Annotated in this window: 57 protein-coding genes and 1 riboswitch (2 of these 58 running past the window's edge); of the genes, 30 read left to right on the top strand and 27 right to left on the bottom strand. The window is 71.9% G+C overall.

Annotation, left to right across the window (positions count from 1 at the left end; translation table 11 throughout):
* The first annotated feature begins 205 nt into the window (after nt 1-205).
* The 10 genes from ACFWRT_RS25050 to ACFWRT_RS25005 all read left to right on the top strand — a co-directional run bounded on the left by ACFWRT_RS25050 (nt 206) and on the right by ACFWRT_RS25005 (nt 10,193).
* Nucleotides 206-814, top strand: a complete 609-nt coding sequence (locus ACFWRT_RS25050) for a CDP-alcohol phosphatidyltransferase family protein (RefSeq protein WP_015607274.1) — start codon at nt 206-208, stop codon at nt 812-814.
* A gap of 113 nt (nt 815-927) precedes the next feature.
* Complete coding sequence (locus ACFWRT_RS25045) at nt 928-3,423, top strand: sugar phosphate nucleotidyltransferase (RefSeq protein WP_380955500.1); 2,496 nt, start codon at nt 928-930, stop codon at nt 3,421-3,423.
* Nucleotides 3,424-3,523: 100 nt separating this feature from the next.
* Nucleotides 3,524-4,438: a DUF881 domain-containing protein gene (locus ACFWRT_RS25040; RefSeq protein ID WP_380955498.1), complete on the top strand. Its 915-nt coding sequence runs from the start codon at nt 3,524-3,526 to the stop codon at nt 4,436-4,438.
* Nucleotides 4,435-4,767: a small basic family protein gene (locus ACFWRT_RS25035; RefSeq protein WP_003970459.1), complete on the top strand. Its 333-nt coding sequence runs from the start codon at nt 4,435-4,437 to the stop codon at nt 4,765-4,767. The genes ACFWRT_RS25040 and ACFWRT_RS25035 overlap by 4 nt, the downstream gene beginning before the upstream one ends.
* Nucleotides 4,768-4,772: 5 nt before the next feature.
* A complete protein-coding gene (locus ACFWRT_RS25030) occupies nt 4,773-5,588 on the top strand; it encodes a DUF881 domain-containing protein (RefSeq protein ID WP_380955497.1) in 816 nt (271 codons plus the stop codon).
* A gap of 190 nt (nt 5,589-5,778) precedes the next feature.
* Nucleotides 5,779-6,534, top strand: coding sequence for an FHA domain-containing protein (locus ACFWRT_RS25025; RefSeq protein ID WP_380955495.1), 756 nt, complete (start codon nt 5,779-5,781; stop codon nt 6,532-6,534).
* Between the two features lie 42 nt (nt 6,535-6,576).
* Nucleotides 6,577-7,320, top strand: coding sequence for a transcriptional regulator FtsR (gene ftsR, locus ACFWRT_RS25020; protein WP_380955493.1), 744 nt, complete (start codon nt 6,577-6,579; stop codon nt 7,318-7,320).
* 53 nt (nt 7,321-7,373) lie between these two features.
* Nucleotides 7,374-7,847, top strand: a complete 474-nt coding sequence (locus ACFWRT_RS25015; protein WP_006123076.1) for a bifunctional nuclease family protein — start codon at nt 7,374-7,376, stop codon at nt 7,845-7,847.
* A 168-nt stretch (nt 7,848-8,015) separates the two neighbouring features.
* Nucleotides 8,016-8,642: a MerR family transcriptional regulator gene (locus ACFWRT_RS25010; protein ID WP_380955492.1), complete on the top strand. Its 627-nt coding sequence runs from the start codon at nt 8,016-8,018 to the stop codon at nt 8,640-8,642.
* 99 nt (nt 8,643-8,741) lie between these two features.
* Complete coding sequence (locus ACFWRT_RS25005; protein ID WP_380955491.1) at nt 8,742-10,193, top strand: DNA polymerase IV; 1,452 nt, start codon at nt 8,742-8,744, stop codon at nt 10,191-10,193.
* On the opposite strand, the gene ACFWRT_RS25000 is transcribed toward ACFWRT_RS25005, so the two are convergent.
* Nucleotides 10,115-10,486: a PRC-barrel domain-containing protein gene (locus tag ACFWRT_RS25000; RefSeq protein ID WP_380955490.1), complete on the bottom strand. Its 372-nt coding sequence runs from the start codon at nt 10,484-10,486 to the stop codon at nt 10,115-10,117. The two genes, ACFWRT_RS25005 and ACFWRT_RS25000, sit on opposite strands and share 79 nt — an antisense overlap.
* Before the next feature lie 158 nt (nt 10,487-10,644).
* A riboswitch (glycine riboswitch) is annotated at nt 10,645-10,742 on the top strand.
* 193 nt (nt 10,743-10,935) lie between these two features.
* Between ACFWRT_RS25000 and gcvP the strand changes: the two genes are divergently transcribed.
* On the top strand, nt 10,936-13,821 hold the full coding sequence (gcvP, locus tag ACFWRT_RS24995; protein WP_380955489.1) for an aminomethyl-transferring glycine dehydrogenase: 2,886 nt from the start codon (nt 10,936-10,938) through the stop codon (nt 13,819-13,821).
* Nucleotides 13,822-13,915: 94 nt separating this feature from the next.
* Here the strand turns inward: gcvP and ACFWRT_RS24990 are convergent, their stop codons facing one another.
* Together ACFWRT_RS24990 and ACFWRT_RS24985 are read right to left on the bottom strand one after the other, a co-directional pair.
* Nucleotides 13,916-14,122, bottom strand: coding sequence for a DUF5999 family protein (locus ACFWRT_RS24990; protein ID WP_322784848.1), 207 nt, complete (start codon nt 14,120-14,122; stop codon nt 13,916-13,918).
* A gap of 318 nt (nt 14,123-14,440) precedes the next feature.
* Complete coding sequence (locus ACFWRT_RS24985) at nt 14,441-15,034, bottom strand: hypothetical protein (RefSeq protein ID WP_327217189.1); 594 nt, start codon at nt 15,032-15,034, stop codon at nt 14,441-14,443.
* 496 nt (nt 15,035-15,530) lie between these two features.
* Between ACFWRT_RS24985 and ACFWRT_RS24980 the strand changes: the two genes are divergently transcribed.
* Nucleotides 15,531-17,036, top strand: a complete 1,506-nt coding sequence (locus ACFWRT_RS24980) for a glutamate--cysteine ligase (RefSeq protein ID WP_380955488.1) — start codon at nt 15,531-15,533, stop codon at nt 17,034-17,036.
* Between the two features lie 160 nt (nt 17,037-17,196).
* On the opposite strand, the gene ACFWRT_RS24975 is transcribed toward ACFWRT_RS24980, so the two are convergent.
* A complete protein-coding gene (locus tag ACFWRT_RS24975) occupies nt 17,197-18,984 on the bottom strand; it encodes a substrate-binding and VWA domain-containing protein (RefSeq protein ID WP_380955487.1) in 1,788 nt (595 codons plus the stop codon).
* A gap of 195 nt (nt 18,985-19,179) precedes the next feature.
* Here ACFWRT_RS24975 and ACFWRT_RS24970 point away from each other — a divergent pair, with 195 nt between their 5' ends.
* Nucleotides 19,180-19,959, top strand: coding sequence for a CPBP family intramembrane glutamic endopeptidase (locus ACFWRT_RS24970; protein WP_380955485.1), 780 nt, complete (start codon nt 19,180-19,182; stop codon nt 19,957-19,959).
* Nucleotides 19,960-19,975: 16 nt separating this feature from the next.
* On the opposite strand, the gene ACFWRT_RS24965 is transcribed toward ACFWRT_RS24970, so the two are convergent.
* The 4 genes from ACFWRT_RS24965 to ACFWRT_RS24950 all read right to left on the bottom strand — a co-directional run bounded on the left by ACFWRT_RS24965 (nt 19,976) and on the right by ACFWRT_RS24950 (nt 22,928).
* Nucleotides 19,976-20,797 carry a PhzF family phenazine biosynthesis protein gene (locus tag ACFWRT_RS24965; protein ID WP_380955483.1) on the bottom strand — a complete coding sequence of 274 codons (822 nt, stop codon included), beginning with the start codon at nt 20,795-20,797 and terminating at the stop codon, nt 19,976-19,978.
* Nucleotides 20,798-20,904: 107 nt separating this feature from the next.
* Nucleotides 20,905-21,150 (bottom strand): hypothetical protein, encoded by a 246-nt coding sequence (locus ACFWRT_RS24960; RefSeq protein ID WP_366382802.1) that lies wholly within the window; start codon nt 21,148-21,150, stop codon nt 20,905-20,907.
* Complete coding sequence (locus tag ACFWRT_RS24955; protein WP_380955481.1) at nt 21,134-21,385, bottom strand: DUF6400 family protein; 252 nt, start codon at nt 21,383-21,385, stop codon at nt 21,134-21,136. Before ACFWRT_RS24955 ends, ACFWRT_RS24960 begins: the two co-directional genes overlap by 17 nt.
* A 286-nt stretch (nt 21,386-21,671) precedes the next feature.
* Nucleotides 21,672-22,928: an MFS transporter gene (locus ACFWRT_RS24950; RefSeq protein ID WP_380955479.1), complete on the bottom strand. Its 1,257-nt coding sequence runs from the start codon at nt 22,926-22,928 to the stop codon at nt 21,672-21,674.
* A gap of 355 nt (nt 22,929-23,283) precedes the next feature.
* On the opposite strand from ACFWRT_RS24950, the gene ACFWRT_RS24945 reads away from it, so the two are divergent.
* The gene (locus ACFWRT_RS24945; RefSeq protein WP_380955478.1) at nt 23,284-23,904 is read left to right on the top strand and encodes a PadR family transcriptional regulator; all 621 of its coding nucleotides are present in this window, start codon (nt 23,284-23,286) and stop codon (nt 23,902-23,904) included.
* 72 nt (nt 23,905-23,976) lie between these two features.
* On the opposite strand, the gene ACFWRT_RS24940 is transcribed toward ACFWRT_RS24945, so the two are convergent.
* Together ACFWRT_RS24940 and ACFWRT_RS24935 are read right to left on the bottom strand one after the other, a co-directional pair.
* Nucleotides 23,977-24,414 (bottom strand): type II toxin-antitoxin system Rv0910 family toxin, encoded by a 438-nt coding sequence (locus ACFWRT_RS24940; RefSeq protein ID WP_380955477.1) that lies wholly within the window; start codon nt 24,412-24,414, stop codon nt 23,977-23,979.
* A 62-nt stretch (nt 24,415-24,476) separates the two neighbouring features.
* On the bottom strand, nt 24,477-24,689 hold the full coding sequence (locus ACFWRT_RS24935; protein WP_380955476.1) for a hypothetical protein: 213 nt from the start codon (nt 24,687-24,689) through the stop codon (nt 24,477-24,479).
* A gap of 257 nt (nt 24,690-24,946) precedes the next feature.
* Here ACFWRT_RS24935 and ACFWRT_RS24930 point away from each other — a divergent pair, with 257 nt between their 5' ends.
* The 3 genes from ACFWRT_RS24930 to ACFWRT_RS24920 all read left to right on the top strand — a co-directional run bounded on the left by ACFWRT_RS24930 (nt 24,947) and on the right by ACFWRT_RS24920 (nt 27,801).
* Nucleotides 24,947-25,489 (top strand): Clp protease N-terminal domain-containing protein, encoded by a 543-nt coding sequence (locus ACFWRT_RS24930; RefSeq protein ID WP_380955475.1) that lies wholly within the window; start codon nt 24,947-24,949, stop codon nt 25,487-25,489.
* Nucleotides 25,490-25,606: 117 nt separating this feature from the next.
* On the top strand, nt 25,607-26,680 hold the full coding sequence (locus tag ACFWRT_RS24925) for an EamA family transporter (RefSeq protein ID WP_380955474.1): 1,074 nt from the start codon (nt 25,607-25,609) through the stop codon (nt 26,678-26,680).
* 158 nt (nt 26,681-26,838) lie between these two features.
* The gene (locus ACFWRT_RS24920) at nt 26,839-27,801 is read left to right on the top strand and encodes a DMT family transporter (protein ID WP_380955473.1); all 963 of its coding nucleotides are present in this window, start codon (nt 26,839-26,841) and stop codon (nt 27,799-27,801) included.
* Nucleotides 27,802-27,874: 73 nt separating this feature from the next.
* Here ACFWRT_RS24920 and ACFWRT_RS24915 read toward each other — a convergent pair whose 3' ends face one another.
* Complete coding sequence (locus ACFWRT_RS24915; protein ID WP_380955471.1) at nt 27,875-28,570, bottom strand: pyridoxamine 5'-phosphate oxidase family protein; 696 nt, start codon at nt 28,568-28,570, stop codon at nt 27,875-27,877.
* Between the two features lie 48 nt (nt 28,571-28,618).
* Here ACFWRT_RS24915 and ACFWRT_RS24910 point away from each other — a divergent pair, with 48 nt between their 5' ends.
* Nucleotides 28,619-29,950 (top strand): aminotransferase class I/II-fold pyridoxal phosphate-dependent enzyme, encoded by a 1,332-nt coding sequence (locus ACFWRT_RS24910; RefSeq protein ID WP_380955469.1) that lies wholly within the window; start codon nt 28,619-28,621, stop codon nt 29,948-29,950.
* Nucleotides 29,951-30,019: 69 nt separating this feature from the next.
* Here the strand turns inward: ACFWRT_RS24910 and ACFWRT_RS24905 are convergent, their stop codons facing one another.
* Complete coding sequence (locus tag ACFWRT_RS24905; protein ID WP_381121350.1) at nt 30,020-31,030, bottom strand: DMT family transporter; 1,011 nt, start codon at nt 31,028-31,030, stop codon at nt 30,020-30,022.
* A 173-nt stretch (nt 31,031-31,203) separates the two neighbouring features.
* On the opposite strand from ACFWRT_RS24905, the gene ACFWRT_RS24900 reads away from it, so the two are divergent.
* Nucleotides 31,204-32,127, top strand: coding sequence for a LysR family transcriptional regulator (locus ACFWRT_RS24900; RefSeq protein WP_380952417.1), 924 nt, complete (start codon nt 31,204-31,206; stop codon nt 32,125-32,127).
* 62 nt (nt 32,128-32,189) lie between these two features.
* Here the strand turns inward: ACFWRT_RS24900 and ACFWRT_RS24895 are convergent, their stop codons facing one another.
* Nucleotides 32,190-32,663, bottom strand: a complete 474-nt coding sequence (locus ACFWRT_RS24895; protein WP_380952418.1) for a pyridoxamine 5'-phosphate oxidase family protein — start codon at nt 32,661-32,663, stop codon at nt 32,190-32,192.
* Nucleotides 32,664-32,791: 128 nt separating this feature from the next.
* Between ACFWRT_RS24895 and ACFWRT_RS24890 the strand changes: the two genes are divergently transcribed.
* A complete protein-coding gene (locus ACFWRT_RS24890; RefSeq protein ID WP_380952419.1) occupies nt 32,792-33,460 on the top strand; it encodes a cysteine hydrolase family protein in 669 nt (222 codons plus the stop codon).
* A 40-nt stretch (nt 33,461-33,500) separates the two neighbouring features.
* Here ACFWRT_RS24890 and ACFWRT_RS24885 read toward each other — a convergent pair whose 3' ends face one another.
* The 4 genes from ACFWRT_RS24885 to ACFWRT_RS24870 all read right to left on the bottom strand — a co-directional run bounded on the left by ACFWRT_RS24885 (nt 33,501) and on the right by ACFWRT_RS24870 (nt 36,702).
* Nucleotides 33,501-33,947 carry a Rieske (2Fe-2S) protein gene (locus ACFWRT_RS24885; protein ID WP_380952421.1) on the bottom strand — a complete coding sequence of 149 codons (447 nt, stop codon included), beginning with the start codon at nt 33,945-33,947 and terminating at the stop codon, nt 33,501-33,503.
* A gap of 162 nt (nt 33,948-34,109) precedes the next feature.
* Nucleotides 34,110-34,691 carry a snapalysin family zinc-dependent metalloprotease gene (locus ACFWRT_RS24880; RefSeq protein ID WP_380952423.1) on the bottom strand — a complete coding sequence of 194 codons (582 nt, stop codon included), beginning with the start codon at nt 34,689-34,691 and terminating at the stop codon, nt 34,110-34,112.
* 70 nt (nt 34,692-34,761) lie between these two features.
* Nucleotides 34,762-35,673 (bottom strand): LysR family transcriptional regulator, encoded by a 912-nt coding sequence (locus tag ACFWRT_RS24875; RefSeq protein ID WP_380952424.1) that lies wholly within the window; start codon nt 35,671-35,673, stop codon nt 34,762-34,764.
* A 249-nt stretch (nt 35,674-35,922) separates the two neighbouring features.
* The gene (locus ACFWRT_RS24870) at nt 35,923-36,702 is read right to left on the bottom strand and encodes a S1 family peptidase (protein WP_380952425.1); all 780 of its coding nucleotides are present in this window, start codon (nt 36,700-36,702) and stop codon (nt 35,923-35,925) included.
* A 236-nt stretch (nt 36,703-36,938) separates the two neighbouring features.
* Here ACFWRT_RS24870 and ACFWRT_RS24865 point away from each other — a divergent pair, with 236 nt between their 5' ends.
* From ACFWRT_RS24865 to ACFWRT_RS24835, 7 genes are all read left to right on the top strand, one after another.
* Nucleotides 36,939-37,817 (top strand): HipA family kinase, encoded by an 879-nt coding sequence (locus ACFWRT_RS24865; protein WP_380952426.1) that lies wholly within the window; start codon nt 36,939-36,941, stop codon nt 37,815-37,817.
* Complete coding sequence (locus tag ACFWRT_RS24860) at nt 37,814-38,197, top strand: DUF3037 domain-containing protein (protein WP_380952427.1); 384 nt, start codon at nt 37,814-37,816, stop codon at nt 38,195-38,197. The genes ACFWRT_RS24865 and ACFWRT_RS24860 overlap by 4 nt, the downstream gene beginning before the upstream one ends.
* A gap of 226 nt (nt 38,198-38,423) precedes the next feature.
* Nucleotides 38,424-39,185 (top strand): 3-oxoacyl-ACP reductase FabG, encoded by a 762-nt coding sequence (gene fabG, locus ACFWRT_RS24855; protein ID WP_380952428.1) that lies wholly within the window; start codon nt 38,424-38,426, stop codon nt 39,183-39,185.
* A 29-nt stretch (nt 39,186-39,214) separates the two neighbouring features.
* Entirely contained in the window at nt 39,215-39,970 is a 756-nt protein-coding gene (locus tag ACFWRT_RS24850; RefSeq protein ID WP_018516145.1) for an SDR family oxidoreductase, read from the top strand.
* Nucleotides 39,971-40,088: 118 nt separating this feature from the next.
* A complete protein-coding gene (locus ACFWRT_RS24845; RefSeq protein WP_380952429.1) occupies nt 40,089-41,669 on the top strand; it encodes an ABC transporter substrate-binding protein in 1,581 nt (526 codons plus the stop codon).
* Nucleotides 41,670-41,812: 143 nt separating this feature from the next.
* Nucleotides 41,813-42,496: a uracil-DNA glycosylase gene (locus ACFWRT_RS24840; protein ID WP_380952430.1), complete on the top strand. Its 684-nt coding sequence runs from the start codon at nt 41,813-41,815 to the stop codon at nt 42,494-42,496.
* Between the two features lie 110 nt (nt 42,497-42,606).
* A complete protein-coding gene (locus ACFWRT_RS24835) occupies nt 42,607-43,110 on the top strand; it encodes a plant Invertase/pectin methylesterase inhibitor family protein (protein ID WP_380952431.1) in 504 nt (167 codons plus the stop codon).
* An 82-nt stretch (nt 43,111-43,192) separates the two neighbouring features.
* Here ACFWRT_RS24835 and ACFWRT_RS24830 read toward each other — a convergent pair whose 3' ends face one another.
* Nucleotides 43,193-43,669, bottom strand: a complete 477-nt coding sequence (locus ACFWRT_RS24830) for a hypothetical protein (protein WP_380952432.1) — start codon at nt 43,667-43,669, stop codon at nt 43,193-43,195.
* Nucleotides 43,670-43,826: 157 nt separating this feature from the next.
* A complete protein-coding gene (locus ACFWRT_RS24825) occupies nt 43,827-44,339 on the bottom strand; it encodes a DinB family protein (RefSeq protein ID WP_380952433.1) in 513 nt (170 codons plus the stop codon).
* Nucleotides 44,340-44,479: 140 nt separating this feature from the next.
* On the opposite strand from ACFWRT_RS24825, the gene ACFWRT_RS24820 reads away from it, so the two are divergent.
* Complete coding sequence (locus tag ACFWRT_RS24820) at nt 44,480-45,388, top strand: Gfo/Idh/MocA family protein (RefSeq protein WP_380952434.1); 909 nt, start codon at nt 44,480-44,482, stop codon at nt 45,386-45,388.
* Here the strand turns inward: ACFWRT_RS24820 and lnt are convergent.
* The 4 genes from lnt to ACFWRT_RS24800 form a co-directional block, all read right to left on the bottom strand.
* Complete coding sequence (lnt, locus tag ACFWRT_RS24815; RefSeq protein WP_380952435.1) at nt 45,309-46,976, bottom strand: apolipoprotein N-acyltransferase; 1,668 nt, start codon at nt 46,974-46,976, stop codon at nt 45,309-45,311. The two genes, ACFWRT_RS24820 and lnt, sit on opposite strands and share 80 nt — an antisense overlap.
* A gap of 217 nt (nt 46,977-47,193) precedes the next feature.
* The gene (locus ACFWRT_RS24810; protein ID WP_380952436.1) at nt 47,194-47,673 is read right to left on the bottom strand and encodes a nuclear transport factor 2 family protein; all 480 of its coding nucleotides are present in this window, start codon (nt 47,671-47,673) and stop codon (nt 47,194-47,196) included.
* Between the two features lie 72 nt (nt 47,674-47,745).
* Complete coding sequence (locus ACFWRT_RS24805; RefSeq protein WP_380952437.1) at nt 47,746-48,612, bottom strand: universal stress protein; 867 nt, start codon at nt 48,610-48,612, stop codon at nt 47,746-47,748.
* 35 nt (nt 48,613-48,647) lie between these two features.
* Nucleotides 48,648-49,688: a ferric reductase-like transmembrane domain-containing protein gene (locus tag ACFWRT_RS24800; protein ID WP_380952438.1), complete on the bottom strand. Its 1,041-nt coding sequence runs from the start codon at nt 49,686-49,688 to the stop codon at nt 48,648-48,650.
* 221 nt (nt 49,689-49,909) lie between these two features.
* Here ACFWRT_RS24800 and ACFWRT_RS24795 point away from each other — a divergent pair, with 221 nt between their 5' ends.
* Both ACFWRT_RS24795 and ACFWRT_RS24790 read left to right on the top strand, forming a co-directional pair.
* The gene (locus ACFWRT_RS24795) at nt 49,910-50,560 is read left to right on the top strand and encodes a hypothetical protein (protein WP_380952439.1); all 651 of its coding nucleotides are present in this window, start codon (nt 49,910-49,912) and stop codon (nt 50,558-50,560) included.
* Between the two features lie 184 nt (nt 50,561-50,744).
* Entirely contained in the window at nt 50,745-51,392 is a 648-nt protein-coding gene (locus ACFWRT_RS24790) for a sigma-70 family RNA polymerase sigma factor (RefSeq protein WP_380952441.1), read from the top strand.
* Between the two features lie 48 nt (nt 51,393-51,440).
* Here the strand turns inward: ACFWRT_RS24790 and ACFWRT_RS24785 are convergent, their stop codons facing one another.
* Nucleotides 51,441-52,664 (bottom strand): MFS transporter, encoded by a 1,224-nt coding sequence (locus ACFWRT_RS24785; RefSeq protein ID WP_380952443.1) that lies wholly within the window; start codon nt 52,662-52,664, stop codon nt 51,441-51,443.
* A gap of 7 nt (nt 52,665-52,671) precedes the next feature.
* Nucleotides 52,672-53,895, bottom strand: a complete 1,224-nt coding sequence (locus ACFWRT_RS24780) for an ATP-grasp domain-containing protein (protein WP_380952444.1) — start codon at nt 53,893-53,895, stop codon at nt 52,672-52,674.
* Nucleotides 53,892-54,989, bottom strand: the 3' portion of a protein-coding gene (locus ACFWRT_RS24775; RefSeq protein ID WP_356075027.1) for a pyridoxal-phosphate dependent enzyme. Its footprint extends 3 nt past the window's final position; the window shows 1,098 of its 1,101 coding nt (coding positions 4-1,101); its start codon lies beyond the right edge, outside the window — the gene reads right to left on this strand; its stop codon occupies nt 53,892-53,894. The genes ACFWRT_RS24780 and ACFWRT_RS24775 overlap by 4 nt, the downstream gene beginning before the upstream one ends.
* Nucleotide 54,989, bottom strand: partial view of a class I SAM-dependent methyltransferase gene (locus ACFWRT_RS24770; RefSeq protein WP_380952445.1) — a 1-nt sliver only. The gene runs 740 nt beyond the window's last position; only 1 of the gene's 741 nt is visible here; its start codon lies off the right edge, out of view; only part of the stop codon is in view: it crosses the right edge, with 1 base visible at nt 54,989. The genes ACFWRT_RS24775 and ACFWRT_RS24770 overlap by 4 nt, the downstream gene beginning before the upstream one ends.

Raw genomic sequence — 54,989 nt, 5'->3', positions numbered from 1 at the left:
GTACTGCTGGGGGGACCCTGTGGGAGAGTAGGACGCCGCCGAACAATTTTTCCGGGAAAGCCCCGCACCGTATGGTGCGGGGCTTTTCTGCGTTCCAGGCCCGTACGCCGGCCTTGGTCTCCGCCCACCCCTGTGCAGGTGGCGGCCGAGGCTGAGGGTAAGGTCGGGGGGCATCATTCGCACGTTCTTCACAGGAGGCTCCCGGGTGGAGGTCCAGGAGACTCGGGTCCAGACGGACCGGGTCCTCACCATCCCCAACATCCTCAGCATGGCTCGCCTTGTCGGGGTACCGCTCTTCCTGTGGCTGATTCTCCGCCCCGTGTTCGGCGGCCCCAACAGTGACGGCTGGGCGCTGCTGGTGCTGATGCTCAGCGGCATCAGCGACTACCTCGACGGCAAGCTCGCCCGACGGTGGAACCAGATCAGCAGTCTCGGCCGGCTCCTGGACCCGGCTGCCGACCGCCTCTACATCCTCTCGACCCTTCTCGGCCTCACCTGGCGTGAGATCCTGCCGCTCTGGCTCACCGCGGCCCTGCTGGCCCGTGAGCTGATGCTCCTCGTGATGGTGGCCATCCTGCGGCGCCACGGCTATCCGCCCCCGCAGGTCAACTTCCTCGGGAAAGCTGCAACTTTCAACCTGATGTACGCGTTCCCCTTGTTGCTGCTCAGCGACGGGAGTGGTTGGCTGGCTACCGTGGCCGCCATTTTCGGATGGGCGTTCGCAGGATGGGGTACAACTCTGTATTGGTGGGCAGGAATCCTCTACGTGGTCCAGGTCCGCCGGCTCGTCAAGGCGGATGCAGTAGCCGATTGAACTCGTTGATGCGGTGCCGTGCAGTGTGGCCGGCCCGCGGTGATGTCTTGAGTCTGATGCCCCGACGGGCGAAATCGGCTGACCGTCGTCTCTTCTAGGAGGACGTTTCCGATATGAAGGCCGTCGTGATGGCTGGTGGCGAAGGCACACGCCTGCGCCCCATGACCTCGAGCATGCCCAAGCCGCTCCTGCCCGTGGCCAATCGGCCGATCATGGAGCATGTCCTGCGGCTGCTCAAGCGGCATGGGCTCAATGAAACAGTAGTGACCGTCCAGTTCCTCGCCTCCCTGGTAAAGAACTATTTCGGGGACGGCGAAGAGCTCGGGATGGAGCTCACCTATGCCAACGAGGAGAAGCCACTCGGCACCGCGGGGAGCGTGAAGAACGCCGAGGAGGCGTTGAAGGACGACACCTTCCTCGTCATTTCCGGTGACGCGCTCACCGACTTCGACCTCACCGACCTCATCGCCTTCCACAAGGAGAAGGGCGGACTCGTCACGGTCTGTCTGACCCGGGTCCCCAATCCGCTGGAATTCGGCATCACCATCGTCGACGAGGACGGCCAGGTCGAACGCTTCCTGGAGAAGCCGACCTGGGGCCAGGTCTTCTCGGACACGGTGAACACGGGCATCTACGTGATGGAGCCCGAGGTCTTCGACTACGTCCAGGCCGATACCTCCGTCGACTGGTCGGGTGACGTCTTCCCGCAGCTGATGAAGGAAGGCAAGCCGATCTACGGCTATATCGCCGAGGGCTACTGGGAGGACGTCGGCACGCACGAGAGCTATGTGAAGGCCCAGGCCGACGTCCTGGAGCGCAAGGTCGACGTGGAGCTCGACGGCTTCGAGATCTCGCCCGGTGTGTGGGTGGCCGAAGGCGCGGAGGTCCACCCGGACGCCGTTCTCCGCGGGCCGCTGTACATCGGTGACTACGCCAAGGTCGAGGCGGACGTCGAGATCCGTGAGCACACCGTCGTGGGCTCCAACGTCGTCGTCAAGACCGGTGCCTTTCTCCATAAGGCCGTGGTCCACGACAACGTCTACATCGGACAGCACAGCAACCTCCGGGGCTGCGTGGTCGGCAAGAACACCGACATCATGCGGGCGGCCCGGATCGAGGACGGCGCTGTCATCGGTGACGAATGCCTGGTCGGCGAGGAGTCGATCATCCAGGGCAATGTGCGGGTGTACCCGTTCAAGACCATCGAGGCCGGTGCGTTCGTCAACACCTCGGTGATCTGGGAGTCCCGTGGGCAGGCGCATCTCTTCGGGGCGCGCGGCGTCTCCGGGATCCTGAACGTCGAGATCACCCCCGAGCTGGCGGTCCGGCTGGCCGGCGCCTACGCCACGACCCTCAAGAAGGGGTCGACAGTCACGACCGCCCGTGACCACTCCCGAGGTGCGCGCGCCCTCAAGCGAGCCGTCATCTCGGCGCTCCAGGCCAGCGCCATCGACGTACGCGACCTGGAGAACGTACCGCTGCCCGTGGCCCGGCAGCAGACGGCGCGGGGCAGTGCGGGCGGCATCATGATCCGTACGTCGCCTGGGGTGCCCGACTCGGTGGACATCATGTTCATCGACGAGCGGGGCGCCGACCTCTCCCAGGCACAGCAGCGCAAGCTGGACCGCGTCTACGCCCGTCAGGAGTACCGCAGGGCCTTCCCCGGGGAGATCGGGGACCTGCACTTCCCGTCCAGCGTCTTCGACTCGTACACCGGCTCCCTGCTCCGCAACGTGGACATCACGGGGATCGCCGACTCCGGGCTCAAGGTCGTCGTGGACGCCTCCAACGGTTCCGCCGGATTGGTTCTGCCGAGCCTCCTCGGACGGCTCGGGGTGGACGCCCTGACGATCAACCCGGGGCTCGACGAATCGCGCCCCACCGAGTCCGCCGAGACGCGCCGGGCCGGCCTCGTGAGGCTCGGGGAGATCGTGTCCTCGGCACGGGCAGCCTTCGGCGTCCGGTTCGACCCGGTCGGTGAGCGGCTCTCCCTCGTGGACGAGCTGGGCCGGATCATCGAGGACGACCGGGCCCTACTGGTCATGCTGGACCTCGTCGCCGCCGAGCGACGCAGCGGACGCGTCGCCCTGCCGGTGACCACCACGCGCGTCGCCGAACAGGTGGCGGCCTACCACGGCACCCAGGTGGAGTGGACGACCACCTCGCCCGACGACCTGACCCGGGTGGGACGCGAAGAGACCACCATCTTCGGAGGAGACGGGCGCGGCGGGTTCATCGTTCCCGAATTCAGCAGCGTCTTCGACGGCACGGCCGCTTTCGTTCGGCTCATCGGACTCGTAGCCCGCACCCAGCTCACCCTGAGCCAGATCGACGCCCGTATCCCACGGGCCCACGTCCTGCGCCGCGACCTCGCCACGCCCTGGGCGGTCAAGGGCCTCGTCATGCGCAGCGTCGTCGAGGCCGCCGGGGACCGCAGCGTGGACACCACGGACGGCGTCCGGGTGGTCGAGGCGGACGGACGGTGGATCATGGTGCTGCCCGACCGGGCGGAGGCCGTCACCCATCTGTGGGCGGAAGGCCCGGACGACGCCTCCGCACAGGCGCTGCTCGACGAGTGGTCCGCCGTGGTGGAGAGCGCGGGCGAGTGACCTCCTGACACCGGTGCACCGGAACTCCCCGTTCAGGGCGTTCCGGTGCACCGGTGGGGCCATTCGGCGGCAGCCGTGGTGACGTGCGACGATGTGCGGCATGTCGCAGCAGCCCCCCGATCGGAGCACACCCCCGCCGCCCGCACGTCCTGACGCCTCCATGTCGCTGCTGAACAACGTGATGGACCACAGTCTCGACGACGGTTACGCGGAGGCCTCGGCCCGTCGCCAGGCCGACGGGAGCGCTGGGCTGCCCCGTACGCTCAAGTCGAAGCTCGGCCTCGCCGCCGGTCTGGTGGTGGCCGCCCTCGTGGTCACCCTCGGAGCCGCCGAGGCACGGGTGTCGGCGCCGGTCGTCGCGAAGGAACGCGAAGAGCTGATCGACCGCATCGACGCCGAGACCCGGGCGGCCGACACACTCGAGTCCGATGTCGACCGGCTCCGCAGCGATGTGAGCGAGCGGCAGCGCAAGGCGCTGGAACAGCACGGCGGGGACCAGGGGGAGCTGGTGGCCCTGCTGTCCGGGGCGACCCCGGTCCAGGGCCCCGGTGTGAAGCTCGTCGTGGACGACGCCAAGAACACCGATGAGGGCGGGGGCGGGCCCCGCGAGTCGTCGAGTTTCGCCGACACGGGCCGGGTGCGCGACCGGGACATGCAGCGGGTCGTCAACGGCCTGTGGGAGTCCGGCGCCGAGGCCATCGCCATCAATGGGCAAAGGCTGACGGCACTGTCGGCGATCCGCGCCGCGGGCGACGCCATACTGGTCGACAACAGGCCGCTCGTACCGCCGTACACGGTGCTCGCGGTGGGGGACGGGAAGAATCTCTCCGCCGCGTTCCGGGACAGCGCCGACGGCCAGTACCTGAACGCGCTCAAGGAGAGCTTCGACATCCGCACCAGCTTGTCCGATCAGGCCGAGGTGCGGCTCCCGGCCGCACCGAGCCTGATCGTCCGTACAGCAGAGCCGAAGGCCGCCGGCAGTGATGCGGCAGAATCAGGGAAGGGCACATCGTGATCGCCGTACTGGGCCTCGTCGTGGGAGTCGTGGTCGGACTGTTGGTCCGGCCCGAAGTGCCGGCGGTGGTCGAGCCCTATCTCCCGATCGCCGTGGTCGCCGCGCTCGACGCGGTCTTCGGAGGTCTGCGGGCCATGCTCGACGGCATCTTCGTCGACAAGGTCTTCGTGGTGTCGTTCCTGTCCAACGTCGTCGTCGCCGCGCTGATCGTGTTCCTGGGCGACAAACTGGGCGTCGGCGCGCAGCTCTCCACCGGTGTGGTGGTCGTGCTCGGCATCCGGATCTTCTCCAACGCCGCCGCGATCCGCCGGCACGTCTTCCGGGCTTGAGGCCGATGAACAACGAAGAGAACCAGTCTCAGCCCCAGCCTCTGCCCGAGCCCGAGAAGCCGGACATGCCCGCTCAGCCGCAGCCGCCCGCCGCCGAGGAGGTCTCCGGACGTCAGAGGCTGCTCGCGGGCCTGTGGCCGCCCCGGGTGAGCCGTGCCCAACTCATCGTCGCCGTCCTGCTGTTCGGGCTCGGTCTGGGGTTGGCGATCCAGGTGCGGTCCACGAGCGACGACAGCGCGCTGCGCGGCGCGCGGCAGGAGGACCTGGTCCGGATCCTCGACGAGGTCGACGACCGGACCCAGCGCCTGGAGGACGAGAAGCAGCGCCTGGACGCCCAGCGCACCGAGCTGGAGAACAGCTCGGACCAGGCCGAGGAGGCCCGGAAACAGACGCTGGAGAAGGAGCGCCAACTAGGGATCCTCGCGGGTACGGTGGCGGCCCAGGGTCCCGGTATCACGCTGACGATCAGTGACCCCTCCGGCGCCGTCGCGGCCGACAAGCTGCTCGACACCGTCCAGGAGCTGCGCGCGGCGGGCGCCGAGGCCATCGAGGTCAACGGCGTGCGGGTGGTGGCCAACACGTACTTCTCCGGGGAGGGCGGTGACATCCAGGTGGACGGCAAGAAGATCGAGGCACCGTACGAGTTCAAGGTGATCGGCAAGCCGCAGGATCTGGAGCCCGCCCTCAACATTCCCGGGGGTGTGGTGCAGACGCTCGAGAAGGAGCAGGCCACGGCGGTGGTGGAGCGCTCCGAGGAGATCGTCGTCGACGCCTTGCGACCGGCGGAGCGGCCTGACTACGCTCGGTCGTCGTCCCCGTGATCGCGCCGGGCCGCAGGGCCGGTGGACGAGGGTACGAGGTTGCGGGGGGTCGGCGCACCGGATTGGTGGTGCGTGGTGGAAACTGTCGGGTGGATACGGACGTTGTGAAGATGTCCGGGTCGGCAGGTGTGTTCATTCAGGGTTCGTCCTGCCCCACGGGCGGGTCTATGTCGGTCAAGGGGAATCGCCCGTGAAGTTTTTTGCGAAGTTGTTCGGGAAGAGCGCGCGCGAGGACAGCAACAGTGCTGCCCGCCACCGTGCTCCGCGCCACGGCCAGGTCGAGGAGCAGGACGCGGAGCGTCCGCTCTTCCGCGACGAGGTGTCCGGGGAGGCCACTCAGACTGCTATCGACGTGTCGTCCATTGCCCCTGCCGGTGCCGGCCGCATAGGTTTCGGCGCATCATCGGAGGGCTCGTCGATGCCGGTCTGCACGAGGTGCGGCCACCGCAATGCGGCGGACAGCCGTTTCTGCTCCAACTGCGGCGCGCCGCTGCGGGGCGGTGTCCCCGAGCGTGCCTCGGAGACGACGTCCACGATCTCCATCTCCGGTCTTGAGGCGTACGAGGCCGAGGCGACGGGCCAGACGGCCGCGCCCTCGCTCTCCCCGGAGGCCCAGGCCGCCGTCGACGCGCTGCCCGGAGGTTCGGCGCTGCTGGTCGTGCGCCGCGGCCCCAATTCCGGCAGCCGCTTCTTGCTGGACAGCGACCTCACGACCGCCGGCCGCCACCCGCAGAGCGACATCTTTCTCGACGACGTGACCGTGTCGCGGCGTCATGTGGAGTTCCGCAGGGGTCCGGACGGTAGCTTCACCGTGGGTGACGTCGGCAGCCTCAACGGCACCTACGTCAACCGTGAGCGCATCGATTCGGTCCTGCTGTCCAACGGCGACGAAGTCCAGATCGGGAAGTACCGCCTGGTCTTCTACGCGAGCCCGCGGGGCGTGTGACCAGCCCCCGGACCCTGTCCGGGGGAATCCCCAGGAAGGCCCATGCTGCGAACACCGACAGGCGGTTCCGGTGACGGTTCCGCCACCGCGGACGCGCGCTGGGTGAGCATCGGAACGGTGCTCACCCGGCTGCGCGAAGAGTTTCCGGAAGTCACGATCTCCAAGATCCGCTTTCTGGAGGCCGAGGGGCTCATCGAGCCGCAGCGGACTCCCTCCGGTTACCGGAAGTTCGCTCCCGGCGATGTGGAGCGCCTCGCGCAGGTGCTCCGCATGCAGCGGGACCACTATCTGCCGCTGAAGGTCATCCGGGAGCACCTGGACGCCCTGGCCCGGGGGGAGCAGCCTGCGCTGCCCTCGCCGGGCGGTCAGCGTGATCTCGGCGACGGTGTGTGGGACTCCGGCCCCGGTACGGCGACGGTGGCGCGGATCGGGCGCGCCGAGCTCCTGGCGGCCGCCCAGGTCGACGAGGAGCGGCTCGAGGAGTGGGAGTCCTACGGGCTCATCGTTCCGGCTCCAGAGGGCGGCTACGACGCCGAGATGGTGACCGTGGCCAGGCTGGTGGCGGATCTGGGGCGATTCGGTCTGGAACCGCGCCATCTGCGCGCCATGCGCGCCTCCGCGGACCGGGAGGCGGGGCTGGTGGAGCAACTGGTCGCGCCGCTGCGCCTGCACCGGAATCCGCAGACCAGGGCCCATGCCGAGGCCACGGCGAACGAGCTGGCCGAGCTCTCCGTACGGCTGCACGCGGCGCTCGTCCAGAGCGCTCTGCGGAGCCGTCTGCACTGAGCTCGGGGGAGCCCGACTACCCAAACATGGCGAGCACGTCCTAGGGTTGCTGTGTGAACGAGCTCGACGTTGTCGGTGTCCGGGTGGAAATGCCCTCCAACCAACCGATCGTTCTCCTGCGTGAAGTGGGAGGCGACCGGTACCTCCCCATTTGGATCGGTCCTGGGGAGGCGACCGCCATTGCCTTCGCCCAGCAGGGCATGGCTCCGGCCAGGCCGCTGACCCATGACCTGTTCAAGGATGTGCTCGAGGCCGTGGGCCAGGAGCTCACCGAGGTCCGCATCACGGACCTTCGCGAAGGGGTCTTCTACGCGGAGCTCGTCTTCGCCAGCGGGGTCGAGGTGAGCGCCCGGCCGTCCGACGCCATAGCGCTCGCCCTGCGGACCGGCACGCCGATCTACGGCAGTGACGGCGTGCTGGACGATGCGGGCATCGCGATTCCCGACGAGCAGGAGGACGAGGTGGAGAAGTTCCGCGAATTCCTCGACCAGATCTCACCGGAGGACTTCGGTACCAACAGTCAGTGACCGTCCCGCAAGGGTGTCGTCAGCGCATCCGACAAGCCTTTCCCGGAAGCGAGGCACGGGAAACCACCCTCAGGGTGATTATCACTCGGCGTGCCGAGTGTGGCGATCGTTGACGCACCCCCAGTGACTGCCTACCTTCGAGTGGGCAGGTCAAGGACGGAGGTCGGCGTGAGAAGCAGCGGCGACGGTACGGCGGCGGGTGGGCCGTATCCGCAGCACGGCAGTGGAGCCGACCACGCCATCAGGCAGCCGGTTCAACCGGCGGCGGTGGCAGCGGGCGGCATGGCAGCGGCGAGCGGTGCCGGCGACATCGGCTATCGCGGGCCGACGGCGTGCGCGGCGGCGGGGATCACCTACCGCCAACTGGACTACTGGGCGCGTACGGGGCTGGTGGAGCCGAGCGTGCGGCCGGCCTACGGGTCGGGGACCCAGCGTCTCTACAGTTTCCGGGACGTGGTCCTCCTCAAGATCGTCAAGCGTTTCCTGGACACCGGGGTCGCTCTGCAGAACATCCGCACCACGGTCCAGCACCTGCGGGCCCGGGGGTTCCAGGATCTTGAGCGCATGACGCTGATGAGCGACGGGGCGACGGTCTACGAGTGCTCGTCGCCCGACGAGGTCGTCAGCCTTCTCCAGGGTGGTCAGGGCGTCTTCGGGATCGCCGTCGGCGTCGTCTGGCGGGATGTGGACGCGGCGCTCTCCCAGCTCCACGGCGAGCGGGTCGACACCGGTGAGACCCTCATCGGCAACAACCCGGCCGACGAGCTGGCCCGGCGCCGCAACCGCGCCGGATGAGCGGCTGAGCGCGCAGGACGGTTACGGATCGGGGCGGCCCGGCACTCCACGGAGTGCCGGGCCGCCCCGTTGTCAGTGGCGTAGGGCAGCATCGGAGGGGTGAGACCCGCGCCGACCGTCCTCCATCTGGACATGGACGCCTTCTACGCCTCGGCGGAGCAGGCGGCCAAGCCCAGCCTGCGCGGGAAGGCGGTCGTGGTGGGCGGCCTCGGCCCCCGTGGGGTCGTCGCCACCGCCTCGTACGAGGCACGGGTTCTGGGCGTCCACTCCGCGATGCCGACGGCCCAGGCCAGGCGGCTCGCGCCGAACGCCGCCTATCTGGTGCCCCGCTTCTCCCTCTACCGGTCGGTGAGCGAGCAGGTGATGGAGCTGCTCGGGCGGCTCTCGCCGCTGGTGGAGCCGTTGAGTCTGGACGAGGCCTTCGTCGACCTGGAGGCGGGTGGGGTCGCGGACGACACGGTGTCGGCCCGCAGGATGGGGGAGCGGCTGCGTACGGCCATCCGGGAGGTGACCGGGCTGAGCGGATCGGTCGGGCTCGCCGGATCGAAGATGCTCGCCAAGATCGCCTCCGAGCAGGCCAAGCCGGACGGGCTGGTGCTCATAGAGCCGGGCACCGAGCGCGAGCTGCTGGCCCCCATGTCGGTACGGACGCTGCCGGGCGTCGGGCCCGCCACCGGGGATCACCTCCGGCGCGCCGGGATGACCACGGTCAACGACCTCGCGGAGGCGGGAGAGGCGGAGCTCGTACGGCTGGTCGGCAAAGCCCATGGCCACGGGCTCTACCGGATGGCGCTGGGGCTCGACGACCGGCCGGTGGTCGCCGAGCGGGACGCCAAGTCCGTATCGGTCGAGGACACCTTCGATGTGGACCTCCATGACCGGGTGCGGGTGCGCGCCGAGGTGGAGCGGCTGGCCGTGCGGTGCGTGGAGCGGCTGCGGTCCGCCGACCGGTCGGGGCGCACGGTGGTGCTGAAGGTGCGCCGCTACGACTTCTCCACCCTGACCCGCTCCGAGACCCTCAGAGGCCCCACGGACGACCCCACTGTGGTCCGTGAGGCGGCCGCGCGGCTGCTGGAGGCGGTGGACACCACCGGGGGCGTACGGCTGCTCGGCGTGGGGGTCACGGGGCTCGCGGACTTCACGCAGGAGGACCTGTTCGCACAGGCCGCGGACGCCCGGGAGCTGGCCGAGAAGGCGGAGGCGCCTAAGAGGCCGGTCGCCGACGACGACAGGAAGCCCGCCGACGAGGAGCCCGAGAGCGCCGAGCAGCTCGCCGCCCGGCGCTGGCCCGCCGGACACGACGTACGCCACACGGGGCACGGGCACGGCTGGGTGCAGGGGAGCGGGGTGGGCCGGGTGACGGTCCGGTTCGAGGAGCCCGGCGGGCCGGTCGGCCGCGTCGCCACGTTCCGCGTCGACGACCCGGAGCTGAGCCCGGCCGATCCGCTGCCGCTGGTCCGCGACCCGGTCGACTACTCCTCCTGGCCGGCCAGCCTGCCGAAGTCACGGTCCGGGCCGGTCTCCGCCGCCGGCGGGGAGTCCAGACCGTAGTGGCGGTAGAGCTGCAGCTCCTGCTCCGGGGAGAGGTGTCGCCCGACGCCGAAGTCCGGGGCGCCCTTGATCAGCGTGCGGTCGAACGGGACCCGCAGCTCGTCCTCGACGAATTCGCTCGGCTCCAGCGGGACGAAGGCGTCCCGGCTGAACAGGCCGGTGCGGACGGCCGCCCACTCGGGCACGCCCGTCGCGTCGTCGAGGTAGACCTCGTCCACCGTTCCGATCTTGGTGCCCTTGCGATCGAAGGCCTTGCGGCCGATCAGGCGGCGCGGATCGATGTCGGTCTGCACAGTGCCTCCCACTGGTCCCCACTGCCTCAAGGGTGGTTCTCTGTCGCTTCAGGGGTGATCTCCTGTCGCTCCACCAGCACCAGACAAGTGCAGATCCGTGGCGTCGGCCACTCGAGGGCTCCACGGGGATGGCCGCTGGTAGGCTGGCAGATGGCTGCTGACCCCGTGCGGGAGAGTCCTCCGGTGCAGAATCCGGAGGCGCCGAAGGAGCAAATCCTCCCCGGAATCTCTCAGGCCCCCGTACCGCACGGACGAGGTCACTCTGGAAAGCAGGGCGGGTTCGTGCGGGCACATGCCGGGACGGATCCGACCCTCACCGACGGTGAAAGTCGGCACGCCCCCGGGCGGGCCGGTGAAGCTCTCAGGTTGAGATGACAGAGGGGGAGGCCGTTCGGGCACCCGCGCCGTGGTGCCCCTCGCAGGTCGTGACAGACCAGGAGGCCTCCACCATGACCCCCCGTCGCACTCCGCTCTCCCAGCTGGAGCAGGGCATTCCGTTCGAGCAGCGCCACATAGGGCCCGACGCCGAGGCCCAGGCGAAGATGCTCGCCCAGGTCGGCTACGGCTCCCTCGACGAGCTGACCGCCGCCGCGGTGCCCGACGTGATCAAGAGTGCGGAGGCCCTGAACCTTCCCTCGGCGCGCACCGAGGCCGAGGTGCTCGCCGAGCTGCGGTCGCTGGCCGACCGCAACAAGGTGCTCGCCCCGATGATCGGCCTCGGCTACTACGGCACCTTCACGCCGCCCGTCATCCTGCGCAACGTCGTGGAGAACCCCGCGTGGTACACGGCCTACACGCCGTACCAGCCGGAGATCTCCCAGGGCCGCCTGGAGGCCCTGCTCAACTTCCAGACGATGGTCGCCGAGCTCACCGGGCTGCCCACCTCCGGCGCCTCCCTGCTCGACGAGGGCACCGCGGCCGCCGAGGCGATGGCGCTCGCCCGGCGCGTCGGCAAGGTGAAGAACGGCGTCTTCCTGATCGACGCCGACACCCTGCCCCAGACCATCGCCGTGATCCAGACCCGCGCCGAGCCGACCGGTGTCGAGGTCGTCGTCGCCGACCTGAGTGACGGCATCCCCGCCGAGATCGCCGAGCGCGGTGTCTTCGGCGTCCTGCTCCAGTACCCGGGCGCCTCCGGTGCCGTCCGCGCCATCGAGCCCGTCATCGAGCAGGCCCACGAGCTCGGCGCGATCGTCACCGTCGCCGCCGACCTGCTGGCCCTCACGCTGCTCACCTCGCCCGGTGCGCTCGGCGCCGACATCGCGGTGGGCACCACCCAGCGCTTCGGCGTGCCGATGGGCTTCGGCGGCCCGCACGCCGGCTTCATGGCCGTCCGCGAGAAGTTCGCCCGCTCCCTGCCCGGCCGCCTCGTCGGCGTCTCCGTCGACGCCGACGGCAACAAGGCCTACCGCCTGGCCCTCCAGACCCGCGAGCAGCACATCCGCCGCGAGAAGGCCACCAGCAACATCTGTACGGCACAGGTGCTGCTCGCCGTCATGGCCGGGATGTACGCCGTCTACCACGGCCCCGACGGACTGCGCACGATCGCCCGCCGTACCCACCGTTACGCCACGATCCTCGCCGAGGGCCTGCGCGCCGCCGGCGCCGACGTCGTGCACGGCGACTTCTTCGACACCCTGACCGTCAAGGTGCCCGGCAAGGCCGCGGACATCGTCGCGGACGCCCGCGAGCGCGGCGTCAACCTCCGCCGCGTCGACGCCGACCACGTCTCCATCGCCTGCGACGAGACCACCACCCGGTCCCAGCTCTCCGCCGTCTGGGCCGCCTTCGGCGCCGACGCCGACATCGAGGCGCTGGACGGCTCGGCCGCCGACGCGCTGCCCGATGCGCTGCTGCGCTCCGACGACATCCTGACCCACCCGGTCTTCCACCAGCACCGCTCCGAGACCGCGATGCTGCGCTACCTCCGCAAGCTCGCCGACCGCGACTACGCGCTGGACCGCGGCATGATCCCGCTCGGCTCCTGCACCATGAAGCTGAACGCGACCGCCGAGATGGAGTCCATCACCTGGCCCGAGTTCGGCGCGCTGCACCCCTTCGCCCCGGCCGAGCAGGCGCAGGGCTTCCTCACGCTCATCCGCGAGCTGGAGGAGCGCCTCGCAGAGGTCACCGGTTACGACGCCGTCTCCATCCAGCCGAACGCCGGCTCCCAGGGCGAGTTCGCGGGGCTCCTGGCCGTCCGCGCGTACCACCGGGCCAACGGCGACGAGCAGCGCACCGTCTGCCTGATCCCGTCCTCCGCGCACGGCACCAACGCCGCGAGCGCGGTCATGGCGGGCATGAAGGTCGTCGTGGTGAAGACCGCCGACGACGGCGAGGTCGACATCGCGGACCTGCGCGCCAAGATCGAGCTGCACCGCGACGAGCTGGCCGTGCTCATGATCACCTACCCGTCCACGCACGGCGTCTTCGAGGAGCACGTCGCCGACATCTGCGGCGAGGTGCACGACGCGGGCGGCCAGGTGTACGTCGACGGCGCCAACCTCAACGCGCTGGTCGGGCTCGCCAAGCCCGGCAAGTTCGGCGGCGACGTCTCGCACCTGAACCTGCACAAGACCTTCTGCATCCCGCACGGCGGCGGCGGCCCCGGCGTCGGCCCGGTCGGCGTCCGCGCGCACCTTGCCCCGTACCTCCCCAACCACCCGCTCCAGCCCGCCGCGGGCCCGGAGACCGGCGTGGGCCCGATCTCGGCCGCCCCGTGGGGTTCGGCGGGCATCCTGCCGATCTCGTGGGCGTACGTCCGCCTGATGGGCGGCGAGGGGCTCAAGCGGGCCACGCAGGTCGCCGTGCTGGCCGCCAACTACATCGCCAAGCGGCTGGAGCCGCACTTCCCGATCCTGTACAACGGCCCGGCCGGTCTGGTCGCGCACGAGTGCATCGTGGACCTGCGGCCGATCTCCAAGGCGACCGGCGTCTCCATCGACGACGTCGCCAAGCGCCTGATCGACTACGGCTTCCACTCGCCGACCATGTCGTTCCCTGTGGCCGGCACGCTGATGATCGAGCCGACCGAGAGCGAGGACCTCGCCGAGCTCGACCGGTTCTGCGACACCATGATCGCGATCCGCGCCGAGATCGAGAAGGTCGCCTCGGGGGAGTGGAGCGCGGACGACAACCCGCTGGCCAACGCCCCGCACACCGCGGCCGCGCTGGGCGGCGACTGGGATCACGGCTACAGCCGTGAGGAGGCCGTCTTCCCGGCCGGTGTCTCCGTCGCGGACAAGTACTGGCCGCCGGTCCGCCGTATCGACGGTGCCTTCGGCGACCGCAACCTGGTCTGCTCCTGCCCGCCGCTGGAGGAGTACGACAACTGACGCTCAGGGGCATACGCCTGACATGCGTCGGGGCCGGTGCGGGGATCTCCCCGGGCCGGCCCCTTCTCCGTACAGCCTGTTCCGCTGTCCGCCCTCAGGCGGCCTTCACCACGCGGCCCGTCGCCAGTGGCCGGTGCGGGGCGATGATCTGCCCGTCGGGCAGCAGCTCGCCGGTGTCCTCGAAGAGCAGGACGCCGTTGCACAGGAGGCTCCAGCCCTGTTCCGGGTGGTGGGCCGTCAGGCGGGCCGCCTCCCGGTCGGGGGAGTCGGCGGTGGGGCAGGGTGGCTGGTGCTGGCACATGGATGGGTTCTTTCGCTGCGTCGAGTCGAGTGTCCTGCGGCTGGATGAGAGGTTCATGGCCGCCCCCGTATCAGTCGGTCCGGTCCCAGTGTTGCCCTACGGGGGTGATTCCGCAGGGATTTCGCGGCAGCTCCCGTACTCCTCTCATGACGCATCACCCGCGCGGACGGTTCACCGCAACTGCACTGTCCCTTCGGGTGGTTCGGGATGGCCGGGACGGGCTAGTCCGAGTGGGTAGGACGGAGCCCCCGCGATGACCCGTTCCGCCACAGGGCGTTCGGGTCACCACGGGGGCCGGTCGTTCCCCTCGGCCGCCGGTCAGGCGGAGCTGAGCAGCGGGCCGGGTGCCACCCGCAGGGTCATGACGGGCAGCAGATCGGCGACCCGGTGCGGGCGGTGCGCGGCGATGCCCGGCGGCGCCGGCGCCAGGGGCACCAGGACGTCGGCCGGGGCGAGGACACCGCCGGAGGCGTCGGCGGCATCGTCGTCGGGGTTGTCGTGCAGCCAGAGGGTGAGCATGTACAGCTCGGGGATGGAGAGAAGTCTCGCCTGGTACGCCGTGGGCGAGGCCTCGGCCTGGCGGACCGCGAGCTCCGTCGAGGCGAGGTAGGGGCCCTCGAAGAAGTGCGAGAAGCTCCAGCCGTCCGGCGTGAGCATGGTGTCCGCGGCGGCGATCGCCCGGCCTTCGCTCCGGATCAGGAAGCGCCAGGCCGCGAGGCGGGTCCGGGGTGCGGTCCCGGTCGGGGTGATCCGGTCCAGGACGTGCACGGGAAGCGGCAGTTCGGGGCTGAGCGGTCCCTGGACGGACCGGAGGGCGGAGGTCCGCGCCTCGCGGACCGCGGTGGGAGAACCGAGGGCCGCGAGAACACTGCGCAGGGCGGGCGCGGGAGCCGAGGGGACATGCAGCGGCATAGTGGGTCGCCTCTCACTTGGAGACACGGTGATGCGTGGGCGGGTGCAGACGGCGCTGTCGGCGTGCGGGGCCAGAGGGGGCCGATGACGGGCCGGGTGACGGGCCGGTTGCGTCAACTCTCTGCCTCGTCAGGCGGAGTTTATACGACACGTGTTCACTCAGTGTTTCCGCTAGCTGCCGGGCATATTTCGCGCAAGGCGACATCCGGACGTAAAAATGCGGTTTTTCTGGAGATTTGATCGGCCGATTTCCGCTCCGGCCTGCGGCTCTTTCGGTGGAGCGGTAGGCCGAAACTCGTCGGTGTTTTCACCACGCACTCTCCGGGTGAATGTGCCGCTCGCCGGGTGCCCCCGGAATGTGCCGCCGGTCTCCGTCAACCAGCCTAGCGGGTTTCCGGGTGGTTGTGGGGCGTTACGGATCACTCCCACTGGGCATTATCGATCGTGATGCGCGCGGCCCGGTCAGCGGGCCGACCACTGGAGGAGGGACCCCTCGATGGGGGAGAAGGTCGTGGCGGGAGCCGTTGACCTGTCCGATCGGCAGGCGTACCGGACCAAGCTGAACCAGTGCCTGGAGGGGCTGGGCAGACTGCTGGCGGAGCGGAGGTTCGACCGTCCCCGAAACCTGATGGGGCTGGAGATAGAGCTGAATCTCGCGGGCTCCGACGGCCTGCCCCGGATGATGAATCAGGAAGTGCTCCAACGTATCGCGAGCCGGGATTTCCAGACGGAACTCGGAATGTTCAATCTGGAAGTAAATATCGTTCCGCACCGGCTCGGCGGCCGGGTATTCGATCAGCTCTCGGAGGAGTTGCGGACCGGTCTTGCCTACGCGCACCGCAAAGCCGGTGAGGTGGACGCGGGGATCGTCATGATCGGAATCCTGCCCACGCTCGGCGAGCACGACGTGGTCTCGGCGAATCTCTCCGACGTGGACCGCTACGCCCTGCTCAACGACCAGATGGCGGCGGCTCGGGGGGAGGATTTCGTCCTCGATATCGAAGGCGTGGACCACCTCGTCTGCTCCTCGCCCTCGATCGCCCCCGAAGCGGCCTGCACCTCGGTCCAGTTGCACCTCCAAGTGACGCCCGAGCGTTTCGCGGACGTGTGGAACGCCGCCCAGGCGATCGCCTCCGTCCAGATCGCGCTGGGCGCCAACGCCCCGTTCCTCTTCGGCAAGGAGCTCTGGCGGGAGTCGCGGCCACCGCTCTTCCAGCAGGCCACCGACGTACGGCCGCCGGAGCTGGCGAACCAGGGGGTGCGGCCCAGGACCTGGTTCGGGGAGCGGTGGATCGACTCCGCCTACGAGCTCTTCGAGGAGAACCTGCGCTACTTCCCGCCGCTGCTGCCGATCTGCGACGACGAGGAGCCGCTGCGGGTCCTCGACGAGGGCGGGGTGCCGGAGCTGGCCGAACTGGTCCTGCACAACGGGACGGTCTACCGCTGGAACCGCCCGGTGTACGGCATGGCCGACGGCGTCCCGCACCTGCGGGTGGAGAACCGGGTGCTCCCGGCCGGCCCGACCGTCACCGACGTGATCGCCAACTCCGCCTTCTACTACGGGCTCGTCCGGGCGCTCGCCGAGGAGTCCCGGCCGGTGTGGAGCATGCTGCCGTTCGAGGCCGCGGCGGAGAACTTCACCGAGGCCTGCCGCCACGGCATCGAGGCCGAGCTCCTCTGGCCGCGCCCCGGCAGCGCCGGCGGACTGGCCAGGATCCCCGCCGTACAGCTCGTGCGGGAGGAGCTGCTCCCGCTGGCCGCGGCCGGGCTCGACGCCTGGCACATCGAGCCCGTCGACCGGGACCGCTACCTCGGGGTCATCGAGGAGCGCTGCAAGCGGCGGGTCAACGGGGCCTCCTGGCAGGTCGCCACCTACCGCCGGGCGCTGGAGGCCGGGCTCGGCCAGGAGGCGGCGCTGGCGGCGACCACCCGGCGCTACGCCGAGCTGATGCACGCCGGGGAGCCGGTGCACACCTGGCCGGTGGGGTTCCCGGCGCCCTGAGGCACGTCCGTACGGTGGTGTGCCTCGGGCGCCGCTCGTGCGGGGACGTGCTCCCGTACGACGCAGCCCTTTGCGTACGGCGGCAGGTCGCCCGCGTACGGACGGAGGCAGGTCCTTCCGTACGGGGGCGGGGGCGGCGGTTCCGGTCGGGGCGCCGCCCTCACTCCTGGGCGGCGCGTCCGTTCTGCCCGGCCGTCATGATGGCCTGGAGGATGACGGCCTGGATCTCCGCCGGGTCGCTCACCTCGTACCCGTCGCCCCCGGTGATCCGCGCGATCTCGGCCACCTCCTCACGGTCGGCGTCCGGGCCCACCGCGATGGCGATGACCGGAACGGGACGCTCGGGGTCGGCGAGCTCCTTGAGCTCGGCGATCAGCGCACTCCGGGAGATGCCGTCCTCATCCTGGTTGGAGCCGTCCGTGAGGATCACCAGGGCGTTGAACTTGCCCTTCACATAGGTCGATCGGGCCTCCTTGTACGAGGCCAGAGTGGTGTCGTACAGCCCGGTCGCCCCGCCCGGCACGGGCTGCAGCCCCGCGAACGCCGCGGAGAGCTTCTCCCGGTGGGTGGAGCCGCCCTGGGCCGGGTCGCCCAGTCGGCGGGTCTCCGTGAGTTCGCGGTAGTCCTTCTCGCCGTCCAGTGTGGTGGCGAACTCCCACAGACCGATCTCGTCGTCGGGGGTGAACTGGGCGAGCGCCTGGATGAGCGATTCCTTGGTGACGTCCATCCGGGACTGGCCGCGACCCGGCACGAGCGTGGCCATGGAACCCGAGGCGTCGACCACCGTGGTCAGCCGGGCGCTCTGGACGGTGATCGTCCACATCCCCAGCATCTCCTGGAGCTCCTTCGCCGACGGCGCCTCGGCCGCCGACGTGGCGTACGGCTGCGGCGACCTGCCGCCCGCCGACATGACGACGGCATCCTCGGCCGCCCCGTCGGCAGGGCGGAACCCGTACCGGGCGAAGACGGCTCGCGAGCCCTTGTCGTTGAGCAGGGTCATGAAGCGCAGGGCCGCCCGGGACTGGGGAAGGGTCAGCTTCTCCTCGTCCACCAGGGTGTACGGGTAGTCGAGCAGCGGGGTGCCGTCCTCCGGGTAGAAGAGGTTCAGCTTGCCGCTGCCGGTGGCCTCCGCGTTGTGCGCGAAGGCGGCCTGCTCGGATATGAGGACCGCCTGGTTACGTCTCGGATTGCCCTCCTCGGCGCCGGAGCCGCTCCGCGCCAGGGTCTCCAGCACCTGCGCGTCGCTGTCCGACATCCGCTCGGCCAGCACCTTCGCGGTCTCCGCGACCCGGGTGTCGCTGTCCCCGCCCTGCTGCGCCGACGAGCCGCCGATGCTGGTGAGAGCGAGGAGGCCGGTGGCGCTGCGCGCCGGGTCGGCCGCGCCGAGGCGGACCTGGTCCGTCCGGAGGGCGGCGCCGACCAGCTCGGCCCAGGAGTACGTCTTCTCCGGCCAGCCCAGCGGCTTCGACGCGGACGGCACCAGGGCGAGCGCCACCGGTGAGGAGGCCACCGAGTCCGAGGGCGAGACGGGGGTGCCCGTGCCGAGCCCCTCGGCCCGGTCCAGCCAGAGGTCGGAGTCGGGCAGCCAGACCTGGAAGTCCGGGGTCTCGCCGCCCGCGAGCGCGCCGGCCACCTTGTAGGAGTCCCGGGCCACCACCTCCACGTCGAGGCAGTGGCCGTCGGACCGCACCTCGTCCGCGAGGGCCTGCTCGGCGATGTCCCGGACCGCCGGCGCGATGTCCGGGGAGGCGGCCAGGGACAGGTGCACGGCGGAGTCCTCGCAGGACTCGGAGAACGACAGCAGGCCGCCGTTGACCGCCACCCCTGTTCCCGTCGCCACCGCGAGGACGAGCAGCGTGGCGATGGTGATGGTGTGACGCCTGCGCCGGGGAGACGCGTCCCCGCGTCTCGCCGGCGCGCCGGCGTCGGGCAAGCTGTGACGTCCCATGTCGGTGGTGCCCCCTGAAGACGAACGATGAACGGTGAACAAGGAAAAGGGGGACCTCACCACCGGCGATGGTGGTCGTCCCCCGGCCTGTCGCGCATGATCTTCGTACCTGCATTCGAGACCCTAGCGGGACGGTGGGCGGGATGAGACGCGATTGCAGAACAAAAGGCAGGTGGAGCGGTGAAGGTGGGGCGCGTGGCTGATTCTTATCCTCAAGAGGGCCTATCACGAGGGATCTTGCGGTCGGAGACGATCCTGGTCCTGGCGCTCTCCCTGGGCGCGAGTGCGGTGTCCGCACTCATCAGTTTTGTCGGATCGCTGACGAAACCGGGGGGTCTGAAGGACCAGGCGGCGACACTCAACGGTTCGTACGCCCCGGGCCGTCCATGGCTGGATCTGGCGTGGCAAATGTTCGGAATCGCAACGGCCCTGGTGCCGGTCGCCCTGGTGGCGCATCTGCTCATCAGGGAGGGGGCGGGCCTGCGGACCATCGGCTTCGACCGCACCAGGCCGTGGTTCGACCTCGGTCGCGGGACGCTCGTCGCGGCGGGCATCGGCAGCGCCGGGCTCGCCTTCTACCTGGTCGCCAGGGCGAGCGGCTTCAACCTCACCGTCGTACCGGAGTCGCTGCCCGACGTCTGGTGGAAGTTCCCCGTACTGATCCTCTCCGCGGCGCAGAACTCCGTGGTGGAGGAGGTCATCGTCGTCGCCTACCTGCTGCGGAGGCTGGACCAGCTCGGCTGGTCACCGATGGCGTCCTTGGTGACCAGCTCCGTGCTGCGTGGCTCGTACCACCTGTACCAGGGCATCGGCGGCTTCATCGGCAACATGGTGATGGGCGTCGTCTTCGTGCTGCTGTACCGGCGCTGGGGGCGGGTGGGGCCGCTGGTCGTCGCCCATACGCTGCTCGACATCGGGGCGTTCGTCGGGTACGCGCTGCTGGCGGGGAAGGTGGACTGGCTGCCGACGCCGTAGGGGAGGGCTCCCGGGCTCAGAAGGCGGTCAGCAGCTCGCCGTCGATGACGGTGACCGCCGAGCCCGTCAGCAGGGTGCGCTCGCCGCGCAGCGCGGTGCGTACGAACCCCGAGCGGGCCGAGGCCTGGAGGCCGGTGAGGTCGTCGCGGCCGAGACGGGCCGACCAGAACGGGGCCAGCGCGGTGTGGGCGCTGCCCGTCACCGGGTCCTCGTCGATGCCGACACCGGGGAAGAAGCCGCGCGAGACGTAGTCGTAGCCGCCGGCGGGGTCCTCGGCGGCGGCCGTGGCGATGACACCGCGCCGCGAGTGCGTCACGAGGGCGGCGAAGTCCGGGGCGAGAGCCCTTACGGTCGCCTCGTCGCGGAGCTCGACGAGCAGGTCGCCGATGTGCTCACCGGTGTCGTGGACCGAGACCGGCTCCGCCCCCAGCGCCTCGGCGAGTCCGGGCGGCGCGGTCTCCTCGCGCAGCGGGGCGGTGGGGAAGTCGAGGGTCAGGGAGCCGTCCGCGTGGGCGGTGGAGGTGAGGACCCCGCAGCGCGCGGCGAAGCGCACGGTGCCGGTGGCCCGCCCCGTGGTGTGCAGGACGTGCGCGGTGGCGAGCGTGGCGTGCCCGCACATGTCGACCTCCGTGGCCGGGGTGAACCAGCGCAGCGCCCAGTCCGCCTCGCCGCCGGGCGGCAGGGGGTGGGCGAAGGCGGTCTCGGAGAGGTTGACCTCGGTGGCGATCTCCTGGAGCCGTTCGGCGTCCGGGAAGGCGGCGGACTCCAGCAGGAGGACGCCCGCCGGGTTGCCGGAGAAGGGGCGGTCGGTGAACGCGTCGACGATACGAATCCTCATGGGGCGACCGTAGAGCGGCCACGCGGGCACGGGCCAAGGCCAATCGCGGGTTCCTGGCCTGCTGGGCCGGGACGCGCGTCGGCGGTTCAGGCGCGCGTCGGCGATTCTCAGGAGCAGCGGGCGCCGCCGCCGTGGCCGGGGCGGCCCGGGCGGGTGTCGAGCGACCAGGTGTGGGTGCAGCCGGGGCACTGGAGGTGCAGGACGGGACCCTGGTTGGAGATCAGGTAGCGCCAGTGCTCACCGCAGGTGCGGCGGTCCGCGCAGGTCGCGCAGTGGCGGGCGTCGTCGCAGGCGGGGCAGGCCACCCAGGCGCGGCGGGCGATGTCCGCCTGCGGATCAATGGGCAGCCGCACGGCCCTGGTCCTCGTCCGGCAGGACACCGGCGGCCACCAGCCGGTCGTAGGTGCGCTGCTGCTCGGCGTCGAGGCCCGAGTAGAGCAGGGCGTAGGCCTCGTCCTCGCCGCGCAGGGCGGCCATCGGGTCCCAGTCGGGCCCGAGCGCGGCGACGACTGCGGCCCGTCGCCGGGCTTCCTCGAAGGTCAGGTCGATGGTGAAGGGGATGAGGTCGGCGGTCCTGTCCTGATGCATGGCAGCACTTCCGGGGTGGGGGTCGGGGCTTCGGGGTGGGTGTCGGACTTCGGGGATGGGCGTTACGACGTCCGGGGTGGTGGTCGGGGGTGAGGGTCGGGGGTGAATCCTCACCATCTGTACCAGGCCTCCGCGTCGGCGGGGAAGGGTGACCTAAGTCGCCCGGTCGGGGAGTCGGCTCCGCCTTCCCGGTGGGGTGTTCCCGGATCGGTGGGCGAGGGCGGGCGGTTGTGGGTACGGGGTGGTGTGCGGTGGACCGGGCCCGTGCGCGGCCTTGTGGCACGGGTCATAGCGGGAGCCTCCGTCCCAGGCGTACGAGCGGGGACGCGGCCATCACGGCCGGGGACAGCATCATGCCCGCAGCCGTCACCAGGAGGCTGGTGCGCAGCCCCCAGCCCTGGGCGAGGAGGCCGCCGAGCAGCGAGCCGAGCGGGGCGGACCCCATGCCGGCGAAGGTGATCGTCGCGGCCGCGCGGCCCTGCATCCCGTCCGGCGTGACGGCCTGCCGCACCGACATGACGGTGACGTTCACCAGTTGGCCGAAGGCCCCGAACACGAAGTTGACCACCAGGAGCGCGGCCACCGTGGCCGCCGAGGAGCCGTGCAGGGCGGGTACCCAGAGCAGGGCGCCGTTGCCGAGCACCGCGGCGGACACGAGCACCACGCCATGGCCGTACCGCCTCGGCAGCCGCGCGGCCAGGACCGAGCCGAGGAGTGCGCCCGGGCCGGTCGCCGCGAGGACGAGCCCGATGGTGGCGCCTGTCAGGTGCAGTTCGCGCGGGAGGAAGAGCAGGTAGGCCGTGATCGTCGCCGCGAAGGAGAACTGGAAGGCGGCCGACGCGAGGCAGACGGCCCGCAGCAGGGGATGTCCGGCGACGAAGCGCAGGCCGTCCCGGATCTGGTGCCGGACCCGAGGGGTGCGCTCTTGCCGCTCCCGTACGGCTTCGGCCCGGCGGATCCGCCGGAGGGAGGCGAACGACATCGCGAAGAAGAGCGCGCCGGAGGCCGTGGCGGCCGGCGCCGGGAGCAGCGACACCAGCGCTCCGCCGAGCGCCGGGCCGCCGATCTGTGCGGCGGACCGGCTGCCTTCCAGCGCGCTGTTGCCCTCCAGGAGCTGATCGCGCCTCACCAGCCGTACGAGCGAGGCCTGATAGGCGACGTCGAACAGGACGGACAGAGCCCCGACGGTGAAGGCGGCCACGAACAGCGTGGGCAGGCCGAGCAGCCCGAACAGCCCGGCCACGGCGACCGCGACGAGCACCACGGCCCGGACGGCGTCCGTCAGCACCATCACCGTGCGGGCCCGCCACCGGTCGACCCATGCCCCCGCGAGGAGCGAGAACACCAGGACGGGCGCCTGCCCCATGGCACGGAGGGCGCCCAGTTGGCCGGCCCCGGCGTCGAGTGCGAGGACGGCGAGGAGCGGAAGGACGATGAGCGTCGTGTGTTCGCCGAGCTGGGAGGCCGTCTGGCCCACCCAAAGTCTGCGGAAGTCGGCGTCCCGCCATAGGGAGGAGGGGGACGTGGAGGAGGGGGACGGCACAGAGACCCCTGGGGTTGCCGGAACGAGGGCCGCCGGCCTGGCGCGCGAAGGCGCGCCCGGGCTACGGGCGGGTGAAGGGCTCGCTGTGCCGCGACCTCAGGGGCAGCACGCGATGACGGGCCGGTCTCGGCCTACGACGTCAACGCGCGCTCGGACGACCGGGCATGTCTCACCGCTTCCCTCGTGGGTCGTTCGTCGGCCCGAACGCTAGCGCTCGGCGGCTGGGGGCGACAGGCGATTTCGGCCGAGGCTCGCCGTCCGGGCGGCGCCCCCCCGGGACGGGGTCTTGCCAGTCGACAGCTTCCGATATATCGTTGACGCATCGCGACAGATCGACGATGGAAGGAGCGTAGCGATGCGTTCACACGGATACGAGCATGAGCACGAGCGCGGACCGGGGCATTACGGGCCCGGTCATCACGGTCATCACGGTCGGGGCGGCCACGACGGCCGCCGGGCCGCCTTCGGGCCGTTCGGGCCGCCGTTCGGCGGCGGCCCCTTCGGTGGCGGGCGCGGTCGGGGCGGAGGTCGGGGGAGGGCGCGGCGCGGTGACGTGCGCGCGTCGATCCTGGCCCTGCTGAAGGACCGGCCGATGCACGGTTACGAGATGATCCAGGAGATCGGCGAGCGGAGCGGCGGGGCGTGGAAGCCCAGCCCCGGTTCGGTCTACCCGACGCTTCAACTGCTGGAGGACGAGGGGCTGATCGTCAGCGCGAGCGAGGGCGGCAAGAAGCTGTTCACGCTCACCGACTCCGGGCGCGGCGAGGCCGAGTCCGGTCCCGAGGCTCCCTGGGAGGAGGCCGGGCGCGGTGCGGACTGGGAGGGCGTGAACGAGATCCGCCAGGCCGGGTTCGGTCTGATGGAGGCGTTCGGGCAGGTCTGGAAGACCGGCTCGGCCGATCAGCGGCAGAAGGCGCTGACCGTCATCAACGACGCCCGGAAGAAGCTGTACCTGATTCTCGCCGACGAGCACTGAGTCGGTGATCCCGTCGCCGACCCGGCAGAGACCCGCCGAGAGCGGGTCCCTACCGGGTGCGTGCGGTGAGCGTCAGGGCGTGACCAGGCCGTCGAGCTTGCGCAGGGACTCCTGGAGCGCCGCCGTCGCGGAGTCCTTCAGTTTGCCGCCCATCAGGGAGACCGCCGCGCCGGTGAACTCGCCCTCGATGCGGACCGTGGTGGCGTCCCCGTCCGGGGACGGTGCCAGGGCGTAGCGCATGGCCAGGATGACCCCCATCGGGCCCTTGCCCCGGGTCGTCAGCAGCCGGCCGTCCTCCAGCTCGTCGATCGTCCACGCCACTTCGGCGGGGAAGCCCATGAGCTTCATGTTCTCCTCGTAGGTGGCCCCGAGCTCCAGGGGGGCCGGGCCGCCCTTGGGGAAGCTGGTGTGGGTGGCGTTCCACTCGCCGTACGACGAGAAGTCCGTCAACTGCGCCCAGACCTTCCCGGCGGGTGCTTCGATGCGCGCCTCCGCGCTGACTTCGGCCATGCGACCACCCCTGGTTCGTCCGGTTCCGGTGGAGCGGAACGTAACGGCGACGGCTCCAACATTCAATGCTGATGCACCGTCAGATGCGCTGGCGCTGCCGGGTTCCGCCAGATCTCCGCCGCGTCGAACCGGTCCGACGCGCGCGGGTGCGGGCCTTCGTCGTGGCAGTGGAAGGCGGCCCAGAACAGATCGGCGGGCAGGGCGTCGTCCGGTGCGTACACGCGGTAGACGTACTGCATCCCGTCCTGGGCGAGCAGAGCGACCATCCAGAACACCCTTGGTTTCCTCCGCCCGGAGCCGATGTGCGCTGTCACGCGCTGTGTGCCATCAGTGACGTACGCGTAGGGGGTGGCGGTTGCCGGGGGGAGTGCGGCGCAAGGCGGCGCGCCCTCTTGAGGGCGATGGTTGTACGCCATGGTCCGATCTCATCCGCAGGGATGAGGGGGCGCTCCGGTGTACCCAACTTGGGTGGGACGCGTGAATGGGCCGCTCCGCCGATGCTTCGTCGCCCGGGGACTGATGGGGTGGAGTAGTGCAAAACCGGACGCCGAGGATCCCCGAACAGCCCGCCCTGAACCCCGTGGACGCCGACGCCGACGCCGGACTCACCGTCGAGCTGGCCTCGGTGGTGACGGGTGCGCGCAGGCGTGCGCTGCGGGACGGCGACCGGCAGATCGACACCGCCCACCTGCTGCACTCCCTCATCGAGAGCGACCCCGAGGTGCGCGAGGCCTTCGACGGCGGACCGCAGCTCGCGAAGGTGCTCGGCTACCTCGTGCAGCGCAGCATCGGTTACGGGCTCCGCTGGCAGGGGTCGGTGGAGGACTCGGGCGCCGTTCCCGTCGTACGGGACCCGGCCGCGGAGGGCTGGTCGCCGTCGGCCGTCACCGCCATGGAAGCCGCGCTGCACCGTGCCGGGCTGCGCGGGGAGTCACGCGTCCGCGGGCTGGATCTCCTCGCCGCACTGGCCGCCGACGGGGAGTGCCGTGCGGTCGAGGTGCTGGGCCGGGCGGGCGTGGACGCGCGGTGGCTGTGGGGGCGTGCGGTGGAGCGTACGGCGGAGGTGTCCCGGTGAGGGGAAGTGTCTACGGACGAGGCGATTCGGCGGGTCTGAGCGACGCGCATACGGCCTGAGCATCTCGACAGGTGTCACAGAGGTGACGGTGCTGTCGGCTGCTGTCATGATGTGCCGATGCACGCGTCTCGGGGTACTCAGAAACGAAGCGCCGGCCTGGGGCTCGCCCTGCTCTCGGCCTTCGCTTTCGGCGGCTCGGGGGTCGCCGCCAAGCCACTGATCGAGGCGGGGCTCGACCCGCTGCACGTGGTGTGGCTCCGGGTGGCGGGCGCCGCGCTCATCATGCTGCCGGTCGCCTGGCGCCACCGGAACCTGGTACGTGAGCGGCCCGCGCTCCTGGCCGGGTTCGGGCTCTTCGCCGTGGCCGGGGTCCAGGCGTTCTACTTCGCCTCGATCTCGCGTATCCCGGTCGGTGTGGCCCTCCTGGTCGAATATCTCGCGCCCGCGCTGGTCCTCGGCTGGGTCCGGTTCGTCCAGCGCAGGCCCGTCACCCGGGCCGCCGCACTCGGTGTGGTCCTGGCGGTCGGCGGTCTCGCCTGCGTCGTCGAGGTCTGGGCCGGGCTCAGCTTCGACGCCCTCGGGCTGCTGCTCGCCCTCGGCGCCGCCTGCTGCCAGGTCGGCTACTTCGTCCTCTCCGACCACGGTGGCCGGGAGGCCAAGGGCGGCGACGGCGGGGAGGGCAGGGGCGGCGACGGCCGGGAGGCCAAGGGCGGCGACGGCGGGAGCGTCGAACCTCCGCCTCCGCTCGGCGTCATCGCGTACGGACTGATCGTCGGCGCCCTCGTCCTCACCGTCGTGGCGCGCCCGTGGGGCATGGACTGGTCGCTGCTCGGCGGGACCGCCGGGATGAACGGCACCGGGGTCCCCGCCTGGGTGCTGCTCGGCTGGATCGTGCTGGTCGCCACCGTGCTCGCGTACGGCACCGGCGTCGTCTCCGTCCGGATGCTCTCGCCGCAGGTCGCCGGGGTCGTCGCCTGCCTGGAAGCGGTCATCGCGACCGTGCTGGCCTGGGTGCTGCTCGGCGAACACCTCTCCGCCCCGCAGCTCATCGGCGGCTTCGTGGTGCTGACCGGTGCGTTCATCGCCCAGTCGTCGGCCCCGAAACCGCCGTCGGGGCCGGTCGCCGCGGGTGTGGGTGCGGCGGCCGCCGCCACGGAAAGCGAGTTGTCGGCCGGGCGGGCTTCGCATTAGTGTGCCTGCCATGCATCTGACTGTGCTGCCGCCGCCTGCCGCCTAGCGCGGGCGGCCACTCCTGACGAAGACCGGGCTCGGGCAGTCCCCGAGCGGTTCGTCGCTGCCCGCGTGCGGAGTCGAGCGACCACCACCCTGTCCTCCTCTGGAGCGGTCATATGTCCCTTTCCCCTGTTTCCGCGCTGCCCGTCGGGCGGAGCCTGCTGTATCTCGTCATCGCCGGAGTCGCCTGGGGCACCGCCGGTGCGGCCGCCTCACTGATCTTCCGGGTCAGCGATCTCGGTCCCCTCGCCCTGTCCTTCTGGCGCTGCGCCGGCGGCCTCGTGCTGCTGGCGGGGGCGCTCGCCGTACGTCCCCGCCGCGCACCCCGGCAGCCCGAACCCCGGCGCCGCCGGCTGCTGCGCATCCTCGGCACGGGGGTCGGCCTCACCGTGTTCCAGAGCGCGTACTTCGCCGCGGTCGACGCCACCGGCCTCGCCGTCGGCACCGTCGTCACGCTCGGCGCCGGGCCCGTCCTGATCGCCGTCGGCGCACGGCAGATGCTGGGCGAACGCCTCGGCAAGGGCGGCCTGGCCGCCGTGACCGGGGCGCTCGCCGGCCTGGCCGTGCTGGTCCTGGGCGGCGAGCGCGGCGAAGTCGCCCCGGCCGGAGTCCTGCTCGCGCTCCTGTCCGCCGCCGGGTACGCGGCGATCACCCTGCTCACCCGATGGCTCGGGCGGGACGGCGGCGGCGGTGACGCGCTGACCACCAGCGCCTGGGCGTTCGGCATCGGAGCGGTGGGGCTGCTCCCCATGGCCGCGGCCGAGGGCCTCGTACCGCACACCGCCGAGACGGGACAGGTGCTGTGGCTGCTCATCTACGTGGCGGCGGTGCCCACCGCGCTCGCGTACGCGCTGTACTTCGCCGGGGCCGCCGCCGTCCGCTCGGCCACCGTCTCCGTGATCATGCTTCTGGAGCCGGTGAGTGCCGCGCTCATCGCGGTGACCGTCCTGCGGGAGCGGCTGACGGTAGCCACCGTCGTCGGCACCCTGCTCCTGCTGACCGCCGTGGCCGGGCTGGCGCTCGCCGAGGCGCGGGGTGCCGCGGTCGCTCGCCGGAGAGCTGAGGCACTGGGGGTCTAGCAGCTTCGGCGGGACAGGGCTCGGAGCCGGGTACTCAGGCTGCGGGCCCTGTCCTTCCCCCGGGCGCTCCGGGTCAGAGCGCGCGGAGGTAGTCCGGTACGCCGATGGCCGGGTCCAGGTCGTCCGCCGGGACAGGCTCCGCGTAGCCCCGGGTGAGCGGCACGATCCCGGTCCAGTGCGGGAGGGCGAGGTCCTCCGGCTCGTCGTTCGGGCCGCCGGTGCGGACCTTCGCCGAGACCTCGTCCAGGTCCAGCCGGATCACCGCCGTGGCGGCCAGCTCCTTGGCGTTCGCCGGCCGCGCGTCCCGGGAGCGGCCGGGGACGGCCTGGTCGACGATCGCGTCGAGGGCGATGCGCCGCTCCTCGGGGTCGGTCACCGTGACGGCGGTGCCGTGGACCACCACGGAGCGGTAGTTCAGCGAGTGGTGGAAGGCGGACCGGGCCAGCACCAGGGCGTCGACATGGGTGACGGTCAGGCAGACCGGCAGCCCGGGATCCGCCGCCCGCGTGTTCCGCAACGGGCGGGAGCCGGTCGACCCGTGGACGTACAGGCGCTCCCCGACCCGGCCGAACAGGGTCGGCAGCACGACCGGCGCCCCGTCCCGGACGAAGCCGAGGTGGCAGAGGTAGGCCGCGTCGAGTATCGAGTGGACCAGCTCCCGGTCGTAGGAGGCGCGCTCCTTGGCCCGGGTGGGTACCGTGCGGGCGGTGGGCGTGTAGGGGGCGGTGACGCCGGGGCCCGTGGTGGTGGGCGGTGCGGTGTCCTGCATGGCGTACTCCCGTTGCGGATCTGATTGCACTAGTGCATACTGTTGTTTGTGCTAGGAGAGTATCGGATCAGTGGGCGGCGCGCATCGGAAATCGCCGCCAGTGTGGAGCGCGGGGTCGGTTCCGGAGACCTCGCGCCCGGTCATGTGCTGCCCCCCATGCGGGAGTTGGCCGAGCGGCTGGAGGTCAACCCGAACACGGTGGCGGCCGCCTACCGGACGCTGCGCGAGCGCGGAGTGATCGAGACGGCGGGCCGCCGGGGGAGCCGGGTGCGGCCGCGTCCGGCCAGCACGTCCCGCGGCTCCCTGCGCATCGAGGCGCCGCCGGGCGTACGCGATCTCGGCGAGGGCAACCCCGATCCGGCGCTGCTGCCGGAGCTAGGGCCGGCGCTCGCCGCGGCCGCGGCGGTGCATGCGGAGAGCCCGGGGCTGTACGGGGAGGCGCCCGTGGTCCCGGAGTTCGCCGCGTACGCGCGTACCGCGATGGACGCCGACGGGGTGCCCGAGGGGCCGGTCGCGGTGACCTCCGGAGCCCTCGACGCCATCGAGAGGGTGCTCGCGGCGCACCTGAGGCCGGGCGACGCGGTGGCGGTGGAGGACCCGGGGTGGGGCAGCGTCCTCGACCTCGTACCGGCGCTCGGGCTGCACGCCGTGCCGGTCGGGGTGGACGACGAAGGGCCGCTCGTCGCGGATGTCGAGCGGGTGCTGCGGGCCGGGGCGCGGGCGCTCGTCGTCACCGACCGGGCACAGAACCCGACCGGCGCGTCGGTGGGCGCGGACCGGGCCCGGGAGCTCAAGGCCGTACTCGCCCGCCACCCCGGCGTGCTGCTGATCGAGGACGACCACGGCCACGCCATCGTCGACCTGCCGCTGCACCCGCTGGCCGGGACCACCGACCACTGGGCGTTCATCCGGTCGGCGGCCAAGGCGTACGGCCCCGACCTCCGCGTCGCCGTCCTCACCGGCGACGCGGTCACGGTCGACCGGGTGGCGGGCCGGCAGCGGCTGGGGCCCGGCTGGGTCAGCCGGCTGCTCCAGCGGGCCGTGCTCCACCTGTGGACCTCGGACGCCGTCGACACCGCCGCCGTCGCCCGGTCGTACGGGGAGCGGCGCGACGCCCTCGTGCACGCCCTGGCGGAGCGCGGCGTGGCGGCCCACGGGCGCAGCGGGATGAACGTGTGGGTGCCCGTCAGCGACGAGACCGGGGCCATCGCCCGGCTGCTCCACGCGGGCTGGGCCGTGGCACCCGGAGCGCGCTTCCGGATGGGCACGCCCCAGGCGGTGCGGCTCACCGTGTCCCCGCTGGCGGCCGCGGACATCGGGCCGCTGGCGGACGCGGTGGCGGCTGCGGCGGGGCCGGCGCGGCCGGTGACGTACGGCTGAGGTGCCTTTGCCGTACCCGCCGGTCACGTACGGCTGAGCGGCCTCAGCCGCTCACGTACAGCTGTTCTGTCACGTACGGCTGAGGCGCTTCGTCCGGGCGCCCGCCGTGCGGGTCCCGGTGGCGGCGGCCGACGGGCGGCTCTGGGTGAGCGCCGCCCCGGCCAGCACGATCACCGCGCCCACCGGGGTGTTCCAGGTCAGCTCCTCCCCGAGCAGGGCGACGCCCGCGGCGGTGGCGATCACCGGGATGAAGTAGGTGACCATCTGACCGGTCGTCGGTCCGACCTCCTGGACCAGTCCGTACTGGAGCAGTACCGCGAGCCCCGTACCGAGCGCTCCGAGCGCCAGCACCGACAGTGTGGGCAGCAGGGGGAACTCGTCCGGGGCGGAGGTGAACACCGGCGTGACCACGGCCAGTTGCAGCGTCCCGATGAAGAGCTGGCTGCCGGTGAGCGTCAGTGTCGAGGAGCCGGTCCCGGCCAGCGTACGGCGGACGTAGATCCAGCCGACCGCGTAGCTGAACGAGGCCAGCAGCGCCATCCCCGTACCCGGCAGGTCCAGGCCGGAGAAGCCCTGCCAGGCGCCCAGGACGGTCAGCACCCCGAGGAAGCCGACGCCCAGGCCGGCGACGCGGCGGCGGGTCGGGCGGTCCTCGGAAAGGGCGACCACCGAGAGGGCCATGCCCCACAGGGGTGAGGTCGCGTTGCAGATGCCCGCGAGGGTGGAGGGGATCGTCAGCTCGGCGTAGGAGAAGAGGGAGAACGGCAGCGCGTTGAGGAAGAACGCCGCCACGGTGATGTGCCCCCAGGTCCGGGCCGAGCGCGGCAGCCGCTCCCGGCGCATCGCCATCGCGACGGCCAGGACAGCGGTCCCGGCCAGCAGCCTGCCGAGCGTGACCTGGAACGGTGCGAACCCCTGGGTGCCCACCTTGATGAGCAGGAAGCTGAACCCCCAGATCAGGGAGAGGGCGGCGAACCGGATCCGCCAGTCCACGGCCGGGCGCCGGGTGGCGGGCGCGGGTGGGAGAGGGGGTGGGGAGGTGGCCGGAGGGGCGGCGGGCTGCTGGCAGGGGGCGCTCATGGCTCAACGATGACGAGCCGCACTGATAAGAACAAGCGAGAGTTTCTGTGCTGATTCGCGTAGCATCGCTTACCTGTCGAATCTGGAGGGGACATGCTGAACGTGGAGCAGACATGTTGAACCTGGAGTGGGCATGCTGAACCTGGAGTGGGCATGCTGAACCTGGAGGGGACATGCTGAATCTGGAGCGGCTGCGCACCCTGGACGCCCTCGCCCGGCACGGCTCGGTGAGCGGAGCCGCCGGGGGGCTGCATGTCACCACGTCGGCGGTCTCGCAGCAGATGGCCAAGCTGGAGCGGGAGGTCGGGCAGCAGCTTCTCGCCAGGAACGGCCGGGGCGTCCGCCTCACCGACGCGGGCCGGCTGCTCGCGGACCACGCCGCGCGGATCCTGTCGCAGGTGCAGCTGGCCCAGTCCGACATCGAGGCCCAGCGCGGTGAGGTGGTCGGCGAGGTGACGCTCTCGGCGTTCCCCACGGCGGCGCGCGGACTGCTGCCCGCCACGCTCACCGCCCTGCGTGCGGACCATCCCGAACTGAACGTGCGTACAAGGGAGTTGGAGCCGGAGCAAGGACTCCAGGCGGTGCTGCGGGGTGATGTCGACGTGGCCGTGGTGCTCGACTGGAGCAACAAGCGGCTCCCCGTGCCCGGCGGTCTGGCCAAGGCCGAACTCCTCGACGACGCACCGGACATCGCCATGCCGGACGGGCACCCGCTGGCCGGCCGCGCCGAAGTGGATCTGGAGGACTTCGCCCAGGACGAGTGGGTCTCCTGGCCCGAAGGTGAATTCTGTTACGAGTGGCTCATGTTCACCCTGCGCTCCCGGGGCATCGAACCGCGCATCTCCCACCTGGCCGGTGAGCACCACACACAACTCGCCCTCATCGCTGCCGGGTTCGGCGTCTGCGTCGCACCGAGGCTGGGGCGTGGCCCTGTCCCCGACGGCGTTTCCCTGGTGCCGGTGCGGCAGACCATGCGCCGCCACATCCACGCCGTCTGGCGCGCGGACGCCGACCGCCGCCCCTCCGTCCGGGCCGCCGTCGCCTCGCTGCGGGCGGCGGGAGCGCGGGTGGCGGCCGGGACCTCCACCGGGGGGTGACCACCGGGAACCGCGGGGTGACCACCGGGACCCGTGGGGTGACCACCGGGACCCGTGGGGTGCTACCGGGGAAGGTCCGTCAGCTTGCGGAAGTCCCATGAGGTGATGGCGTCCGGGGTGAGCCGCAGCCAGGCGTGCCGGCCGTCGTGCGGCATCTCCTCCATCCCGAAGTACTTCGCGGGGAACAGCCGCTCCGGTACGTCGAGTTCGGGGCACGGCTCGCCGGTACGCGGCGCCTCGCCGACGAACTCCGCCGTACCGGACAGCTCCACGCCGCGTAGCTCGTCGTACTCCACCCCGTCGTCGACCACGACGGCGATCCTCGGGTCCTCGCGTAGGTGGGACCAGCGCAGGCTGCGGGTGATGGAGTACAGCCAGAGCGAGGTGCCGTCCCAGACGAACCAGAGCGCGCCGATGTGCGGCGGGCCGTCGGCGGCGAGGGTGGCGACCCGGCAGGTGCGTTGCTCGCGGAGGTAGGTGTCCCGCTCCTCGGGGGTCATCATGATCCGGCGACCGCGGCGCTGGGTGTCGGTCATGCGGGTTCCTCCCCTTGTCATCTGACGAACTGTCAGAAAGCATGGGGCCTCTTTCCGTGCGGCGCAATGCCGTTCGCCGCGCGGCAGACACCAGACCCGGAGAAGGCCCAAGAAGGAGGAGGAGCGCCGTGGCGTCCAGAGAATCCCGGGAACGGCTCGCCGCGCTGCTGGCCCCCGACACCACCGTACTGCTGACCGTCGAATGCCAGCAGGGGGTCGTGGGGCCCGACAGCGCCCTGCCCGAACTCGCCGCGGCCGCCCGCTCATCGGGTGCCCTGGACAACATCGCCCGCCTGGTCGCCGCCGCCCACGAGGGCGGGGTCCAGGTCATGCACGCCATCGCCGAGAGCCGCCCCGACGGACGCGGCGCCAACCGCAACGCCCGGCTCTTCCGGGCCGCCGCCCGGCTCCCCGTACAGCAGCACACCGGCACGACCGCCGTACGGGTCGCGGCGCCCCTCCAGGTCGCGGACGAGGATCTCGTCGTACGGCGGCTGCACGGGCTCTCGCCGCTCGCCGGCACCGACGTGGACGCCCTCCTGCGCAACCTCGGCTGCCGCACGCTCGTCGTCACCGGGGTCTCGGCCAACGTCGCGATCCCCAACGCCGTGTTCGACGCCGTCAATCTCGGCTACACGGCCGTCGTCCCGGCCGACGCGATCGCGGGGGTGCCCGCCGAGTACACCCCCGCGATGATCCGCAACACCCTCTCCCTGGTCGCCACCATCACCACCACCGACGACATCCTGGGCCGCTGGAAGGAGCCCCGCAGGCGGTCCGGGGCCGCACCGAGGTGATGGAGTGCGGGCGGACCGGGGCCTGACGTGGCGCGGACCCCTACGCCAGCGTGATCGAGTCGCCCGCCACCGAGATCTCGCGCGCGGGCAGCGGCTGGGTGGCGGGTCCGGCGGTGGGGCTGCCGGTCGCCGCGTCGAACGTCGAGTTGTGGCAGGGGCAGGTGATGACGTTGTCCACCACGTCCTTGACCGCGCAGCCCTGGTGGGTGCACGTGGCCGAGAACGCCTTGAACTCACCGGCGCTCGGCTGGGTCACCACGACCTTCTGCGCGGCGAAGACGACTCCGCCGCCCTCGGGGATGTCGGCGGTCCTCGCCAGGACGGCCCCACCCGCCCCGCCGCTCCCCGGCTGCTGGACCGACTCCGCGCCACCCGACCCGTCCGAACCCCCGCACGCGGTGAGTGCGGCGGCCGCCCCGGCCGCGCCCACCGCCAGGACGACGGTGCGGCGTTCGAGGAGGGTCCGGCGCTCCTGGGCTGCGCTCATGGTGGTCATTCCCTTCATCGGTATCCATGAATGTGTCCTTCGGCCATGGGTACGGAGAGCGGGGTTAGGGCGTTCAATGGACGGGTTTCGGGCGTTCGGCGGACGGGTGCGGAACCTGCGGCCGGGCGCGGGAGGGGCGGGGCGCCCGCCCCTGCCGCCCGGTCAGTGCGCGTCGACCAGCACGCGGCCGTCGGCCGGTGTGCGGGTGGCGGCACGGCCGGCGTACGCGGACTCGACCCGCGACCGCTCGGTCGTGTTGGGGACGGAGTTCTTGCAGCTGGTGCCCGCGCTGGAGCCCGACATCAGCTGGGAGCAGGGGCCGGGCTTGGTGTCCGGCAGGCCCAGGTTGTGGCCGATCTCGTGGGCGGCGATGCGGGTCTTGTCGTGTCCTTCCGTGACGGCCAGACCGCCGAGCTCCACCCGGGCCTGGCCGCCGGGACGGACCGGGCCCAGGGTGGCCTGCGGCCAGCCGTCGGTGGCGACGATCAGGATCTCGGCGCGGGTGCCGGGCCGCGCCTTCGCCAGCTTCACGTTGCCGACGTTCGCGTTCCATGCGGCGACTCCGGCGGTGACGGCCGCCTGCCAGCCGGTGGCCCGGGTGTCGTCGTAGTAGAGCGTGGTCACCGCGGCGACGCGGGCAGGCGTGGCCGGTGAGGACACGGACGCGGCGTGTGTCGCCGGCGCCATGATCATGGTGATGGCCGCGGCGGTGCCGGCTACGGCGAACCACTTGGACTGGGGCATGAGTTGGTCCTTTCGCTGGGCTGGGCCTTGCAGGGGGAGGGATGGATACGGCCATGGCGTCGCGGGCGGGTCAGCCCGACGTGACGCAGCGGGCCTCGAAGGCGTCCCGGACGAGGCCGAGCAGCAGGGGGCGCGCGCTGAAGAGGGGGGATTCGCGGTGCAGGGCCAGCAGATGTCTCCCGAGCAGGGGGTCGCCCGTGAGTCTTCGCATGGCCACGCCCTCGCGCGCCCGGGCCGACCCCTGCGCCAGGGTGAGGCCGACGCCCTGCGCGACCAGGTCGCACAGAATGCTCAGGTCCCCGATCCGGTGCGGTGACAGCCGCGGTACGAATCCGGCCGCGGCGCAGGCGTCGACCAGCGCCCCGTAGTCGTCGCAGCCCGGGTCGTCCGGCGGCAGGAGCCAGGTCTCGTCGGCGAGGCCGGCGAGGTCGATCCGGCCCTCTCCGGCGAGGGGGTGCCCGGCCGGGAGGATGACGACGACGGGTTCGAGTCCGATGACGTCGACCGCGACCCCGTCGGCCGGTGTCGTACCGAAGCCGTCCAGGTCGACCAGGCACGCCGCGTCGATGGACCGGTTCCCGACCTGGTCCATGGCCTCCCCCGTACTGGCGAACTGGACGAAGCTCACGGGGTTGCTCAGCGCCGCGGGCAGGTGGAGCGTCAGGTGGCTCAGCATCGGGCCGGAGCTGCCGCCGACCGTCACCGGCTCCGGGCCGTCGGCCGACCGGAGTCGGTAGCTCCGGATCCGGTCGGCGCTGGTCACCGCGGAGCGGGCGTGCGAGATGACCAGCTCGCCGGCCCGGGTGGGCACCACTCCGCGGGCCGAGCGCTCGAAGAGTGGCTGGCCGAACGAGGCCTCGATCCGCCGTAGTTGGGTGGTCATGGCCGGCTGGGAGAGCATCAGGGCGGCGGCCGCCCTGGTCAGGCTGCCCGCTTCGGCGATCGCCAGCAGAATGCGGAGGTGCCGCAGTTCCAGGTCCATGGCTGATTGAGGCTAGTTCACCCGTGTATGTCATGTCCATGAGTGCGACGTGGGGTCGAGGGCGGCGGGGTGGACGCGGTCGGCCGGACGGGCCGGGGCCGGGCCGAGGCGGTGTGCGCGGGGCCGCCCGGCCCGGACCCTGGCGGCCCGGACCCCGGTGGCCCGGCCCTGACCCGTCCGGCCCGGACCCTGGGGCCCGGACTCCGGTGGCCCGGACCTCGGCGGCCCGGGTCGCCGGACGGTCGTGGCTCAGAGCGCCCCGGTGTACTGCTGGATCCAGGACCGCCAGGCGGCCAGGTCCGTGTAGACGGCGCCGCCGACGCCGCAGGTGCTGCTGTTGGAGCCGCTGCGGCTGGTGGCGCCGGCCAGTTCGAGGCGGCCGTTCCGGGTGACCAGGGCCGGTCCGCCGGAGTCGCCGTAGCAGGCGGTGTTGGAGGTGGTTCCCGCGATGCACAGCTCGCGGCTGTTCACCATGCCGGTGCAGGAGCTGTCGGGCAGCACCTTGGTGTCCAACTGCTTGAGGTAGCGGGGCGCGGAGCTGGAGCAGCCGCGCTGCGGGCAGGTCTGGCCCCAACCGAGCAGCCGGGTGGCGGAGTTGTCGGGCGGGGTGGAGGCGGTGATCGGCACGGGCGTGTTGGCGACCTGGCTGCTGAGGCGGAGCAGGGCTATGTCCTGGCCGGGCATGCTCTGGCTGCTGGACGGCCGGACGATCTGCGAGACACCGGCCAGGGTGCCGCCGCTGAGGCGGTCGTTGGAGCCGATCCGGACGCGCAGCGCCGAGGCGGGGAGGGCGCCGTTGCCGTACGTACAGTGCAGGGCCGTGACCATCCATCCCGGTGAGATGAGCGAGGCGCCGCAGTAGTGGCCGCCGTTGACCTGGATGGATCCCATGAACGAGTAGGTGGAGGTGGCCTGTTCGCCGCCGACGATGGGGTTCGGGGCGGCGGTGGCGGTGCCGGTGAAGGCCGGTGCGGCGATGGCCAGGCCGAGGGCGATCCCCGCGGCGAGCAGGGGCCGGGAAAGGGGCATGGGAGGTCCTTCGCGTAAGAGGTGTGGGAGGTCCGGAGCCGGCGGGCCGCTGATCCACCGGTGATCGCGCTTTGTTCGTGGCCCGTCAACCTGCCGTCCACAGGAGTATGGGAGGGGCCCGTAGCGGTCCGCCAATGTCAGCGCCCCATAACATCCGGGAGTACCGGGGGGTAGTTCCGGCCGGGCGCGGTGATATCGACGGGCGGTGCGGAGGGGGCGGCCGATAGCCTGGCCGCATGCTCACCGAAGTCACCGCGACCCGCTACGTCACGCCCCTGCGTGAGGGTGGCTCGCTCCCGGGGATCGTCGAGGCCGACGACCTGGGCACGTACGTCATGAAGTTCACCGGCGCCGGCCAGGGCCGCAAGACACTCGTCGCGGAGGTCGTCTGCGGGGAGCTCGGGCGGCGGCTGGGGCTGCGGGTGCCGGAGCTGGTGACCATCGAGCTCGACCCGGTCATCGGTCTCGCCGAGCCCGACCAGGAGGTGCAGGAGCTGCTCAAGGCGAGCGGCGGGCTGAACCTCGGCATGGACTACCTGCCGGGCTCGCTCGGCTTCGACCCGCTCGCCTACGAGGTCGGCGCGGCCGAGGCGGGGCGGGTCGTCTGGTTCGACGCGCTGATCAACAACGTCGACCGCTCCTGGCGCAACCCCAACCTGCTGGTCTGGCACGGCGACCTCTGGCTCATCGACCACGGCGCCACCATGATCTGGCACCACAACTGGCCGGGCGCCGAGGCCTCGGCCGCGAAGCCGTACAACGCCTCCGACCATGTGCTGGCCCCCTTCGCCCCGGACATCGCCGCCGCGGCCGCCGAGCTCGCCCCGCTGGTCACCGAGGAGCTGCTCACCGAGGTGGCCGCCGACGTGCCGGACGCCTGGCTGGTGGACGAGCCCGGGTTCTCCTCCACCGACGAGCTGTGCCGGGCCTATGTGGCGCCGCTGCTGGCGCGAGCCGCCACCATCCATGAGCGGATCACCCTGGACGCTCCGGCCGCGAACCGGCCCTCCCAAGCCCCCGGCTGGCTCACCGAGCGCCTGCCACCACGGCACCGGCCGTCCGCCGGCGACGGAGCCACGGCAGCCGCCCGTACCGGCCGGGAGGGTGGCCGATGACGCGCCGCGATGTCTTCGAGTACGCCCTCCTGCGGGTCGTCCCCCGGGTCGAGCGCGGGGAGTGCTTCAACGCCGGGGTCCTCGTCTACTGCCGGGCCCATTCGTTCGTCGCCGCCCGCACGCACCTGGACGAGGCCAAGCTCAGGGCGCTGGACCCGGACGCCGACGTGGTGGGCGTACGGGCCGCCCTCCGTGCGGTCGAAGGGGTCTGCGGCGGCGGTGCGGGGGCCGGACAGGCGGCCGGTGACGACCCCGGACGGCGCTTCCGCTGGCTGATCGCCCCGCGCTCCACGGTCGTCCAGCCCGGCGCCGTGCACACCGGGCTCACCACCGACCCGGCCGGTGAGGTGGAGCGGCTGCTCGACCTGCTGGTGCGCTGAGCGTCCCGGGCGCGGCGCCGACCGGTGCGCCGAATCCGGCACGAGGGGGCCGCCGCCCGGTGTGACGTGCGGCCCCCCGGGCCGCGCGCCGTTGACACCGGGTGCCAGGGCTTCTAGCGTCTCGTCTGCTGAAGGTACTAAGCGGTTGCTCAGTCATCGGGCCTCTCTGTCAGGGAACGGCCACGACGTCCGCTGAGCCGCTATCCAAGGGCGAGGAGAACCAAGCATGTCCACCACCGAGCAGCGCGTCGCCATCGTGACGGGAGCGGCGCGGGGCATCGGCGCCGCCACCGCCGTACGCCTGGCGGCCGAGGGCCGCGCCGTCGCCGTACTCGACCTCGACGAGTCGGCCTGCAAGGACACCGTCGAGAAGATCACCGCCGCCGGGGGCCGTGCCCTCGCCGTCGGCTGCGACGTGTCGGACAGCGCCCAGGTGGAGGCCGCCGTCGCGCGGGTCGCCGCCGAGCTGGGTGCCCCGACGATCCTCGTGAACAACGCGGGTGTGCTCCGCGACAACCTGCTGTTCAAGATGAGCGAGTCCGACTGGGACATCGTCATGAACGTCCACCTCAAGGGCGCGTTCCTGATGGCGAAGGCCGTCCAGGCGCACATGGTGGAGGCCAAGTTCGGCCGCATCGTCTCGCTGTCCTCCTCCTCGGCCCTCGGCAACCGAGGCCAGGCCAACTACTCCGCCGTCAAGGCGGGGCTCCAGGGCCTCACCAAGACCCTCGCCAAGGAACTCGGCAAGTTCGGCGTCACCGCCAACGCCGTCGCCCCCGGCTTCATCGTCACCGAGATGACCGCGCAGACCGCCGCCCGGGTCGGCATGGGCTTCGAGGAGTTCCAGGCGGCCGCCGCCACCCAGATCCCGGTCCAGCGCGTCGGCCGTCCCGAGGACGTCGCGAACGCCATCGCCTTCTTCGCCGGTGACGACGCCGGCTTCGTCTCCGGCCAGGTCATCTACGTGGCCGGCGGACCCCTCAACTGACCCGACCGACCCGAAGGGCAGCGAACGACATGACAGTGCAGGACAGTGGAAAAGTCGCCCTCATCACGGGCGCGAGCCGGGGCATCGGCTACGGGATCGCCGAGGCGCTCGTCGCGCGCGGCGACCGGGTGGCCATCACCGGACGGGGCGAGGACGCCCTCAAGGAGGCCGTGGAGCGGCTCGGCGCCGACCGGGTCATCGCCATCCCCGGCAAGGCCCACGACGAGTCCCACCAGGCGGCGGCGGTCGAGCGGACCATGGAGGCGTTCGGCCGGGTCGACTACCTGGTGAACAACGCGGGGACCAACCCGGTCTTCGGCCCCATGGCCGAGCTCGACCTGAATGTGGCCCGCAAGGTCTACGAGACCAACGTGATCTCGGCGCTCGGCTTCGCCCAGCAGACCTGGAAGGCCTGGCAGAAGGAGAACGGCGGCGCGATTGTCAACATCGCCTCCGTCGCGGGCGTAGCCCCCTCGCCGTTCATCGGCGCGTACGGGATGTCCAAGGCGGCCATGATCAACCTGACCGCCCAGTTGGCGCACGAGTTCGCGCCGGTCGTCCGGGTCAACGCGATCGCCCCCGCCGTGATCAAGACGAAGTTCGCCGAGGCGCTCTACGAGGGCCGGGAAGCGGAGGCGGCCGCCGCCTATCCGCTCGGCAGGCTCGGGGTGCCCGAGGACATCGGGGGCGCCGCGGCGTTCCTGACCTCGGCACAGTCGGACTGGATCACCGGGCAGACCCTGGTGGTCGACGGAGGAATTTTCCTCAACGCCGGCGTGGGCTGAGAGCAGCCTGAACCGGTTTGGCCCCGATTGACTCAAGTGCCCCGCTGGACCGACGGATTGTTCCGGCGGGGCGCTGCGGTATGGTCTGCCGACCCATGGCTGATCGAGGAGCGTGCACGTGTTCTACCGGGCCAGTCTGCAGGCCGCTGCAGCCCTAGCATCCCTTTCTCTGCTGGCCGGCTGCGGTCTTCTCTCCGACAGCGGATCGGAAGAGAACCAGAAGATAACCGTCGGGACGACGAGCTCCCCGTCCACGCTGGACCCCGCGGCGGCCTGGGACGGCTCCTGGGAGCTGATGCGGAACATCTACCAGACCCTGGTGAGCTTCCCCACCGGCAGCACGAGCCCCGAACCGGACGCGGCCGACACCTGCACGTTCACCGACGCCACGAGCATGGCCTACCGGTGCACGCTCAAGAAGAACCTCAAGTTCTCCAACGGCGAGAAGCTCGACGCCGAGGCGGTGAAGCACTCCATCGACCGGGTCGTGGACATCCACTTCAAGGGCGGCCCGGCCGGCATGCTCGGCTCGCTCGACCGGATCGAGACCAAGGGTGACGACACCGTCATCTTCCACCTGAACAAGTCCGACGCCACCTTCCCGTTCATCCTGGCCACGCCCGCCATGTCGCTCGTCGCCCCCGGCGACTACCCCAAGGACAAGATCCGCGACGACGGCAAGATCACCGGCTCCGGCCCCTACCTCCTGGACTCCTACGAGGCCGGTGTCTCCGCCGAGCTGACGAAGAACCCCGACTACAAGGGCTTCGCCAACCGGAAGAACAACGCGGTCACCATCCGGTACTTCGAGAAGTCCAAAGAGATGGTGGACGCCCTCAAGGCCGACGAGATCGACGCCACCTACCGCGGTCTGAGCGCCGAGGAGGTCGTGGGCCTGGAGGACAAGAAGGAGGGCAACGACGGCCTCCAGATCATCGAGACCACGGGTGCGGACATCCGCTTCCTGGTCTTCAACCCGAAGGACCCGGCCTCCGCCAAGCCCGCCGTCCGCAAGGCCATCGCCCACATCGTGGACCGGGACGCCCTGGTCGCCAAGGTCTACCGGGGCACCGCCGAACCCCTCTACTCGATGATCCCCAAGGGCATCTCCGGGCACACCACCAGCTTCTTCGACACCTTCGGCGACCCCAACGTCAAGAAGGCCAAGGAGCTCCTCACCGAGGCCGGGATCACCGCGCCGGTGAAGATGACCTTCTGGTACACCACCGACCGGTACGGCTCCTCCACGCAGCCCGAGTTCGAGGAGCTGGAGCGGCAGCTCGAGAAGTCGGGCCTCTTCGACATCACGCTGGAGAGCGCCCCCTGGAAGACCTTCCAGGAGGGCTTCACCCAGGGCGAGTACCCGGTCTTCGGCCGTGGCTGGTTCCCGGACTTCCCGGACCCGGACAACTTCATCGCCCCGTTCGTCGGCGAGGAGAGCGTCACCGGAACCCCGTACCGCAACAAGGAGATCACCCAGCAGCTCATCCCGGCCACGCGCCAGGAGAGCGACCGGGGCGCGGTCAGCAAGCAGTTCGAGCGGGCCCAGCAGATCCTCGTCGACGACGTCCGGCTGCTGCCGCTGTGGCAGGGCAAGCTGTACGTGGCCTCCGGCGAGGACATCGGCGGCGGCGAGCGCGCACTGGACCCGCAGACGGTCATGCAGATGTGGGAGCTGTACCGCAAGGCCAGTTGGTAGCAGGTAGCAGGTAGCAGGTAGTACGCAGCAGGTAGTAGGCAGCAGGTGTGCGGGCCCGGGGAGCAGGTCTCCCCGGGCCCGTTGTCAGTGGCGGGCGGTAGGTTCTGGGATCAAGAACCTGTTGCTCACCGGAGGTTGTGGACGTGACCGATATCGACCTGCTGCCCGAGTCCTGGCGCGGCGTCCTCGGCGAAGAACTGCAGAAGCCGTACGTCAAGGAGCTGGCGGACTTCGTCGAGGAGGAGCGGGCCAAGGGGCCCGTGTATCCGCCGCGCGAGCAGGTCTTCGCCGCCCTGGACGCCACGCCGTACGAGAAGGTCAAGGTCCTCGTCCTCGGCCAGGACCCGTATCACGGCGAGGGCCAGGGGCACGGGCTCTGCTTCTCCGTGCGGCCCGGCGTGAAGACGCCGCCCTCCCTGCGCAACATCTACAAGGAGATGCAGGAAGAGCTGGGCCTGCCCGTCCCGGACAACGGCTATCTGATGCCGTGGGCCGAACAGGGCGTGCTCCTTCTGAACGCGGTGCTCACCGTGCGCGCCGGGGAGGCCAACTCGCACAAGGGCAAGGGCTGGGAGAAGATCACCGACGCGGTGATCCGCGCCGTCGCCGAGCGGCCCGATCCGGCCGTCTTCGTCCTCTGGGGGAACTACGCCCAGAAGAAGCTCCCGCTGATCGACGAGGAGCGCCACGTCGTGGTGAAGGGCGCCCACCCCTCGCCGCTCTCCGCGAAGAAGTTCTTCGGCTCCCGGCCCTTCACCCGGATCAACGAGGCCGTCGCGGCCCAGGGCCACCAGCCGATCGACTGGCGCATCCCGAATCTCGGCTGAGGCCCGACCGGGTCGTGGAGCCCGTGTCTCAGCCGTATTGCCCCGGCCCGGCGCTAGCGTCGGGAAGGACCGGGACCGCGACCGGCCGGGACGGGCCTAAGGAGACCGCAGTGGTGGAGCAGCAGGAGGCGTCCGAGGACGCCGTCAGGACCAGGATCGGCCAGGCGGTCATGCTGCTCCACGGCGGTGACCGGGAGGAGGCCCGCAACCGCTTCGGCCTCCTCTGGTCGGAGCTCGGCGCCGACGGTGACGGCCTGCACCGCTGCACCCTCGCGCACTACATGGCCGACACCCAGGACGACCCCGGGGACGAGCTCGCCTGGGACCTGCGGGCGCTGACGGCCGCCGAGGGGCTTCTGGGCGGCGAGCGGCCGGCCGGGCACCGGGGCTCCTCGGCGGTCCAGGCGCTGTACCCCTCGCTCCACCTCAACCTGGCGGCGGACTACCTCAAGCTCCAGCGCCCCGACGCGGCCCGCATCCACCTGCGCCAGGCCCGCGACGCGGCGGACGCGCTGGAGGACGGCGGGAGCGGGGCGCACGGCCCGTACAGCGGTTACGACGGGGGAGTGCGGGCCGCCATCGAGCGGCTGGAGCTGCGGATGCGGGGGATGTGAGCCCGGGGGGCGATGCGGGCGCCGGGGCGGTCGGGGGCCCGGGGCGGCCTGGAAGCCCGGCCGACCCGGTCCCCGGCGGGCCTTACCGCCCGTACGTCTCCTCGCAGATCCGGGCCTCCCTGCTGCCCACGGGCCAGCGGCCGTACCCCCGGCCGAGCGCGCACACGTCATGCAGGCCGCCGCCCCGGGCCTGCGGCAGGGCGGGCAGCACGCCGGGAGGGATGACCGGGACCTGCCGGGGCGGTGTCCGACGGGGCGGAGGCGCGGCCTCCTGCGGCCGGGGCGCCGGCGGGGGTCCGGGGTGCCGGGCTTCCGCAGGGGAGGCAGGCGCGGGGGAGGCGGGCCTGCCCGGCGACGGGCTCGGCTCCACGATGGCCTCCAGCGCCTCCCGCCCGGGCGGCTGCACCACCTGCGGGAACATGTCCTGGGCCGGTCTGCCGCTCTCCGTCGTGGAAGGCTGCCGCGGGCCCGCCTCCTGCGGACCGACCGACACACAACCGGAGACGGCGGTGACGGCCACCCCGACCAGGAGTTTCGTGGTGAATCTGGTTCGCTGCACGCGGGTAACTCTGCGGCGTCGGCGGCCGCGCGGGCAGCCCGTGGGCGAGGAATGGCCCGCACGAGTGACCCGGTCAGCCCGGCGCCACGTCCCGGGACCTGGGCCACACGCCGGCGCCCCGACCCTTCGTCAGCGGGCGCGCGGACAGCCGGACCGGTCAGTCGCCCGTCGCGCCGTCGACGCGCTCCCGCACCAGGTCGGCGTGGCCGTTGTGCCGGGCGTACTCCTCGATCATGTGCGTGTAGATCCAGCGCAGGCTGAACGGCTTGCCCGCCGAGCCGACGCCCTGCGAGAACTCGTCCAGGCCGTACCCGGCGGCGCTCTTGCGGGCCGCCGCTATCTCCGCCCGCCACACGGCCTCCGTCCCGGCCCAGGTGGTGGACTCCGTCACCTTGAAGTCCCCGTCCGGGTCCTCCTCGGTGGAGTAGAGGTCCGGTAGCTCCTCGCCCGCCAGGATCTCGCGGAACCAGAAGCGCTCCACCTCCGCCAGGTGCTGGACGAGGCCGAGCAGGGTGAACGCGGAGGGCGGCACGGATGCCTCGCGAAGCTGCGCGTCCGTGAGGCCCGCGCACTTCATGGCGAGCGTCTCGCGGTGGTAGTCCAGCCAGCCCTCCAGCATGGGGCGTTCGGCTGCGTCGAGGGCGGGTTCGGAGCGTTCTGCGGAAGTCATCCGGCCATCCTGAGCCATGATCACGATCCTGGCCAGGCATTTCTTCCCCGGGCGGCCGCCGGAAGCGGCGTGGCGACGGCCCCGTATGCTGCCGGGCGACGGAACGGACACAACTTCCGCACGGCGAGAGGGAGACCCCTGTGAAGGTCGGTTGCATCGGGCTCGGCGACATCGCGCAGAAGGCGTACCTGCCGGTGCTGAGCGCCGTACCGGGGGTCGAGCTGCACCTCCAGACCCGTACGCCCGCCACGCTCGACGCGGTGGGCGACACGCACCGCATCCCGGCCGCCGCCCGGCACACCACCCTGGACTCGCTGCTCGCCCAAGGGCTCGACGCGGCCTTCGTGCACGCCCCGACGGCTGTCCACCCGGAGATCGTGGAGCGGCTTCTCGACGCCGGGGTCGCCACCTATGTCGACAAGCCGATCGCGTACGAGTACGCGGAGTCCGAGCGGCTGGTGAACCTGGCCGAAGAGCGGGGCGTCAGCCTGGCCGTCGGCTTCAACCGCCGCTTCGCGCCGGGTTACGCCCAGTGCGCCGAGCACCCGCGCGAGCTGATCCTGATGCAGAAGAACCGCGTCGGGCTGCCCGAGGACCCCCGCGCCCTGGTGCTCGACGACTTCATCCACGTCGTCGACACCCTGCGCTTCCTGGCCCCGGGGCCCGTCGACCACACCACCGTGCGGGCCAGGATCGTGGACGGTCTGATGCACCACGTGGTGCTCCAGCTCTCCGGTGACGGGTTCACCGCGATCGGGATGATGAACCGGCGGGGCGGCTCGACCGAGGAGATCCTGGAGGTCTCCGGCCGGGACACCAAGCGCCAGGTCCTCAACCTCGCCGACATCGTCGACCACAAGGGCCAGCCCAGCGTCCGCCGGCGCGGCGACTGGGTGCCGGTGGCCCGCCAGCGCGGCATCGAGGCGTGCGTCCACACGTTCCTGGACGCGGTCCGGGCGGGCCAGGTGCTCAGTGCTCAGGACGCTCTGGCGACCCATGAGCTGTGCGAGCGGATCGTCCGGGAGTCCCTGGAGCAGGCCTCCTCCTGAGGGCCCGCAGCGCCTCGGCGGCGCACAGGGCGGCCAGCGCCGCCAGGGCCCCGTACACCGCCCAGTCGCCGAATCGGACGTAGAGGGTGGTGCCGCGCGTCAGCGGTACGCCGTACACGGCGGCCGCGCTCTCCTGCGTACCGACCGGCTCACCGATCCGCTCGCCGCGCGGCCCGTACACGGCGCTCATCCCGGTGAGCGTCGCGTGCACCATGGGGCGGCCGTTCTCGGCGGCCCGCAGCGCCCCCAGGGACGCGTGCTGGGCCGGGGCCCAGCTCTCCTGGAAGGTGGAGGTGGCGGACTGCGCGACGAGCACCTGCGCGCCGTCCCGGGTCAGCCGCCGGCTCATGTCGGGGAACGCCGACTCGAAGCAGACCAGCGGCCCGATCCTCAGCCGCTCGTCGCCGTCGGGCAGCGTCATCACCACCTGCCGGTCGCCGCGCAGCCGGTCCTCGCCCGCCGCCTTGCCCACCGAGGTCGCCCAGCCGAGCAGGGAGCGCGCCGGGACGTACTCACCGAACGGCACCAGGCGCATCTTGTCGTACCGGTCCCCGGTCGGCCCGTCAGGTCCCACCAGCACTGCCGACTTGTAGATCCCGCTCCGGCCCGAACCGTTCGTCTGCCGGGCGTCCACATTGACCAGCAGGTCGGCCCCGGTCTCCCGGGAGAGCGCCGCGAGCCGCCGCGCCGTCTCCGGGTCCCGCCAGGCGCCCGCCCCGATGCTGCTCTCGCCCCAGACCACGAGGTCGACATCCCGGCCCGCCACCGTACGGGTCAGCTCCTCGCCCCGGGCGAGGCGCCGCTCGACGCTCCCGGGTCCGGAGACGACTCCGGGCTGGACCACGGCGATCCGGGCCGTTCCCGTGGCGGCGGGCTGCGGAGCCCAGGCCCACGCCCCGGTCACGGCCACGGCGCACCCGACCAGCAGTACGCCACCCGTCGTCCGGGTCCCGGTACGCGCAACCGTCAGCAGGGCGAACGCGGTGTTGACCGCCACCACCAGCAGGCTCACCAGCCACACCCCGCCCACCGACGCCACCCGCAGCGCGGGCCCCACCTCCCACTGGCTCGCCCCGAGCAGCCCCCAGGGCCCGCCGAGCCCCTCCCAGGAGCGGACCAGCTCGATCACCAGCCACCCCGAGGGCACGGCCACCACCGCGGCCGCGGCCCGCAGCGCGGAGGGCGCGCCGCCGAGCAGCCGCCGGACCAGCACGCCCCAGGGGGCCCACAGCAGGCCCAGCAGCGCGGCCAGCAGCACGATGAAGACGTGCAGGCTCGGCATTAGCCAGTGGTGGACGGCGATGACGAAGCCGGTGCCGCCGATCCAGCCGTCCAGCGCCGCCCGGCGCGTCGTCCCCGCCGACCGGATCAGCAGCAGCCAGGGGACGAGGGCGACATAGGCCAGCCACCAGAGCGACGGCGCGGGGAACGCGAGCGCGGGCAGCGCCCCGGCGAGCAGCGCCACGGCCCCCCGGACCCAGCCGGACGCCGGAAGCGACCGGCTGGCGGGCTCCTCTCCGGCCGGGGGCTGTCCGCCGGACGGCGGCTGTCCCTCGGACGCCGGAACTCTTCCGCCCCGCATCCGCATGCCGTGCCCTCCTCGTCCCACGTGGGTGAGCAGCCGCGTGATCTGCCAGGTCAGCTCTGTGTACCCAGTGTGGGGGAGGTGATCCCCGGGGGACACCGGACACCCCCGGCCGAAGGATGCGCGCGCTTCCGGCTCAGGCCACCCCGGGCGTGCTTCAGGCCGCTCCGTGAGTGCTTCAGGCCGTTCCGGGCGCGCTTCAGGCCGTTCCGGGCGTGCTTCAGGCCGTTCCGGGGCCGCGGCGCCACTTCTCGTGGACGGTGACCGTACGGATCCGCCAGCCCGGGTTCGTGCGGTGCAGCTCGAAGGTGTACCGCCCGCCGGAGACGAAGTCAGGAGCGGTGCCACCGGGCCCTGGGGCCTCGCCCTCCCGCGCCAGGCGCATCGGGTTCAGGTAGTCGGCCCGCACCTGGGCCCGGTCGCCCGGGTAGCCGCCGAGGTCCTCCAGGTCGATGCGCCGGTTGACGATCAGGTGCTGGCGGATCGCGAAGAGGCGCATCGTCCCGGTGAGCCAGCGGGCGATCTCGCCCGCCGGGCCCTCCACCCCGCCCGCGCCCCTGTAGTCGGCGCGGCCGTCCGGGGTGAACAGGGCTTCGTAGGCGGGCCAGTCGCCGTCGTCCACGGTCACGGCGTATCCGGTGATCACATCATCGATGGCGAGCCGGTCCATCACGGTCGCGAGTGCCACACGCTGTGTCATCGGTCAAGTCTCGGTCAAGCCGCCCGCCACGCCAAGGGGCCTGCGCGGCCGGGCAGATGACGGGCCGCCCGGTCAGCAGGGCACGACGGCGACCGGGCCCAGCGCGTGCGTGAGGGTCGTCTGGGCGACCGGGGAGAGGCCGAGACCGAGCGACTCCCCGCCCTTGCGGCGGCCGATCACCGTCAGGGCCGACGTGGCGGAGGCCGTCACCAGGGTGCGCGCGGCGGACCCGTTGACCGGCTCCCGTACGACCTCCACCTGCGGGTACCGCTCCTCCCAGCCGGACGTCACCTCCGCGAGGCCGCGCTCGGCCGAGCCCTGCGCGCTCTCCCGGTCGAAGACCGGTCCGCCCGCGAGCATCGAGGAGAACATCGTCCAGCCGTGCACGATCCGCAGCCGTGCGCCGGGCCGGGCGGCCGCGGTGGCGAAGGCGAACTCCAGGACCGCCTCGCTGCTCTCGTCGGCGGCCACCCCCGCCACGATGTCGGAGTAGGCCTCCTCGCCCTCGAGCCGGTCGTCCTCGTCCGAGCGGCCGTCCTGCACGACGACGACCGGGCAGGGCGCCATCGACGCGGTGGCCAGGCTGTTGGAGCCGATCATCAGCGACCGGAAGCCGCCGAGCCCCCGCGAGCCGACCACGACCATCGACGCGTCCCGGCCCAGCGAGACGAGAGCCGCCGCCGGGAAGTCCAGCGGGGCCAGCACCGAGGGGCGCGAGGCCGGTGAGACCAGCTCGCTCCGGCGTACGGCCTCGGCGAGCAGTTCGTCCGCCTCGCGCCGCCCGGTCTCCTCGTCGACGTTCCGGGTGAGCGGCCGGACATGGACGATCACCAGCGGCAGGTGGCGCCGCGCGGCCTCCCGCGCGGCCCAGTCCAGCGCCTGCCGGCTGTGTGTGGAACCGTCGACGGCGGCGATCACGGGAAGATCATGAGTGGTCATGGCCCCGAGCGTACGCCGCCGGGCGAACGCCCCGGTCAGTCGTGGTTGTGGCTGGAGGAGGTGTCGTCCGGCGGCACGGTCCGCCCGCCGTCGTTCCCGCTGACCACCACCACGACCAGCGCCACCATGACCCCGACCACCGCGAGCCGGCCGCCCAGGCGCAGCGCCCAGCCGGTCCGGGAGGCGGCTCCACCGGGCGAGAGGGACAGCTTCTCGGAGCGGCGGGCCGGGCGCAGCAGCCGCACGAGCAGCAGGGCGGCGATCGGTAGCTGGAGCAGCCAGACGCTGGTGCGGAACCAGCCGTCGTACCAGACGTTCGTCCCGTACAGCAGGGTGTGCCAGACGCTCAGCACGTAGACCACGATCACGAACCGGTGCAGCACGCGCCAGGTCTTCGGGCCGATGCGGTGGCGTACGTAGAAGAGCAGGCCGAGCGGGATCGCGAGGTACAGCGCCGCCTGGCCGATCGGGATGGCGATCTGGCCGGTCCCCGAGGTGTACCCGCCCGGGACGAACGTCTCGACGAAGGCGGTGGCCAGCGCCGAGTTCCAGGCGTCGGTGGAGTGTCGGAACAGCTCGGCGCCGAACAGCAGCGCGTGGGCCGTGATCAGCGCGATGGTGTTGAGGCTCGTGGTGCGGTGCAGGCGCTCCAGGCGGGGGCCCGAGAGCGGCAGGCGGCCCGGGCGCTGTCCGGAGAGGAGGAGGCCGAGGATGACCGTGCCCCAGGCCCAGAGCAGCGCGGACCAGCCGAACGCCTGGCTGAGGAAGTACATCCAGAAGCCGCCCGCGTCGGCCATGAACGGCATCACGGAGACCGTGGAGGAGGTCTTGTTGCGGATGCGTATGTAGAGCAGGACGAAGACGGCCGCCGTCACCAGGAGCGCCACGAGCCCGTCGGGCCAGGAGGCGCGCAGGTCGGAGCGGAGGGTGGTGCGCTGGGCGGTACGGGGCCGCCGGGGGCCGGGGAGTTGGGCGTCCGGCGTGGCGCCGTTCTCTTTCTCTTTCTCGGTCTCGGGGGATGTGGTGGGGACTTCGGCGGCCGCTGCCGGTTCGGGTGCGGGGGGCTGGTTCGTCATGCGGCCTCTTCGGGGGCGTCGGCTGGCGGGGCGGACGCGTCGGCCCCGGGCCACGAGGCGTGTGCGGACGCGTTGTTGGAGCAGTCGGCGGGGGAGAGGGGAAAGTTCCCCCGAGGGATGTGTGACATGAATCACACACGTGATGCCTGGGGCAAACGGGGTGAACTCCCGTTGTTTCCGCATCTGCTGGTCTTCTCCGCGAGGTGGGGGAGGCTGGCACGATGGCCGCCATGGGAGCCGGAACCGCACTCCGCCTCGCCCGCACCGCGCTGTTCGCGGTCGTGTGCGTCGCCGTGTCCGGGCTCGGCCATGCCCTGATGTCCGGCGGCCCGCTGCCACTGCCGCCGCTGCTCGCCGTCCTTTTACCGGTCGCGGGCGCCGGCTGGTGGCTCGCCGGCCGCGATCGGAACGCCCCGGTCACCGTATCGGCCCATGTCCTGGGCCAGTTGGGGCTGCACGCCTACTTCACCGTGTACGCCACCGGAGGCGCGCACCACGCGCACGGGGCGATGCCCCACGCCTCCCACGCGGGCCCGGCCGGGGACGTCCCGCACCGGACGGAGCTGCTGGCGGCCTTCGACGCCTCGGTGTTCACCACCGGCATGGCCGCCTCCCACGCGGTCGCCGGGCTGATCTGCGGCTGGTGGCTGTGGCGCGGCGAGGTGGCGCTCGCCCGGCTGGGCCGCTGCCTGGCCCTCTTCGTACGCACTCCGCTGCGGACGGCCTGGCGCCTCTGGTCGGCGACGCCCCTCGACGATGTCTCGCCTCCTCTGCCGCGCACCCTCCGCCGGCCGGGCCGCCCCCTTCAGGACCTCCTCGCCCTGCACGCCATCTCCCGGCGCGGTCCACCACTTCCCGTCCCCTCCCTGTGACCTCCAGCCGCCCACCCGGTTCCGTGTGACCCGGTGGCGGTACGGGTGTGTGCTCGCGCGCACACCCGTGACAGGCATGCCGGTACCGCCGGACCCGCCCGCAGGGGCCCGTCCGTGCGGCCGGCCACGCGGAGCCGCGTGCCGACGACCGCGCCACGGCTCCGCCAGGACGCGAAGGACTGCTGTGACCCTTACTGCCACCCCCCTCCCCGCCCGGCCGCCGGTCGCCCCCGCGCCCCGGCCCCGGGTGTACGCCACCCGCCAGAACGACGTACAGATCACCGACTGGGCGCTGGCCGCGGGCGGCGGCGACCGGGAGGCCGCCGACCGCTTCGTCCGGGCGACCTACGAGGACGTCCGCCGGTTCGTCGCCTACCTCAGCGCCGACGTCCCCGGCGCCGACGACCTCGCCCAGGAGACCTACCTGCGGGCGATGAGCGGACTGGCCCGCTTCGCCGGACGCTCCTGCGCCCGCACCTGGCTGCTCTCCATCGCCCGGCGCGTCGTCATCGACCGCCACCGCACCGCCGCCGTACGCCCCCGGACCGCCGACACCGCCGACTGGCAGGGCGTGGCGGAACGGGCCCAGCCACGCCACCTCCCCGGCTTCGACGAGTCCGTCGCGGTCTTCGACGCCCTCGGCCACCTGGACCCGGCCCGCCGCCAGGCCTTCGTCCTCACCCAGGTGCTCGGGCTCTCCTACGAGGAGGCGGCGGACGCGGCGGGCTGCCCCGTCGGTACGGTGCGCTCCCGCGTGGCGCGCGCCCGCCGCGAGCTGGCCGGGCAGTGGCGTACGGAACCGGGGGAGCGGGCGGCGGTAGCCACCGCTTAGCCGGGTGGCGGCCGGGTTCAGCCACTGCTTGGCCGGGAGGCCGCCCGTTCAGCCACCACCTAGGCCGGTGGCCGTCTCCGCCCGGGGCTCCGACCGGCCCCGGGCGGTACGGCGGCCGCCATACAGCAGCAGCACCGGCAACAGCAGGCACTGGAGGCAGACCGCCACCCAGAACGCCCGGGCCGAACCGGCCGATTCCGCCGCCGCGTACAGCTGACCGCCCACCACCCCGCTGGCGAACGCCCCGATGCCCGCCGCCAGCCGCTGCCGCCCGAACACGGTGGCCGGGGGAGCGGAGCTACGGGCCAGCGCCTCCAGGTCGTTCTTCAGGAAGAGCACGATCTCGCCCAGGCAGAGCAGCGCCCCGCCCACCGCGATGCCCGCGTGCCCGCCCCCGGCGATGGCCGCCATCCCCGCCGCCATGGCCCCGAACCCCCACCGCAGCGCCGCCGGGTAGCTCAGGGCGGCGATCCACTCCGCCAGCAGCGGCTGGGCGACGACGAGGAGGGCCGCGTACCCCATCAGGACCACGCCGTAGAAGCCCGCCGACGTCCGGGGGACCGCGTAGAGCGCCAGGTAGTGCTGGAAGAACATGAACGCGTAGACGCTGACCACCGTGACCAGGAACGGCGAGAGACCGGACCGCCGTTCGTCGTTCCCGGGCTCCTGGGAGGCGACGGTCTCCGGCCGTCCCTCCTCGCGCGGCAGGAACGCGTGCCCCACCCCGACCAGCGCGAACAGCCCCGCCACGCACGTGAAAAGCACCCCGGGGGAGCCCATCACCAGCGGGGCGGCGGCAGGAGGCCCGAGCGCCATCCCCGCGTTGAACGCCGAACTGCTCGCCGACAGCAGCCGTGGCCTCTCCGCGTCCGGTGAACCGTTCACCAGATAGGCCTTGTTGGCCGGGAGGTAGAGCGCCGCACCCGCCGACACCAGCAACAGCGCGCCGATCGCCACGACGGGGCTGGTCAACCCCGTTACGAACGCGGCGAATCCGGCCGTCCGCAGCGCCAGCGCCAGCAGCATCGACCGCCGCAGCCCGATCCGCGCGGCGACCGGCCCCGCGACCACACCCCCGGCGAACTGGATCAGCGAGGCCACCGCCAGGACGAAGCCGACCGTGCCCAGCCCGAGACCGAGCCGCTGGTGCAGCAGGACCGACATGTACGGCAGCACGGCGAAGCTGCCCAGCGTGATCAGGAACGAGCCCGCCAGCAGGAACCCTTGTGGCGGGGTGAACCGCCTCTGCTTCGGAGCCCGTTCGGCGCTCACCCCGCCCTCACGGCGTGTCCGCGATCACCGGGCGCACCCGGACCGCCGCGCTCCACGCCCGGTGCTGGGCCAGCTCCGCCGTCGCCGCCTCGGCCAGCACCATGCCGGTGCACCCGCGCTGATCGCCCACGTGGGCCAGGTGCTCACCCGGTTCGCGTACGGGAAACCACTCCACGGACCCCGGAAAGGCGGCGAGTTCGCCCAGGCCGTGCCAGCCCTTCAGGACCCCGGGCCGGTCCGCGTAGACGAGGACGAAGCCGTACGCGGGCCCCTGCCCGTCGAGCGGGGTGTCCAGCAGCCGGGGGCGGCGGCCGAGCGCCTCGTCCATCATCGCCGTGTACACATTGGTGCCGAGCGTCCGGCAGAGCACCTCGCCGACCAGCGCACCGCCGATCCGCCGGTTGATCTCCACCAACTCCGGCCCCTCGGCGGTCAGGATGAACTCCACATGGGCGAACCCCCGCCGATGCCCGGCCGCGTCGAGCACCCGCCCCACCCACGCCTCGATCGCCTCCCGTTCCCCGTCCGGAAGCGCCACCGGGAAGGCCGCGACCTCCTCCCGTACCACCGCCGACCGGGACGTCTGGCGGCTCAGCACCCCCAGCAGCCGGGTGGTCCCCTCCCAGCTCAGGGTCTCCGCGCTGTAGAGCGGTCCGGCGAGGAACGCCTCCGCGAACAGCGGTCCCTTCAGCGGCTGTTGCTCCGCCTCCGTCAGCGCCCGCTGCAGCGCCTCCTCGTCGTGCACGATCCACACCCCTCGCGACGAGGTGCCCGCCGAGTCCTTCAGCACCGCGGGCAGCCCCACCGTACGCAGGACCGCCTCCGCCCCCTCCGGCCCGGGCGGCACGGCCACGGCGGTCGACCGGCTCAGCCCCCGCTCGTACAGCGCCTCCCGGACCCGGCGCTTGTCCCGCAGCAGCCGGACCGCCTCCGGGTCCGGGCCCGGGAGCCCCAGCTCGGCGGCGAGAGAGGCGGCCGGGACGCTCCAGGTGTCCGTGGTGTTGATGAGCCCGGCGAGGGCGGGGACGGCGGCCAGGGCCCGGCGGACCGCCTCCGCGTCGTCGGTGTCGACGTCCACCACGTCCAGGGCGTCGGTCGGCAGGGTGGCCAGCTCGTGCCGGTACACCGAGCGGTCGCCGGTGAGCAGGCACAGCCGGTGCCCGGTCTCCGCGGCGGCCTCGGCCATCCGGCCGAGCCCGAAGGACAGGGACTCCAGAGCGGCGATCGTCACGGCTGCATCTCCACGGTCGGTACGGGGGCGGGGGCGCCGCCCTGTTCGGGCAGGCGGGCGGCTTCGGGTGCGGCGCGCCGGCCCCACTCCATCACCGACCACGGCGGCCGCAGGGCGTCCAGCGACGCGATCGGGCGGGGCCGCAGTCCGGCCGGGTCCAGCGCCTCGGCGTGCCGGGTGAACACCCGCTCGGCGTAACGGTGTCCGGTGTCGGCACCCAGCACCAGGTGCAGCCGGCCCGGGTCGCGCGCCGCCTCCCAGGAGGCCGCCAGGTGCGCCGCCCCGGTGGAGAGCCCGGCGAACACCGCGTGCCGGCGCAGCAGCCCGACCGCACCGGCCATCGCATGGCGGAAGTCCAGCCAGTGCACCGTGTCGTACAGCTCGTGGTGGACGTTCCCGAAGGGGATGGAGCTGCCGATGCCCGCGATGATCGCCTCCGGGTCGCTGAACTGCTCGCTGGCGAAGGTGACGCTGCCGAACGGCTGGATGCCGACCAGCCGCACCGCCCGCCCCGACTCCCGTAGCGCACGAGCCAGTCCACCGGTCGACGCGCCCGTGCCGACCGCACCCACCACGGTCAGCGGGCCCTCGGGCAGGGAGGCGTCGAGGAGTTCGGCGAACTCCCGGTACCCCTCGTGGTGCACGGCGTCGTGGTACTGCCGCATCCAGTGGAAGTCCGGCCTCTCGGCGAGGAGTTGCCGCACATGGCGGACGCGCAGCTCCTGGTCCAGGCGCAGGCTCTGCGACGGCGGCATCTTGTCCACGGTCGCGCCGAGGATCTCCAACTGGGCGAGCATCGTGGCGTCGACGGTGGTGGACGCCACGATGTGGCAGCGCAGCCCGTAACGGTGACAGGCCATGGCGAGCGCCACCGCGTAGATGCCGCTGGAGCTGTCGACCAGCGTCTGACCGGGCACCACCCGGCCCCGCCGCAGCAGCGAACGGACCGCGCCGAGCGCCGCGTACACCTTCATGGTCTCGAACCGGGCGAGCACCACGTCACCGTCCAGCCGGATCAGGTCCGGGGTCTTCACGGCGTCGGTGATGTGCTCGTGGACGGTCGCGGTGGCGGCCGACTGCCGCGCCCCGGACCT

Source organism: Streptomyces cyaneofuscatus (assembly GCF_042718795.1).
Lineage (GTDB): Bacteria > Actinomycetota > Actinomycetes > Streptomycetales > Streptomycetaceae > Streptomyces > Streptomyces cyaneofuscatus_A.
This window is presented reverse-complemented; position numbering and strand designations above follow the sequence as displayed.

Coding starts and splice junctions, on each gene's coding strand:
- ACFWRT_RS25045 (WP_380955500.1), top strand. CDS start 928: ATGAAGGCCGTCGTGATGGCTGGTGGCGAAGGCACACGCCTGCGCCCC.
- ACFWRT_RS25040 (WP_380955498.1), top strand. CDS start 3,524: ATGTCGCAGCAGCCCCCCGATCGGAGCACACCCCCGCCGCCCGCACGT.
- ACFWRT_RS25030 (WP_380955497.1), top strand. CDS start 4,773: ATGAACAACGAAGAGAACCAGTCTCAGCCCCAGCCTCTGCCCGAGCCC.
- ftsR (WP_380955493.1), top strand. CDS start 6,577: ATGCTGCGAACACCGACAGGCGGTTCCGGTGACGGTTCCGCCACCGCG.
- gcvP (WP_380955489.1), top strand. CDS start 10,936: ATGACCCCCCGTCGCACTCCGCTCTCCCAGCTGGAGCAGGGCATTCCG.
- ACFWRT_RS24990 (WP_322784848.1), bottom strand. CDS start 14,122: ATGTGCCAGCACCAGCCACCCTGCCCCACCGCCGACTCCCCCGACCGG.
- ACFWRT_RS24985 (WP_327217189.1), bottom strand. CDS start 15,034: ATGCCGCTGCATGTCCCCTCGGCTCCCGCGCCCGCCCTGCGCAGTGTT.
- ACFWRT_RS24980 (WP_380955488.1), top strand. CDS start 15,531: ATGGGGGAGAAGGTCGTGGCGGGAGCCGTTGACCTGTCCGATCGGCAG.
- ACFWRT_RS24975 (WP_380955487.1), bottom strand. CDS start 18,984: ATGGGACGTCACAGCTTGCCCGACGCCGGCGCGCCGGCGAGACGCGGG.
- ACFWRT_RS24965 (WP_380955483.1), bottom strand. CDS start 20,797: ATGAGGATTCGTATCGTCGACGCGTTCACCGACCGCCCCTTCTCCGGC.
- ACFWRT_RS24955 (WP_380955481.1), bottom strand. CDS start 21,385: ATGCATCAGGACAGGACCGCCGACCTCATCCCCTTCACCATCGACCTG.
- ACFWRT_RS24945 (WP_380955478.1), top strand. CDS start 23,284: ATGCGTTCACACGGATACGAGCATGAGCACGAGCGCGGACCGGGGCAT.
- ACFWRT_RS24940 (WP_380955477.1), bottom strand. CDS start 24,414: ATGGCCGAAGTCAGCGCGGAGGCGCGCATCGAAGCACCCGCCGGGAAG.
- ACFWRT_RS24925 (WP_380955474.1), top strand. CDS start 25,607: ATGCACGCGTCTCGGGGTACTCAGAAACGAAGCGCCGGCCTGGGGCTC.
- ACFWRT_RS24920 (WP_380955473.1), top strand. CDS start 26,839: ATGTCCCTTTCCCCTGTTTCCGCGCTGCCCGTCGGGCGGAGCCTGCTG.
- ACFWRT_RS24915 (WP_380955471.1), bottom strand. CDS start 28,570: ATGCAGGACACCGCACCGCCCACCACCACGGGCCCCGGCGTCACCGCC.
- ACFWRT_RS24905 (WP_381121350.1), bottom strand. CDS start 31,030: ATGAGCGCCCCCTGCCAGCAGCCCGCCGCCCCTCCGGCCACCTCCCCA.
- ACFWRT_RS24900 (WP_380952417.1), top strand. CDS start 31,204: ATGCTGAATCTGGAGCGGCTGCGCACCCTGGACGCCCTCGCCCGGCAC.
- ACFWRT_RS24895 (WP_380952418.1), bottom strand. CDS start 32,663: ATGACCGACACCCAGCGCCGCGGTCGCCGGATCATGATGACCCCCGAG.
- ACFWRT_RS24885 (WP_380952421.1), bottom strand. CDS start 33,947: ATGAGCGCAGCCCAGGAGCGCCGGACCCTCCTCGAACGCCGCACCGTC.
- ACFWRT_RS24880 (WP_380952423.1), bottom strand. CDS start 34,691: ATGCCCCAGTCCAAGTGGTTCGCCGTAGCCGGCACCGCCGCGGCCATC.
- ACFWRT_RS24875 (WP_380952424.1), bottom strand. CDS start 35,673: ATGGACCTGGAACTGCGGCACCTCCGCATTCTGCTGGCGATCGCCGAA.
- ACFWRT_RS24870 (WP_380952425.1), bottom strand. CDS start 36,702: ATGCCCCTTTCCCGGCCCCTGCTCGCCGCGGGGATCGCCCTCGGCCTG.
- ACFWRT_RS24865 (WP_380952426.1), top strand. CDS start 36,939: ATGCTCACCGAAGTCACCGCGACCCGCTACGTCACGCCCCTGCGTGAG.
- ACFWRT_RS24860 (WP_380952427.1), top strand. CDS start 37,814: ATGACGCGCCGCGATGTCTTCGAGTACGCCCTCCTGCGGGTCGTCCCC.
- fabG (WP_380952428.1), top strand. CDS start 38,424: ATGTCCACCACCGAGCAGCGCGTCGCCATCGTGACGGGAGCGGCGCGG.
- ACFWRT_RS24850 (WP_018516145.1), top strand. CDS start 39,215: ATGACAGTGCAGGACAGTGGAAAAGTCGCCCTCATCACGGGCGCGAGC.
- ACFWRT_RS24825 (WP_380952433.1), bottom strand. CDS start 44,339: ATGACTTCCGCAGAACGCTCCGAACCCGCCCTCGACGCAGCCGAACGC.
- lnt (WP_380952435.1), bottom strand. CDS start 46,976: ATGCGGATGCGGGGCGGAAGAGTTCCGGCGTCCGAGGGACAGCCGCCG.
- ACFWRT_RS24810 (WP_380952436.1), bottom strand. CDS start 47,673: ATGACACAGCGTGTGGCACTCGCGACCGTGATGGACCGGCTCGCCATC.
- ACFWRT_RS24805 (WP_380952437.1), bottom strand. CDS start 48,612: ATGACCACTCATGATCTTCCCGTGATCGCCGCCGTCGACGGTTCCACA.
- ACFWRT_RS24800 (WP_380952438.1), bottom strand. CDS start 49,688: ATGACGAACCAGCCCCCCGCACCCGAACCGGCAGCGGCCGCCGAAGTC.
- ACFWRT_RS24795 (WP_380952439.1), top strand. CDS start 49,910: ATGGCCGCCATGGGAGCCGGAACCGCACTCCGCCTCGCCCGCACCGCG.